Source organism: Kitasatospora sp. NPDC048194, assembly GCF_043202455.1.
Classification (GTDB): Bacteria; Actinomycetota; Actinomycetes; order Streptomycetales; family Streptomycetaceae; genus Kitasatospora.
The window spans coordinates 111,450-169,120 of the sequence record NZ_JBIDAK010000015.1; the positions used below are offsets into that span (position 1 = coordinate 111,450).

43 protein-coding genes, 1 tRNA gene, 1 other RNA gene and 1 riboswitch (2 of these 46 cut by a window edge) are annotated in these 57,671 nt (G+C 73.0%); of the genes, 12 read left to right on the plus strand and 33 right to left on the minus strand.

Translation table 11 applies throughout. The features are described from left to right. Together ACGF07_RS19950 and ACGF07_RS19955 are read right to left on the minus strand one after the other, a co-directional pair. Positions 1 to 448: the beginning of an alpha/beta hydrolase gene (locus ACGF07_RS19950; RefSeq protein WP_392900539.1), read on the minus strand. 869 nt of this gene lie to the left of the window's left edge; 448 of the gene's 1,317 nt are visible here — the first part of the coding sequence; its start codon is at positions 446 to 448; its stop codon lies off the left edge, out of view. Then, positions 445 to 1,089, minus strand: a complete 645-nt coding sequence (locus ACGF07_RS19955) for a class F sortase (RefSeq protein WP_392900542.1) — start codon at positions 1,087 to 1,089, stop codon at positions 445 to 447. The genes ACGF07_RS19950 and ACGF07_RS19955 overlap by 4 nt, the downstream gene beginning before the upstream one ends. Before the next feature lie 421 nt (positions 1,090 to 1,510). Here ACGF07_RS19955 and ACGF07_RS19960 point away from each other — a divergent pair, with 421 nt between their 5' ends. Then, complete coding sequence (locus ACGF07_RS19960) at positions 1,511 to 2,830, plus strand: hypothetical protein (protein WP_392900545.1); 1,320 nt, start codon at positions 1,511 to 1,513, stop codon at positions 2,828 to 2,830. Positions 2,831 to 2,833: 3 nt separating this feature from the next. On the opposite strand, the gene ACGF07_RS19965 is transcribed toward ACGF07_RS19960, so the two are convergent. Continuing rightward, positions 2,834 to 4,273 carry an MFS transporter gene (locus ACGF07_RS19965; RefSeq protein ID WP_392900548.1) on the minus strand — a complete coding sequence of 480 codons (1,440 nt, stop codon included), beginning with the start codon at positions 4,271 to 4,273 and terminating at the stop codon, positions 2,834 to 2,836. 103 nt (positions 4,274 to 4,376) lie between these two features. Next, the gene (locus tag ACGF07_RS19970) at positions 4,377 to 4,691 is read right to left on the minus strand and encodes a DMT family transporter (RefSeq protein ID WP_392900551.1); all 315 of its coding nucleotides are present in this window, start codon (positions 4,689 to 4,691) and stop codon (positions 4,377 to 4,379) included. Between the two features lie 44 nt (positions 4,692 to 4,735). Then, a riboswitch (guanidine-III (ykkC-III) riboswitch) is annotated at positions 4,736 to 4,802 on the minus strand. 83 nt (positions 4,803 to 4,885) lie between these two features. Between ACGF07_RS19970 and ACGF07_RS19975 the strand changes: the two genes are divergently transcribed. Continuing rightward, positions 4,886 to 4,957, plus strand: a tRNA-Cys gene (locus ACGF07_RS19975). A 65-nt stretch (positions 4,958 to 5,022) separates the two neighbouring features. Here ACGF07_RS19975 and ACGF07_RS19980 read toward each other — a convergent pair. From ACGF07_RS19980 to ACGF07_RS20005, 6 genes are all read right to left on the minus strand, one after another. Continuing rightward, a complete protein-coding gene (locus ACGF07_RS19980; RefSeq protein WP_350744863.1) occupies positions 5,023 to 7,350 on the minus strand; it encodes a xanthine dehydrogenase family protein molybdopterin-binding subunit in 2,328 nt (775 codons plus the stop codon). Then, positions 7,347 to 8,669: a 2Fe-2S iron-sulfur cluster-binding protein gene (locus ACGF07_RS19985; protein WP_392900554.1), complete on the minus strand. Its 1,323-nt coding sequence runs from the start codon at positions 8,667 to 8,669 to the stop codon at positions 7,347 to 7,349. Before ACGF07_RS19985 ends, ACGF07_RS19980 begins: the two co-directional genes overlap by 4 nt. Next, positions 8,666 to 9,532 (minus strand): FAD binding domain-containing protein, encoded by an 867-nt coding sequence (locus tag ACGF07_RS19990; protein ID WP_350744877.1) that lies wholly within the window; start codon positions 9,530 to 9,532, stop codon positions 8,666 to 8,668. Before ACGF07_RS19990 ends, ACGF07_RS19985 begins: the two co-directional genes overlap by 4 nt. A gap of 332 nt (positions 9,533 to 9,864) precedes the next feature. Next, complete coding sequence (locus tag ACGF07_RS19995; protein WP_392900557.1) at positions 9,865 to 11,475, minus strand: beta-N-acetylhexosaminidase; 1,611 nt, start codon at positions 11,473 to 11,475, stop codon at positions 9,865 to 9,867. A 91-nt stretch (positions 11,476 to 11,566) separates the two neighbouring features. Continuing rightward, the gene (locus ACGF07_RS20000; RefSeq protein ID WP_196947467.1) at positions 11,567 to 11,845 is read right to left on the minus strand and encodes a DUF3039 domain-containing protein; all 279 of its coding nucleotides are present in this window, start codon (positions 11,843 to 11,845) and stop codon (positions 11,567 to 11,569) included. Positions 11,846 to 11,929: 84 nt separating this feature from the next. Next, positions 11,930 to 12,514 carry a YqgE/AlgH family protein gene (locus tag ACGF07_RS20005; protein WP_350744859.1) on the minus strand — a complete coding sequence of 195 codons (585 nt, stop codon included), beginning with the start codon at positions 12,512 to 12,514 and terminating at the stop codon, positions 11,930 to 11,932. Positions 12,515 to 12,822: 308 nt separating this feature from the next. Between ACGF07_RS20005 and murA the strand changes: the two genes are divergently transcribed. Beyond that, complete coding sequence (gene murA / locus ACGF07_RS20010; protein WP_030283988.1) at positions 12,823 to 14,163, plus strand: UDP-N-acetylglucosamine 1-carboxyvinyltransferase; 1,341 nt, start codon at positions 12,823 to 12,825, stop codon at positions 14,161 to 14,163. A 72-nt stretch (positions 14,164 to 14,235) separates the two neighbouring features. Here the strand turns inward: murA and ACGF07_RS20015 are convergent, their stop codons facing one another. The 8 genes from ACGF07_RS20015 to ftsE form a co-directional block, all read right to left on the minus strand. Continuing rightward, a complete protein-coding gene (locus ACGF07_RS20015) occupies positions 14,236 to 14,517 on the minus strand; it encodes an HU family DNA-binding protein (protein ID WP_030059737.1) in 282 nt (93 codons plus the stop codon). A gap of 509 nt (positions 14,518 to 15,026) precedes the next feature. Beyond that, positions 15,027 to 16,499, minus strand: a complete 1,473-nt coding sequence (locus ACGF07_RS20020) for an NAD-dependent malic enzyme (protein ID WP_350741089.1) — start codon at positions 16,497 to 16,499, stop codon at positions 15,027 to 15,029. Positions 16,500 to 16,867: 368 nt separating this feature from the next. Further along, positions 16,868 to 19,171, minus strand: coding sequence for a HelD family protein (locus tag ACGF07_RS20025; protein ID WP_392900562.1), 2,304 nt, complete (start codon positions 19,169 to 19,171; stop codon positions 16,868 to 16,870). Positions 19,172 to 19,323: 152 nt separating this feature from the next. Beyond that, positions 19,324 to 19,705: a transfer-messenger RNA gene (ssrA, locus tag ACGF07_RS20030) on the minus strand. Between the two features lie 86 nt (positions 19,706 to 19,791). Beyond that, positions 19,792 to 20,268 carry an SsrA-binding protein SmpB gene (gene smpB, locus ACGF07_RS20035; protein ID WP_350741094.1) on the minus strand — a complete coding sequence of 159 codons (477 nt, stop codon included), beginning with the start codon at positions 20,266 to 20,268 and terminating at the stop codon, positions 19,792 to 19,794. Between the two features lie 153 nt (positions 20,269 to 20,421). Beyond that, complete coding sequence (locus ACGF07_RS20040) at positions 20,422 to 21,561, minus strand: S41 family peptidase (RefSeq protein ID WP_392900565.1); 1,140 nt, start codon at positions 21,559 to 21,561, stop codon at positions 20,422 to 20,424. Between the two features lie 112 nt (positions 21,562 to 21,673). Further along, positions 21,674 to 22,585 (minus strand): permease-like cell division protein FtsX, encoded by a 912-nt coding sequence (gene ftsX / locus ACGF07_RS20045; RefSeq protein WP_350741098.1) that lies wholly within the window; start codon positions 22,583 to 22,585, stop codon positions 21,674 to 21,676. A 77-nt stretch (positions 22,586 to 22,662) separates the two neighbouring features. Next, positions 22,663 to 23,352, minus strand: a complete 690-nt coding sequence (ftsE, locus tag ACGF07_RS20050) for a cell division ATP-binding protein FtsE (protein ID WP_350741100.1) — start codon at positions 23,350 to 23,352, stop codon at positions 22,663 to 22,665. Positions 23,353 to 23,701: 349 nt separating this feature from the next. On the opposite strand from ftsE, the gene ACGF07_RS20055 reads away from it, so the two are divergent. Then, positions 23,702 to 23,896, plus strand: coding sequence for a hypothetical protein (locus ACGF07_RS20055; protein ID WP_030059729.1), 195 nt, complete (start codon positions 23,702 to 23,704; stop codon positions 23,894 to 23,896). An 81-nt stretch (positions 23,897 to 23,977) separates the two neighbouring features. On the opposite strand, the gene prfB is transcribed toward ACGF07_RS20055, so the two are convergent. From prfB to ACGF07_RS20070, 3 genes are all read right to left on the minus strand, one after another. Continuing rightward, positions 23,978 to 25,090 carry a peptide chain release factor 2 gene (gene prfB, locus ACGF07_RS20060; RefSeq protein ID WP_350741102.1) on the minus strand — a complete coding sequence of 371 codons (1,113 nt, stop codon included), beginning with the start codon at positions 25,088 to 25,090 and terminating at the stop codon, positions 23,978 to 23,980. Positions 25,091 to 25,147: 57 nt separating this feature from the next. After that, the gene (locus tag ACGF07_RS20065) at positions 25,148 to 26,401 is read right to left on the minus strand and encodes a serine/threonine-protein kinase (RefSeq protein ID WP_350741104.1); all 1,254 of its coding nucleotides are present in this window, start codon (positions 26,399 to 26,401) and stop codon (positions 25,148 to 25,150) included. A gap of 194 nt (positions 26,402 to 26,595) precedes the next feature. Next, a complete protein-coding gene (locus ACGF07_RS20070) occupies positions 26,596 to 28,464 on the minus strand; it encodes a protein kinase (RefSeq protein ID WP_392900571.1) in 1,869 nt (622 codons plus the stop codon). 460 nt (positions 28,465 to 28,924) lie between these two features. Between ACGF07_RS20070 and ACGF07_RS20075 the strand changes: the two genes are divergently transcribed. Beyond that, positions 28,925 to 31,771: an FtsK/SpoIIIE domain-containing protein gene (locus tag ACGF07_RS20075; RefSeq protein WP_392900574.1), complete on the plus strand. Its 2,847-nt coding sequence runs from the start codon at positions 28,925 to 28,927 to the stop codon at positions 31,769 to 31,771. Positions 31,772 to 31,957: 186 nt separating this feature from the next. After that, positions 31,958 to 32,617, plus strand: a complete 660-nt coding sequence (locus ACGF07_RS20080; protein WP_392900577.1) for a transposase — start codon at positions 31,958 to 31,960, stop codon at positions 32,615 to 32,617. Between the two features lie 378 nt (positions 32,618 to 32,995). On the opposite strand, the gene ACGF07_RS20085 is transcribed toward ACGF07_RS20080, so the two are convergent. Both ACGF07_RS20085 and ACGF07_RS20090 read right to left on the minus strand, forming a co-directional pair. Continuing rightward, positions 32,996 to 33,814, minus strand: coding sequence for a class I SAM-dependent methyltransferase (locus tag ACGF07_RS20085; protein WP_392900580.1), 819 nt, complete (start codon positions 33,812 to 33,814; stop codon positions 32,996 to 32,998). Next, positions 33,811 to 34,242, minus strand: coding sequence for a hypothetical protein (locus tag ACGF07_RS20090; RefSeq protein ID WP_392900582.1), 432 nt, complete (start codon positions 34,240 to 34,242; stop codon positions 33,811 to 33,813). The genes ACGF07_RS20085 and ACGF07_RS20090 overlap by 4 nt, the downstream gene beginning before the upstream one ends. Before the next feature lie 342 nt (positions 34,243 to 34,584). On the opposite strand from ACGF07_RS20090, the gene ACGF07_RS20095 reads away from it, so the two are divergent. Further along, the gene (locus ACGF07_RS20095; RefSeq protein WP_392900585.1) at positions 34,585 to 35,442 is read left to right on the plus strand and encodes an aldo/keto reductase; all 858 of its coding nucleotides are present in this window, start codon (positions 34,585 to 34,587) and stop codon (positions 35,440 to 35,442) included. A 305-nt stretch (positions 35,443 to 35,747) separates the two neighbouring features. Continuing rightward, entirely contained in the window at positions 35,748 to 36,440 is a 693-nt protein-coding gene (locus ACGF07_RS20100) for a hypothetical protein (RefSeq protein WP_392900588.1), read from the plus strand. A 52-nt stretch (positions 36,441 to 36,492) separates the two neighbouring features. On the opposite strand, the gene ACGF07_RS20105 is transcribed toward ACGF07_RS20100, so the two are convergent. The 5 genes from ACGF07_RS20105 to ACGF07_RS20125 form a co-directional block, all read right to left on the minus strand. Beyond that, a complete protein-coding gene (locus ACGF07_RS20105; protein ID WP_392900591.1) occupies positions 36,493 to 41,439 on the minus strand; it encodes an NAD-glutamate dehydrogenase in 4,947 nt (1,648 codons plus the stop codon). A 285-nt stretch (positions 41,440 to 41,724) separates the two neighbouring features. Beyond that, positions 41,725 to 43,350: an L-glutamate gamma-semialdehyde dehydrogenase gene (gene pruA / locus ACGF07_RS20110; RefSeq protein WP_392900648.1), complete on the minus strand. Its 1,626-nt coding sequence runs from the start codon at positions 43,348 to 43,350 to the stop codon at positions 41,725 to 41,727. Positions 43,351 to 43,610: 260 nt separating this feature from the next. Further along, complete coding sequence (locus tag ACGF07_RS20115; protein WP_392900594.1) at positions 43,611 to 44,267, minus strand: HAD family hydrolase; 657 nt, start codon at positions 44,265 to 44,267, stop codon at positions 43,611 to 43,613. A 51-nt stretch (positions 44,268 to 44,318) separates the two neighbouring features. Next, on the minus strand, positions 44,319 to 44,828 hold the full coding sequence (locus ACGF07_RS20120) for a DUF6912 family protein (RefSeq protein ID WP_392900597.1): 510 nt from the start codon (positions 44,826 to 44,828) through the stop codon (positions 44,319 to 44,321). 140 nt (positions 44,829 to 44,968) lie between these two features. Further along, entirely contained in the window at positions 44,969 to 46,108 is a 1,140-nt protein-coding gene (locus tag ACGF07_RS20125) for a patatin-like phospholipase family protein (RefSeq protein WP_392900600.1), read from the minus strand. A 322-nt stretch (positions 46,109 to 46,430) separates the two neighbouring features. Here ACGF07_RS20125 and ACGF07_RS20130 point away from each other — a divergent pair, with 322 nt between their 5' ends. Continuing rightward, complete coding sequence (locus tag ACGF07_RS20130; protein ID WP_392900603.1) at positions 46,431 to 46,916, plus strand: Rv3235 family protein; 486 nt, start codon at positions 46,431 to 46,433, stop codon at positions 46,914 to 46,916. 155 nt (positions 46,917 to 47,071) lie between these two features. Here the strand turns inward: ACGF07_RS20130 and secA are convergent, their stop codons facing one another. Next, entirely contained in the window at positions 47,072 to 49,834 is a 2,763-nt protein-coding gene (gene secA, locus ACGF07_RS20135; protein ID WP_350741120.1) for a preprotein translocase subunit SecA, read from the minus strand. A 242-nt stretch (positions 49,835 to 50,076) separates the two neighbouring features. Here secA and ACGF07_RS20140 point away from each other — a divergent pair, with 242 nt between their 5' ends. Both ACGF07_RS20140 and ACGF07_RS20145 read left to right on the plus strand, forming a co-directional pair. Beyond that, positions 50,077 to 50,634 carry a GNAT family N-acetyltransferase gene (locus ACGF07_RS20140; protein ID WP_392900606.1) on the plus strand — a complete coding sequence of 186 codons (558 nt, stop codon included), beginning with the start codon at positions 50,077 to 50,079 and terminating at the stop codon, positions 50,632 to 50,634. 123 nt (positions 50,635 to 50,757) lie between these two features. Further along, positions 50,758 to 51,966 (plus strand): winged helix-turn-helix domain-containing protein, encoded by a 1,209-nt coding sequence (locus ACGF07_RS20145; protein WP_392900609.1) that lies wholly within the window; start codon positions 50,758 to 50,760, stop codon positions 51,964 to 51,966. A 36-nt stretch (positions 51,967 to 52,002) separates the two neighbouring features. Here ACGF07_RS20145 and ACGF07_RS20150 read toward each other — a convergent pair whose 3' ends face one another. After that, positions 52,003 to 52,761: a response regulator transcription factor gene (locus ACGF07_RS20150; protein ID WP_350741126.1), complete on the minus strand. Its 759-nt coding sequence runs from the start codon at positions 52,759 to 52,761 to the stop codon at positions 52,003 to 52,005. A gap of 267 nt (positions 52,762 to 53,028) precedes the next feature. Further along, positions 53,029 to 53,724, minus strand: a complete 696-nt coding sequence (gene hpf, locus ACGF07_RS20155; RefSeq protein ID WP_392900612.1) for a ribosome hibernation-promoting factor, HPF/YfiA family — start codon at positions 53,722 to 53,724, stop codon at positions 53,029 to 53,031. A 368-nt stretch (positions 53,725 to 54,092) separates the two neighbouring features. On the opposite strand from hpf, the gene ACGF07_RS20160 reads away from it, so the two are divergent. Beyond that, positions 54,093 to 54,815 carry a ComF family protein gene (locus ACGF07_RS20160; RefSeq protein WP_392900615.1) on the plus strand — a complete coding sequence of 241 codons (723 nt, stop codon included), beginning with the start codon at positions 54,093 to 54,095 and terminating at the stop codon, positions 54,813 to 54,815. A 96-nt stretch (positions 54,816 to 54,911) separates the two neighbouring features. Here the strand turns inward: ACGF07_RS20160 and ACGF07_RS20165 are convergent, their stop codons facing one another. Then, positions 54,912 to 56,771 (minus strand): LpqB family beta-propeller domain-containing protein, encoded by a 1,860-nt coding sequence (locus ACGF07_RS20165; protein ID WP_392900618.1) that lies wholly within the window; start codon positions 56,769 to 56,771, stop codon positions 54,912 to 54,914. Beyond that, positions 56,746 to 57,671 carry the final stretch of an MtrAB system histidine kinase MtrB gene (gene mtrB, locus ACGF07_RS20170; RefSeq protein WP_350746041.1) on the minus strand. Its footprint extends 1,057 nt past the window's final position, so the window shows 926 of its 1,983 coding nt (coding positions 1,058-1,983); its start codon lies off the right edge, out of view; the stop codon is at positions 56,746 to 56,748. The genes ACGF07_RS20165 and mtrB overlap by 26 nt, the downstream gene beginning before the upstream one ends.

Here is a 57,671-nt window from a genome sequence, read left to right on the forward strand (position 1 = left end):
TGGTCAGCTCGTCGGTCGGCGGGGCCAGCATGGACCGGGCGGTCGGGTACTGGTCGAAGCCCCGGTTGATCTGCGAGGCGGCCATCACCACGACCAGGGCGACGCCGCCGACCGCCAGCAGCCGGCGGCGGTTGGACAGCAGCGGCGCCCGGAAGCAGAGCAGGGATATGCCGAACAGCGCGACGGCTACCCAGCGCATCACGAAGTCCGGCGTGCCCTCCGGGAAGGGACGCCACCAGCTGTCGACGGCGACCTTCACCAGCGCGGTCAGGGCGCCGCCCGCCAGCAGGGCGCCGAGCATCCGCGGGGCGCGCCAGCGCTCGTGCCGGGAGAGGGCCAGCAGGGCGAACGCCCCCCAGCCCGCGGCGAGCACGGCGTAGGGGATCGGGCCGTGGGTGAGCGGCCAGTCGATCGGGTTCCAGCGGATGGCGAGGGTGAGCGTGGTCATGCGGCTTTGCCCGGCCGGGTGGTGTCGGCCAGGAAGCCGTAGGCGACGACGTTGCCCTCGTAGCCGTGCTCCTCGCTGTAGGCGCCGCCGCAGGTGATCACCCGCAGTTGCGCGTCGGAGGCCTGGCGGTACACCCGGTCGTCCGGGAAGTCCTTTCGGTCGTGCACTTCGATGGCGTACAGCTGGTAGACGGCGGTGGCGCCGTCGGCCCGGGCGATCTCGACCCGGTCTCCGCGGTGGAGCGCCCCCAGGTGGTAGAAGACGGCCGGGCCGGTCCTGGTGTCGACGTGGCCCGCCAGGATGGCGGTTCCCCGCTGGCCCGGGGTGGCGCCGCCGCGGTACCACCCGGCGAGGTTGCGGTCGGCTTCGGGCGGGGTCTGGAGGTGTCCGGCGGCGTCCAGGCCGAGTCCGGTGACGGGGGCGTCCAGGCGGACGGCCGGGATGCGGATCCGGGTCGGGGCGGACGGGCCGAGCGGCGGGACGACGGAGACCGGCGCGAAGCCGGACAGCGCCTGCCCCGCTGCCGGGGCGGGCGGCAGCACCGGCGCGCCGCCGTCGTGCAGCAGCCAGGCGCCGAACACCAGCGCGGTGCCGGCCGCCAGGGTGCCCGGCCAGGGGCTCCTGCTGTGCTGGACGCCCACGGGCGCTCCCCTCTGCCGACCGGAATCCCGCTTCCTGGGAGTTTCCTGGGAACTCATTCAATCGGATCGGACCCTAAGGCACGTCCGCACCAGGGTCGTATTCGCACCCGCCGATCGGCAGGGTCGCGAGGCCCGCCCGTGCGCCCGGTGCGGGCCCGGGCACCGTGCGTGACGGGGGCCTTCCGCGTACGGGCTCCGCGGAACCACTCGTTCGAACAGCTCGACGATGTGGCCCACCCGTTCGGTTGCGTCAATCGGGCGATCGATTCCGACCGTTCGATGCGCCTCTCCGACCGATTCCGCCCACATGCCATGCTGACCCGACCAGCAAAGCCCAGCCGAGTGGGTTCTATCGCTCCTCCAGCCCGACCGGACTTCCGCACGCCGTACGCCTGCCGAACGCCTCATGAACGGAGTGACCATGGACGCTCTCACCCGCCGCAGCCTGTTGGCCGCCGGAGCGGCCACCGCCGCCACCCTCGCGGCCGGCTGCGGCAGCGACCGGTCGGGCGGCGGCGGGGAGCACGTGACGGGCGGCGCCCCGACCGGCCCGACCGGCGACGCGCCGAGCGCCGTCCCGGCCCCGGCGCCGCAGAAGCCGCAGGTCGTCCTGATCGGCGACGGCTCGACCTCCGACACCGGCGCCCAGCCGCACCAGCCCGTCCCCGACCGGCTCCAGCCCGGCCAGCGCCCGCCGCAGTTCGTGGTCTTCTCCTGGGACGGCGCCGGCGAGCTCGACAACGGCCTGTTCGGCCGCTTCCGCCGGCTGGCCCGCGAGCACAACGCCTCGATGACCTTCTTCCTCAGCGGGCTCTACCTGCTGCCGGAGTCCAAGAAGGACCTGTACCGCCCGCCGCAGCACAAGGTCGGCGCCTCCGAGATCGGCTACCTGAGCGACCAGCACATCCACGACACCCTGGAGAACGTGCACGCCGCCTGGCTGGAGGGCCACGAGATCGGCACCCACTTCAACGGCCACTTCTGCGGCGCCACCGGCGTCGGCAAGTGGTCCCCGGAGGAGTGGGACAGCGAGATCCAGCAGGCCATGGACTTCGTGATGAACTGGCGCACCAACACCGGCTTCACCGACCTGCCGGCGCTGCCCTTCGACTACCGCAAGGAGCTGATCGGCAGCCGCACCCCCTGTCTTGAGGGCCAGCGCAACCTGCTGCCCACCGCGGTCAAGCGCGGCTGGCGCTACGACAGCAGCGGCAACGGCACCCAGGTGTGGCCGCAGAAGATCCAGGGCGGCGCGCTGTGGGACCTCCCCCTGCAGTCCATCCCCTTCCCCGGGCACACCTTCCAGGTGCTGTCGATGGACTACAACATCATGTTCAACCAGTGCGGCCCCAACACCAAGGCCGACCCGGCGCTCTACCCCGGCTTCCAGGCCCAGGCCCGGGACGCCTACCTGATGGGCTTCGACCGCACCTACCACAGCAACCGGGCGCCGTACATCATCGGCAACCACTTCGAGGAGTGGAACGGCGGCATCTACATGAACGCCGTCGAGGACGTGCTCAAGGCCATCGCGGACAAGCCCGAGGTGCGGCTGGTCTCCTTCCGCCAGCTGGTGGACTGGCTCGACGCCCAGGACCCCGCGGTGCTGCGCAAGCTGCAGAGCCTCGCCCCCGGGCAGGCGCCGACCGGCGGCTGGGAGAACTTCCTCGGCACCCCGGCGGCGCCCCCGGCCCCCGCGCCCTCTCCCACCGCCACCGCCACGGCCGCCGCCGTCGGCTGACCGTCAGGACCGGGTGCGGACCCGGCCGGAGAGCAGCGCCCCCAGCAGCGCCACCCCGGCCATCACCAGCAGGATCACCGCGAAGGCGGCGGGCGAGCCGGCAGCGTCGGCACCGTCCTGGGCGGCGGCGAGCGAGCCGCCGCCCAGCGCCGCGAACAGCACCCCCGCCAGGCCCGTCAGCAGCACGTTGCCCAGCGCATCGCTCATCTGCAGGGCCGCCGAGTTGGCCCCGGCGTCCTGCGGAGCGGACAGCTTCATCATCAGCACGCTGATGGTCGCGACCGCCAGGCCCATCCCGACCCCGCCGACGGCCCAGGCCACCGACGCCACCCAGGCCGGCACCGCCGGGACCAGCACCAGGGCGGCACCGGCGATCGCCACCCCGGTCAGCACCAGGCCGCCCTTGATCATCGCCTCGCGGTGCCGCTCGGCCCCCGGCCGCCCCTGCAGCCAGGAGCCCAGCGCCCAGGTGAGCCCGCCGCTGGTCAGGGTCAGCCCGGACAGCGTCGGCGAGAGGTCGCGCTGGGTGGTCATCATCAGCGGCACGAAGGCCTCGGCCCCGAGGAACGCCCCGGCCGCCAGCCCGCGCAGCAGGATGACCGTCGGCAGCCCGCGCCCGGCCCGCAGGGTCCGCGGCGGCAGCAGGCCCAGGACGGCCGGAACCAGCAGCGCCGCGCCGGCGATCCCGGGGACCAGCCCGACCAGGTCCCGCCGCTGGCCCGCGTACTGCAGCAGGCCCGCGCCGACCGCGGCCATCGCGGCCAGCAGGGTGCGGCGACGGTCGAAGTCCGCGCCCCTGAGCACCGGGTGCTCCCGCTCGGAACGGGCCAGCGCGGGGCCCATCACGGCCAGCGGCAGCAGGAGCAGCACCGGCACCGCCAGGAACACCCAGCGCCACCCCAGGTGCTGGGTGACGGCCCCGGAGACCAGCGGCCCGATGATCGAGGGCAGCACCCAGGCGGAGGAGAACGCGGCGAACACCGCCGGCCGCAGCCGCTCCGGGTAGGCCCGGCCGACCACCACGTACAGCGCCACGATCACCAGTCCGCCGCCGAGGCCCTGGATCGCCCGCCCGGCCACGAACACCCACATGCCGGGTGCCGTCCCGGCCACCACCAGGCCGGCGCCGAACACCGCGATGCCGGTGAACAGCGGCCGCAGCGGCCCGCGCCGGTCGCACCACTGCCCGGAGACGACCAGCGCGAACAGCGTGGTGGTGAAGTAGCCGGAGAAGGCGAAGGCGTACAGCCCCAGGCCGTCCAGCTGGCGGGCCGCGGTCGGCATCGCGGTGTTGACGGCCGTCGCCTCGAAGGCGATCACCAGGACCACCGAGACGATCCCCAGCGTCAGCGCGCGGTAGCGGCCGCTGAGGACTCCGCCACCGGAGTCGGTTCCGTCGGGTATCGAGGTGGGGTCGACCGAGGTGGAGGAGGCAGTGGTCATGACTGACATCGTAAGAGCCGTCCGCCCGGATAGCCCCTGACCGGAGTCGGTGATCGCCTCCGTCCGCAGGCCTAGGACCGGCGGGCGGTCTCGCGCGCCGGCCTCAGTGCAGGACCTTGAGCCCCACCACGCCCGCGACGATCAGCACCAGGCAGCCGACCCGGGCCATGGTCACCGCGTCCCCGAGGACGGCCATGCCGTACAGGGCGGTGCCGACCGCACCGATGCCGACCCACACCGCGTACCCGGTGCCGATCGGAATGGTGCGCATCGCGTACGCCAGACCGCCCATGCTGAGCAGCAGGGCGACGCCGAACACCAGGGTGGGAACGGGGCGGGAGAACCCCTTGGACGAATCCAGGGCCACCGCCCAGACGGTCTCCAGGAGACCCGAGACGATCAGAACGAGCCAAGCCATGACGGCCGTACCTCCGCAGTCCACAGCGGCCGGATTGCCGCTGAACTGCGTCGTCTTGTCGTCACCGGGTACGACGCGCTCGTCCGGAGTGGCGGGAAAAGCAGCCACCGCTTCCGACGGTAGCACACATTGCCATACAGAATTTACAAAGCGTCATTGACCCCATTCGGACACTGCGCCATCCTGAATTCACTGGCCGTGTGCCCGAGTGGCTGAGGGGACCGTCTGCAAAGCGGTGCACGCGGGTTCGATTCCCGCCACGGCCTCGAAGAAAAGGGAATTGCCGGTCGACTCGGAAGTCGACCGGCAATTCCCTTTTCCCGCTTTCCGGTCAGGCCGTGACCGCGTCCTCCGGCCGGATCGGCAGCCGGCCGACCGGCAGGCCGGTGGCGGCCCGGACGGCGGCGGCCACCGCCGCCGGAGCGACCACCGCGGGCACCGCGCTGACCGCCTTGGCGCCGAACGTGGCGACCACGTCCCGCTCCTCCAGCAGCGCGGCGATCCGCACCTCCGGGGTGTCCAGGGAGGTCGGCAGCCGGTAACCGGTCAGCGAGGGGTTGCACAGCACGCCGCCGGAGGTCCGGAGATCCTCCATCAGCGCCAGGCCCACGCCCTGGGCCACGCCGGCCTCGATCCGGTCCTCGATCTGGCGGGGGTTCAGCGCCCGGCCGACGTCCTGGGCCACGGTCATCTCGACCACCCGGACGGCCCCCAGCTCGATGTCCACGTCGACCACCGCGCGCATCGCGCAGAAGGAGATGGAGACGAAGGCGTCGCCCTGCCCGGACTCGTCCAGCGGCTCGGTCGGGTGCGGCCGGCACTGCGCGGTGGCCCAGAGCTCCTTGCCCTCCAGCGCCTCGGCGACCGGCATGCCGAGCACCCCGTCGTACGAGGTGATCTTGCCGTCGGCGATCTGCAGCAGTTCCGCGGACATCCCGAAGTTGGCCGCGATCGGCTGCAGCAGCTGGTGACGGACCATCAGGGCGGCCCGCTCGACCGCGCCACCGGAGACCCAGGTGTGCCGGCCCCGGGCCGAGGGCCCGGCGATCGACTGGTCGCTGTCGGCCGGGGCGATGTAGACCTCGCTGACGCCCAGCACCGTCTGCACGATCTGCCGGGCCAGCGTGGCGAAGCCCTGCCCGGCGTCGACCGCCGCGCAGATCACCGTGGCGTGGTCGCCGCTGACCCGCACGGTGGCGGTGGAGACCTCGTCCTCGCCCTCGGCGCCCAGCATGTGCACCATGCCGACGGCGTAGCCGATGCCCCGGCGCACCGCGGACGGGTCCCCGGCGCCGCCGGGCCCGCCGGGCAGCAGCCACTCGGCGTCCGGGTCGTCCACCGGCAGGGCCGGCAGCGGCTCGGCCGCCACCGCGTCCAGCAGCGCCTTCACCGGCGCCGGGCAGGTGACGGCCTGTCCGGTGGGCAGTGGGTCGCCGGTGGACATCGCGTTGCGGCGGCGGATCTCCACCGGGTCCACGCCCACCCGGGCGGCCAGTTGGTCCAGCTGCGACTCGTACGCGAAGCAGGCCTGCAACGCGCCCTCGCCGCGCATCCGCCCGGCCGGCGGGTTGTTGGTGCGCACCGCCCAGGCGTCCACGAACACGTTCGGGCAGACGTACGGGCCGACCGAGAAGGCCGTCGCGGCGGCCAGCGCCTCGGCGGAGACGTCCGCGTAGGCGCCGCCGTCCAGCAGGATCTGCGCCTCGACCTTCACCAGGGTGCCGTCCGCGTCGGCGTGGTGGCGGTAGCGCAGGAGCGCGGGGTGGCGCGAGGTGTGGGTGTGGAAGGACTCCTCGCGGGTCAGCGTCATCTTCACCGGGCGGCCGGTGCGCAGCGCCAGGAGGGCCAGGGTGACCTGGAAGGAGAGGTCCTCGCGGTCGGTGGTGGCGCCGGGCACGCCGGTGACCACCAACCGGACGCGGTCCGGCTCCAGGCCCAGGCAGGCGGCGGTGCGGTCGCGGTCGCCGTGCGGGTCGGTGGAGGACAGGTGCAGTTCGACCCCGCCGTCCGGGCGCGGCACGGCCAGCCCGGCCTCGGCGCCGAGCGGGGCCGGGTCCTGCCGGCCGACCTGGTAGAGGCCCTCGACGACGATCTCGCCGACCGCCTCCGGGTCCCCGGTGCGCAGCGGCAGGTGGCGGAACAGGTTGCCGTCCGGGTGCAGCGGCGGCGCGGTGAAGGCCTGCTCGGGGTCGGTCACCGCCTCCAGGAGCTCGTAGTCGACGGCGATCAGACCGACCGCCAGCCGGGCGGTGTCCGGGTGGTCGGCGGCCACCGCGGCGATCGGCTCGCCGTGGTGGCGCACCACGCCGGAGGCCAGCACCGGCCGGTCGGCGACGATCGGGCCGGCCGGGGCACCGTCCGGGGCGCCGTCCGGGCCGGGCGGCAGGTCGGCGGCGGTGACCACCGCGTGCACGCCGGGCAGGGCCAGTGCGGCCGAGGTGTCGATGCCGCGGATCCGGGCGTGCGGGTGCGGGGAGCGCAGCACCGCGCCCCACAGCAGGCCCTCGGCCCACAGGTCGGCGGCGTAGGGGTAGATGCCGAGCGCCTTGGGCAGCGCGTCGGTGCGCAGCGGTGAGCTGCCCAGGCCGAAGGGCTCCGGTGCGCCGCCCTCGCCGCCGTCCTGCTGGAGTGCTGCGCCGATGTCGGTAGGCGACGTCATGATGCGTGGTCGTCCTCGGGGAGGCGGGTGCCGTGGGCGGGGGTGGCGGTGTACGGGATGCCGGCCGGGGCACCGCCCTCGGCCGGGGCACCGTGCGGGTCGGCGTACGGGGTGCCGTGCGCGGGCATGCCGTCATAGCCGGTACCGGGCAACGGGGTGCCGTGCGCAGGGGTTCCGTCGTAACCGGTACCGGGCAGCGCGGTGCCGTGCGCGGGCGTGCCCTCGTAGCCGGTACCGGGCAACGGGGTGCCGTGCGCGGGGGTTCCGTCGTAGCCGGTACCGGGCAACGGGGTGCCGTGCGCGGGGGTGGGCTCGTAGACCGGGGCGTCGTAGCCGGTGTCGTAGCCGCTGTCGTAGCCGTTCGGCGGCTGGTGGCCGTCCGGGTAGCCGGCCGGCACGTAGCCGCCGTGCGCGGGGGTGGCCTGGTAGGGCTGCTCGGGGTAGCCCTGCGGGTAGTAGACCTGGTCGCCGGTGGCCTGGGCGGGGATGCCGGGGTGCATCGCGGCCGGCGGGGCGGTGTCGTACACGCCGGTGTCGTAGCCGCCGTCGGCGTATCCGGGGTCGGTGTACCCGGGGTCGGCCGGGGCGGGCGCGGGGGCCGGCTCGGCGGCCGGCTGGGGGACGTGCTCGATCCAGGCGTCGGCGTCGGTGTGGACCGGCAGCTCGGCGGCCGGCTCGGGCTCCGCGGCGGCGGGCCGATCGGCCGGCACCTCGACGGGGGCCTCGGCGGCCGACTGCTCGGCCGCGGCGGCCTCCTCCGCCTCCTCGGCCTCCAGGGCCCGGGCGTCGGCGACGCTCTGGACGGCGGCCAGGACGCCCCGGTAGCCGGTGCAGCGGCAGAGGTTGCCGCACAGCGCCTGCCGGGCCTCGACCTCGGTGGGCCGGTGGTTGCGCTGGAGCAGGTCGTGCACGGCCATCGCCATGCCGGGCGTGCAGTAGCCGCACTGGACGGCCCCGGAGGCGGCCAGGGCCTGCTGGACGTCGCTCGCGCCGCCGTCGGCCGACAGGCCCTCGACGGTGTTGATCTCGCTGTCCGCGGCCAGCGCGGCGGGGACCAGGCAGCCCGCCACCAGCTGGCCGTCCACCTGCACCGAGCAGGCGCCGCACTCGCCCTGCTCGCAGCCGTCCTTGGCGCCGGCCAGGCCGAGCCGCTCGCGCAGCACGTAGAGCAGGCTCTCGCCGATCCAGGCGTCGGTGACGGGCCGTTCGAAACCATTGACCCGCAGCGTGTAGGAGGCGCACGGGCGCAGCTCACGGGTGACCTGCGGAGCGAGGCCGAGCGGGTCGGCGTCGAGGGTCTCGATGGGGTCTGTCGTCACTTCAGCGCCCTTCCCAGTGCCCGTCGGGCCAGCACCGATACGGTACGCCGCAGCCGAACGGCGGCCGCGGTCGGCCCCTCGGTCACGGCCTCCCAGGCGCCCTCGGCGCCGTAGTTGTCGGGCACGCAGGCGGCGGCCACGTACTCGCCGAAGGCGGCGGTGGCGGCCGGGTCGATCTCCCGGCTGCCGTCCCAGTCGATGCAGCCGGCCACCCAGGCCTCGGCCTCCAGCGGGCGCAGCGGCACCGGGGCGACGGCTCCGACGGCGCAGCGCACGGCGCGCCGGGCCGGGTCGAGGACGAGGGCGACGGAGGCGGTGGCGCGGTCCGGGCCGCTGCGGCCGGTGGCCTTGAGGAAGACCTGCGGCGCGTGCAGCAGCGGTACCCGCACCCAGGTGAGCAGTTCGCCGGGGCGCACCGGGTCCAGGCCGGTGAGCAGGTGACTGACCGGCACCTCCCGGCTGCCGCCGGCCCGGGCGAGGGTGACGACGGCCTCCAGGGCGGCGAGCACCGGGAGGGTGTCGCCGGCCGGGGCGGCGGTGACGATGTTGCCGCCGAGGGTGCCGACGTTGCGGACCTGCGGGGGGCCGGCGGTGCGGGCGGCGTCGGCGAGCGCGGGGATGAGCGCGGCGAAGTCGGGGCGGTCCATCCGGGCGTGGGTGAGTCCGGCGCCGAGGACGGCGGTGCCGCCGTCCTCGTAGCGCCAGCCGCGCAGTTCGGTGATCCGGCCGAGGCCTACCAGGGCGGCGGGGCGCAGCCGGCCGGCGTTGACGGCTTCCATGAGGTCGGTGGCTCCGGCCACCGGTACCGCGGCCGGGGCGGCGGCCAGCGCGTCGACGGCCTCGTCGAGCGAGGCCGGCAGCATGATCGTCCGGTTCACCTGGGTCCCACCGTGCTCCACTTGCTCATCGATCGCCTGCCGCCCGCGGCTGCGGCCATGCTGTCCGCGTCAGCAGCCCGGTCTGGCCCGTAGGGTACGGGCGATCGGGCCGGGTTGGGCAACTCTGGCACACAATGCTCGATGATCATTCCGGGACCGGCGAACGGGGCTGCCCGATTGGGACCGAAACCGGGCGGTATCTGCCACGGCCCGGGCAGGGCCTGGGCAGATGTTCATCTGTTCTTGACGTCGGGCGACCGCCCGGAAGTTCCCGCGACCCGCTCCGACCGCCGCCGGCACATCCGCGGCGGGCCCGGTCAGCGCACCGGCGGTGGCCCGTCGATCGGTCGGCCGGCCACCCCGGGCCGCCGCTGCCAGGGCAGCGGGCCGTCGGCCGGGCGGTACTCGACGCCGAGCGCGTCCAGCACCCGCAGGTGCCCGGCCAGCCGCTGCTCGAAGCCCGCGAAGTCCCGTTCGGACGGCTCGGCGGGCAGGTCGGACCAGGCGACCTCGGCGAAGGCGGCCAGCCGGGGGAAGGCCCGGTAGTCGAGGTCACGGGCGCTGTCCGCGAACTCGCTCCACAGGTTCGCCTGGGTGCCGATGACGTGCCGGGCCGCGGCCTCGTCCAGCTGCGGCGGGACGGGCTCGAAGCGGTAGACGTCCTCCAGGGTGCGCACGAAGCCGACCGGGATCGGCTCGTCCGGCCCGTCGGCCTGCCGGTGGTCGAGGTAGACGTGCTGCTCCGGGCACATCACCACGTCGTGGCCGGCCCGCGCGGCGGTGATCCCCCCGCCGAAGCCCCGCCAGGAGGACACCGCCGCGCGGGGAGCCAGCCCGCCCTCCAGGATCTCGTCCCAGCCGATCAGCCGGCGGCCGCGTTCGGCCAGCCAGCGGTCGAAGTGCCGGATCAGGTGGCTCTGCAGTTCGTCCTCGTTGGCCAGGCCCAGTTCGCGGATCCTGGCCTGCGCGGCGGCGCTCTCCTTCCACTGCTCCTTGGGGCACTCGTCGCCGCCGAGGTGGACGAACTCGGAGGGGAAGAGCTCCAGGACCTCCTCCAGCACGCCCTCGAAGAAGCGCAGGGTCTCCTCGGAGGCGTTGAGCACGTTGTGGCTCACCCCCCAGTCGGTCCACACCCCGAGCGCGGCGGTGTCCACCACGTCGGTGTTGCCCAGCTCGGGGTAGGCGGCGACGGCGGCCTGGGTGTGCCCGGGCAGGTCGATCTCCGGGACGACGGTGATCCCGCGCGCGGCCGCGTAGGCGACGATCTCGCGCAGGTCGTCCTGGGTGTAGTAGCCGCCGTGCGGGCGGTCGTCGCGGCGCTGACCGGTCCGGTAGCCGACCATCGAGCGCTCCCGCCAGGCGCCGCGTCCGGTCAGCCTCGGGTAGCGCTTGATCTCCACCCGCCAGCCCTGGTCGTCGGTCAGGTGCAGGTGCAGCACGTTGAGCTTGTGCACGGCCAGCAGGTCGACGAAGCGCAGCAGGTCGGCCTTGGGCAGGAAGTGCCGGGCGACGTCCAGCAGCACGCCGCGCCAGCCGAAGCGGGGGGCGTCCTCGATGTCGACGCCGGGCAGCACCCAGCCCTCGCGGCGCAGCGGGGCACGCCGGTGGGCGTCCGGCCCCAGCAGCCGCCGCAGGGTCTGGCCGCCCCACAGCGCACCGGCCGGGCCGCCCGCGGCGAGCAGGACGTGGCCGGGACGCACCGTGAGCCGGTACGCCTCGGCGGCCAGCGCGTCGTCCCGGACCAGCTCGATGCCCGTGCCCGGCCGGCCGGGGCCGAGCGGCAGCCCGGTGGCGGCGCAGAGCGTCCCGCGCAGCCAGCGCTCGGCGTCGGCCAGCTCCGGCGGCGCGGTCAGCGTGGTGGTCGCGTCCAGCGGGAAGTCCTCGCCGGGGCGGCGGGCGGCACTCGACGGTGCGGGGATGAGGTCCATCCCGACATCCTGCCCATCTGCGCAGCGATTGGCATAGACCATTGCGGAAACACGGCGCTATGAAAAACGGCGTTCCGCCCGCGGCCGACGACTACTTGTCGTCGCCGTCGCCGCCCTGCGGCTTCCCGATGCCGTCGTAGATCTCCTTGCACATCGGGCAGACCGGGTACTTCTTCGGGTCGCGCCCGGGCACCCACACCTTGCCGCAGAGCGCGACCACCGGGGATCCGGAGAGCGCGCTCTCCATGATCTTGTCCTTCTGGACGTAGTGCGCGAAGCGCTCGTGGTCGCCGTCCCCGTGGGACACCTGCGGGACGGGCTCGACCAGGGTGCCGGTGCCGAGGCCGCGCTCGGGCTCAAGAGTGCTCATAGGAGACAAGTCTATGGGCGCCCGCGGAAACCCGGCCAGTGTCGCGCGGGCGACCGGTCCGACCGGCGCGGCACCGGGCGGGCGTCAGTTCAGCGTCGGGTCGTCCGGGTAGGTCGCCAGCAGCGCCAGCGGCCCGCGCTGGCGCCGCAGCACCGAGCGCCACAGCCGCTCCGGCTCGGGGCTGGAGACGTCGCCCGGCTCGCAGTCCACCAGGTACCAGGCGCCGGTCTCCAGCTCGGCCTCCAGCTGGCCCGGGGACCAGCCGGCGTACCCGGCGAAGATCCGCAGGCTGCCCAGTTCACCGGCCAGCACCTCGGGCGGCGCCTCCAGGTCCACCAGGCCGATCGCGCCGTGCACCCGCCGCCAGCCCAGCGGCTCCCCGCCGCCCGGCTCCCCCGGTGCGACGGCCAGGCCCAGCGCCGAGTCCAGCGCCACCGGGCCGCCCTGGAAGACCACCGCGGGCTGCCCGACGAGTCTGCTCCAGCCGTCGAGCACGCTGCCCACCTCGACCGGCGTGGGCCGGTTGAGGACCACGCCGAGCGCCCCCTCGACGTCGTGGTCGAGGAGGAGCACCACCGCTCTGGCGAAGTTCGGGTCGGTGAGCAGGGGCGTCGCGACGAGCAGACGGCCGGTGTGCGACCGGCCTCCGTGCGAATGGGCCGCCGTCATGCCTCACATGATCCCGCAGAACAGCACCGGTCGGACACCGCAACACTCCAAACCCCGCCACGCCGGACGAGCACCCGTACGGCCGTATCGGCGGGCGGGAGCGGCCCGGGAGAGAGCACCATCACGGGAGAGGCTCACGGGAACCATCGGCACGCCCACTACCATCTACGGATGGTGGACGCCCCTCTACGGTGCCGACTCGGATTCTCCGGGGGCCCGAACGCGCCCGTACGCCCGTACCACCGGTCCACCAGCGGCTCCCGACCGGAGCCCGTCCCACTCCTCTGGCACCCCGGATTGCGAGAACGATGACCGACGACGTCCTGCTGGTCCACGGCGGAAACCCGCTCGAAGGCGAGATCCGCGTCCGCGGTGCGAAGAACCTGGTCCCCAAGGCCATGGTCGCCGCCCTCCTCGGCCAGGGCCCCAGCAGACTGCGCAACGTCCCGGACATCCGCGACGTCAAGGTGGTCCGCGGCCTGCTGCAGCTGCACGGCGTGACCGTGCGCACCGGCGACGAGGACGGCGAGCTGATCCTCGACCCGTCGCACGTCGAGAGCGCCAATGTCGCCGACATCGACGCGCACGCCGGCTCCTCGCGGATCCCGATCCTGTTCTGCGGCCCGCTGCTGCACCGCCTCGGCCACGCCTTCATCCCCGGCCTCGGCGGCTGCGACATCGGCGGCCGTCCGGTCGACTTCCACTTCGAGGTGCTGCGCCAGTTCGGCGCCACCATCGAGAAGCACCCCCAGGGCACCTACCTGGTCGCCCCGCAGCGGCTGCGCGGCACCAAGATCGAGCTGCCCTACCCGTCCGTCGGCGCGACCGAGCAGGTGCTGCTCACCGCCGTCCTCGCGGAGGGCGTCACCGAGCTGCGCAACGCGGCCATCGAGCCGGAGATCGTCGACCTGATCTGCGTGCTGCAGAAGATGGGCGCGATCATCACGCTGGGCACCGACCGCACCATCCTGATCACCGGTGTGGACGAGCTGGGCGGCTACACCCACCGCGCTCTGCCGGACCGCCTGGAGGCCGCCTCCTGGGCCTGCGCGGCGCTGGCCACCAAGGGCGACATCTACGTCCGCGGCGCCCGCCAGCTGGAGATGATGACCTTCCTGAACACCTTCCGGAAGGTCGGCGGCGCCTTCGAGGTGGACGACGAGGGCATCCGCTTCTGGCACCCGGGCGGCGAGCTCAAGGCGATCGCCCTGGAGACCGACGTGCACCCGGGCTTCCAGACCGACTGGCAGCAGCCGCTGGTGGTGGCGCTGACCCAGGCCACCGGGCTGTCCATCGTGCACGAGACGGTGTACGAGTCGCGCCTGGGCTTCACCGGCGCGCTCAACCAGATGGGTGCGCACATCCAGCTGTACCGCGAGTGCCTGGGCGGCACCCCGTGCCGCTTCGGCGCGCGCAACTTCCTGCACTCCGCGGTCGTCTCCGGCCCGTCCAAGCTGATCGGCGCCGAGCTGGTCATCCCGGACCTGCGCGGCGGCTTCTCGTACCTGATCGCGGCGCTGGCGGCCGAGGGCACCTCGACCGTGCACGGCATCGACCTGATCAACCGCGGCTACGAGAACTTCATGGAGAAGCTGCGCGACCTGGGCGCCCACGTGGAGCTGCCCAGCGAGCAGCTGGTCGACGCCTGACCGGCGGCCCCTACGGCGAGAGGCCGGGCTCCCCAGCGGGGAGCCCGGCCTCTCGGGCGTTCAAGGGGTGGTTCAGGCGCCCTTGGCGGCTTCCTTGAGCTTGGAGCCGGCGCTCACCTTGGCGCTGTAGCCGGCCGCGATCTGGATCGGCTCGCCGGTCTGCGGGTTGCGGGCGGTGCGGGCAGCGCGGTGGGTGCGCTCGAAGGTCAGGAAACCGGGGATGGTGACCTTCTCGTCGCCCTTGGCGACGACCTCGCCGACGATCTCGGCGAAGGCGGCCAGAACGGCGTCGGCGTCCTTGCGGGTCACCTCGGCGCGCTCGGACAGCGCGGCCACCAGCTCACTGCGGTTCATGTGTACTCCTGTGGTCTGTTCGCTTGCGGTGTGCGGGGGCCCATCGGTGCTCCCACCGGGGGGCACCCGGATGGGCCGCAGGTCCGCACACTGTGCTCGTGCAGGCAATGCGTGGTCGCAGGCCGGATCCGTACCCGATGCCGCGCGCCGGAGCCGTCGAAGGCCCGCCCGCCCGCCTGGGAACGAATCCTGCCCCGACCGGCCCCGAGAAAGCCAATCGGGCCCCGGCCGGGCCACCCGAACGACGCCCGCCCGTTGGAGGTGTGACACTCCGTCGGCTCCGGCGGACCGGGAGCGGGCAGCGGTCGGGACGACTCGCCGGAAGACCAGGGGGACGTTCCGTACTTGTCGGACACGCCTGCCCCGTGCAGGGCTACCGTACGCCCTAGGCACGACAAGCCCAAACACGCCCCTCGCCCTTGTGTCGCAAGGGTTCGGGGCGGGCTTGGGCCGGTATGACCGCTAATCGGGCATTTGACCGATCGGCGGCGCGTCCGCGGGCCGGGCGGTCAGAGCTTGACGACGGGGAAGGCGGAGGTGTCGAGGGTGCCCACGATGCCCGGGGTCGGGCGGGACGGGACCGGGTCCTCCTGGGCGCCGGCCAGGGCCGCGTCGCGCACCGCGGCGGCGACGGTCTTGGCGACGTCCTTGTGGAACACGCTCGGGATGATGTAGTTGGCGTTCAGCTCGTCGTCGGCGACGGTGGTGGCCAGCGCCCGGGCGGCGGCGATCATCATCTCGGTGTTGACCGTACGGCTCTGGGCGTCCAGGAGGCCGCGGAAGACGCCCGGGAAGACCAGCACGTTGTTGATCTGGTTCGGGAAGTCGCTGCGACCGGTGGCGACCACGGCGGCGCTCTGACGGGCGATGTTCGGGTCGACCTCCGGGTCCGGGTTGGCCAGCGCGAAGACGATGGCGTCCTCGGCCATGGTGGCCAGGTCGTCGCCGTCCAGCACGTTCGGGGCCGAGACGCCGATGAAGACGTCGGCGCCCGCCACGGCCTCCTTGAGGCTCCCGGTGCGGCCCGAGCGGTTGGTGTGCTCGGCGATCCAGCGCAGGCTGTCGTTGAGGTCCTCACGGCCCTGGTGGACCACGCCGTGCACGTCGGCCACGGTGGCGTGCTCGACGCCGGCGGCCATCAGCAGCTTCAGGATCGCGGTGCCGGCGGCGCCGGCGCCCGACATCACCACGCGGATCTCGCCGATCTCCTTGCCGACCACCTTCAGCGCGTTGGTGAGGGCGGCCAGCACGACGATCGCGGTGCCGTGCTGGTCGTCGTGGAAGACCGGGATGTCCAGGGCCTCGCGCAGCCGGGCCTCGATCTCGAAGCAGCGCGGCGCGGAGATGTCCTCCAGGTTGATCCCGGCGAAGCCGGGGGCGATCGCCTTGACGATGGCGACGATCTCGTCGGTGTCCTGGGTGTCCAGGCAGATCGGCCAGGCGTCGATCCCGGCGAAGCGCTTGAACAGGGCCGCCTTGCCCTCCATGACGGGCAGCGCGGCCGCCGGGCCGATGTTGCCCAGACCCAGCACGGCGGAGCCGTCGGTGACCACGGCGACGCTGTTGCGCTTGATGGTGAGGCGGCGGGCGTCCTCGGGGTTCTCGGCGATCGCCATGCAGACCCGGGCGACGCCCGGGGTGTAGATCATCGAGAGGTCGTCACGGTTGCGGATCGGCAGCTTCGAGGACATCTCGATCTTGCCGCCGAGGTGCATCAGGAAGGTCCGGTCCGAGACCTTGCCGATCGACACGCCGTCGATCGCCCGGATCTTCTCGACGATCTCCTCGCCGTGGGCGACCGAGGAAGCCGCCACGGTCACGTCGATCCGCAGCGCCTCCAGACCGGACGCGGTGACGTCGAGACCGGTGACCGATCCACCGGAGGACTCCACGGCCGTGGTGATCGCGCTGACCGCGTTGCCGCGGGCCGGGACCTCCAGCCGCACCGTGATCGAGTTGGAGACACTGGGCACCGTCGCCATCGACGCTTCCTTCTTCCGTCTGTCCCGCAGGCTCAACATTTTGTTGAAGGCATCGCCTGCGCATGCTAGACCTCGATCGTCGCACCTTCCAAGGGGTAGCCAGAAATAACGTTCATTGAGTGTGCGGATCCGACAATCGGGAGCCCCCGTCGGAGGTCTCCCGCGTCCACTCCTTGCCTCTCCGGGCCGATGCGTTACATTGGACGGGACACCGGCTCGATCCAAGCCCCCGGGCCCAACCTTCGTCCCTTCGAGGGACCACTTGCCGCGAGGCGAGCATGGCGGGTCGGTGTCACCAACGTCTGAAGGCCCCTCACCAGCGGTGAGGGGCCTTCGTGCTGATCCGGACCGGGCGGCCCGGACCAGCGTCAGCCGTGCAGCAGCGCGGGCACCCCGTCCGCGTCCGGCAGGTCGTCCGGGCCGGACAGCACGGTCAACCGCTGGGTCGCCCGGGTCAGCGCCACGTACAGCACCCGCAGGCCGGCCTCCGACTCGCCGGCGATGCCGGTCGGGTCGGCGACCACCGTCGCGTCGTACTCCAGGCCCTTGGCCTCCAGGCTGCCCAGCGCCACCACGCGCTCGCCCAGGCCCTCGGCCCAGCCGGCCGCCTCGGCCCGGCGGTCCATCGGGACCACGATCGCCACGGTGCCGTCCACCTCGCCCAGCAGCCGCTCCAGCTCCGCCCTGGCCGCCTTGCCGAAGGCCTCCGGCGACGGGTCGGTGACGGCCGCGAAGCGCGGCTCCACGCCGACCCGGCGCACCGCGCTCGGCGAGGGGGTGCCCGGCGCGGCCAGCGCCAGCACCTTGGCCGCGACCTCGGCGATCTCGGCCGGGTTGCGGTAGTTGACGGTCAGCGTGAAGCGGCGGCGCGGCTTGCCGGACAGCACCTCGTCCAGCGCGGCCTGGGCCTCCTGCGGGAACGGCCAGGAGGACTGCGCGGGGTCGCCCACGATCGTCCAGGTGGCCATCCGGGCCCGGCGGCCGATCATCCGCCACTGCATCGGGGTGAGGTCCTGCGCCTCGTCCACGATGACGTGGGCGTACTCCTTGCGCTCGACCGGCTGGCGGTCGCGCTGGCGGGCGCTGCGGTCGGCGAAGGTGGTGACCTCGTCCAGCCCGCTGAGCAGGTCCACCGCGTCCACCTCGCGCACCTTGGGCCGGGCCGGCTCGCCGAGCAGCACCTGCAGCTCGTCCACCAGCGCCACGTCGTGCGCGGACAGCGCGCCCTCGCCCTCCGGGGAGAGGTGGCGCCAGGAGGCCGCCAGCAGCCTGGCCTCGTCCGGGGTGACGGCGCGGCGGGCGATCCGGTTGGTGTGGCGGCTCTGCTTGAGCGTCCCGAGCACCCGGCGCGGGGTCAGGGCCGGCCACCAGGCGTCCAGGAAGTCCAGGAACGACGCCTCGTCCGAGACGTACTCGTCGAAGGACTCCTTCTCCTCCTGGCGCTGCTCGCGGGCGTAGTGGTCGGCGGGCTTCGGCAGGTGCCTGGTCGCCTCCTGCCACAGGGCGTCCAGCAGCAGCCGGCGGGCGCGCGGGCGCAGCAGGTTCAGCGGGGTCCCGCCGGAGCCCACGACGTTGCCGCGGACGGCCTTCAGCCGGCCGGCGTCCAGCTTCAGCACCTCGCCGCGGGCGACCACCTTGAGCTCCTGCGGGGCGCCCAGCTCCAGCGCCGCCCGGGCGGCCCGGCGCAGCAGCTGGACCATCCGGGCCGAGCCCTTGACCCGGGCGGCCTCCGGGGTGTCGTAGGTCCCCGCCTCGATGCCGTCCACCAGCGAGCCGACCGCCCGGATGGCGACCTGCCCCTCCTCGCCGAGCGAGGGCAGCACGCCCTCGGTGTAGGAGACCAGCAGCGGGGTCGGCGAGACCACCAGGATGCCCCCGGCGTAGCGGCGGCGGTCCTGGTAGAGCAGGTAGGCGGCGCGGTGCAGGGCGACGGCGGTCTTGCCGGTGCCGGGGCCGCCGGTGACGAGGGTGGCACCGGCCGCGGCGGCGCGGATCACCTCGTCCTGCTCCTTCTGGATCGAGGAGACGATGTCGCGCATCGAGTGGCTGCGGGCGCGGCCGAGGGAGGCCATCAGCGCGCCGTCACCGACCACGGCCAGCTCCCGGCCGTCCAGGGTGGGGGTGAGGTCCGGGCGCAGCAGGTCGTCCTCGACGCCGATCACCTTGCGGCCCTTGGAGCGGATCACCCGGCGGCGGATGACCCGGCCCGGCTCGACCGGGGTGGCGCGGTAGAACGGCGCGGCGGCGGGGGCCCGCCAGTCGATCACCAGCGGGCCGTACTCGGCGTCCAGCACGCCCAGGCGGCCGATGTGGAGGGTTTCGGCGACGGCCGGGTCGGCCGGGTCGAGCGGGGTGTTGGAGGGGATGCCGTGCTCCTCCGGGGCGTCGGCCCGCTGGAGGTCGATCCGGCCGAACAGGAAGTCCTCGAACTCGCTGTTGAGCCGTTGGAGGTGGGCCCCGGCCCGGTAGACCTGGGCGTCCCGCTCGGCGAGCGCGCCGGGAGTGCCGACCTGGACCCGCTTGGCGGCGTCCTCCAGGATGTACTCGGCCTCGGCGAGCTTCTCCTCCAGCCGGTGGTAGACGGTGTCGAGGTGCTGCTGCTCACCGGCGATCTCGCGCTCGCGGACGCTCTCGTGGTCGGCGGTGGGGGTGGTGTCCGTGTTGCTCTGCATGGCCTCGGGGGTTGCGACGGAATCCGGCTCCGGAAAACGAGCGGACGGATGATCCTACGCCCGGGCGCGCGCCCGCGCCTCACCGGGATCGCGGAAAACCCGAAGGCCGCCCCCGCTCGGAGCGGTGGACGGCCTTCGGTGTGAACATGGGGTGGTGGAGATGCCGGGAATCGAACCCGGGTCCAGTGGAGTCAATTCAGGGCTTCTCCGAGCGCAGTCCGCTGTGCTTTTCTCGGCCCTGGCGGTCACGCGGACAAGCCGCCAACAGGCCCAGCTGCTGTTTGATTTCCCATCCGCCCTCGCAGCCCGGGCGGACGGTTGAGTTCCCTAGATTATGCCAGGGTCCGGGTCGGGAACTCCCCGGTCTGACACCCAAGCGCTGTCGCTGCTAATTAGGCAGCGAGAGCGAACTGCTGGGAATCGCGCTTAGAGTTGGCGATTATTTTTTTGCGACACGTGGTTAACGAGATCATTGCCGCGTTCCTCGGCTCGCTTCCCCTGTTTCAACATCCCCTGTCGAAACCGATCATCCCCATGTTTTTTTGAGAAACAGCTCGGACGGTGACCGTCCGTGGTGCTTGCGCCATAGTACGCGAGGCGACGGGCGAGGGTCCAGCGGATTAACGCTGGCGCCGCCGGGCCGCCGCCACCGCGCGGGCCGCCTCGCGGGTGTCCTGCTTCTCGCGGAGCGTCTGGCGCTTGTCGTACAACTTCTTGCCGACCGCGAGTGCCAGCTCGAGCTTCACCCGGCCGTCCTTGAAGTACAGCGAGAGCGGGACCAGGGTGTGGCCGGCGTCCCGGACCTTGGTCTCGATCTTGCGGATCTCCAGCTTGTGCAGCAGCAGCTTGCGCTTGCGCCGGGCCGCGTGGTTGGTCCACGTCCCCTGGGTGTACTCGGGGATGAAGACGTTGTCGATCCACGCCTCGTGGTTCTGGATGTAGGCGTAGCCGTCGACCAGGTTGGCCCGCCCCTCGCGCAGTGACTTCACCTCGGTGCCGGTGAGCACGAGGCCGCACTCGTAGGTGTCGAGGATCGTGTACTCGTGTCGCGCCTTCTTGTTCTGCGCGATCAGCTTCTGTCCGGTTTCCTTTGCCATAGCGCGGTCATTCTCGCACCCCGGCGGCCCGTCGGGCAGCTGCTTTAGGTCCGGGCACCCCCGGTCCGGCGTAGGAGCGGGCGTTCCGGCGCGGGAGCGGGCGTTCCGGCGCGGGCACCCGGTGCGCCAGGGCCGGGTGCCGGGCCCGGCCTGCTAGGCCCGGGTGCCGAGCCCGGCGAGGACGCGCTGGGCGAGCGCGTCCGCGTCCTGGCCGGCGGCGGCCGGGACGTCCGGGGTGAGACCGGTGCCGTCCAGCGAGCGGCCGGCCGGCGTGTAGTAGCGGCCGACGGTCATCTCCAGCACGGCGCCGTCGGCGAGCCTGCTGGGCTGCTGGACGGTGCCCTTGCCGAAGGTCCGGGAGCCCACCACCACGGCCCGGCTGCGGTCCTGGAGGGCGCCGGCGAGCAGCTCGGCGGCGCTCATCGTGCCGCCGTCCACCAGCACCACCAGCGGGGTGCGCTGGTCCCCGCCCGGCGGCGCGGTCAACTCCCGCTTGCCGCCGCGTTCCTGGTACGAGCCGACGGCGCCGCCGTCCAGGAAGATCCCGGCGGTGCCGACCGCCTCGTCCACCAGCCCGCCGGAGTTGCCGCGCAGATCGAGCACCACGCCGGTGTGCGGGGTGCGCAGCGCGTTCCGCACCTGCTCGGCCACGCCGCTGGTGAAGGCCCGGACGGTGACCCGCAGGTTCCCCTTGTCCAGGCGTTCGGCGGTGACCTGCTGGCTGTCCAGCAGCACGCGCCGCAGCCGCAGTTCGCGCTCCTGCCCGTCGCCCCGCCGGACGGCCAGGGTCACCTCGGAGCCGGCCCTGCGTTCGCCGCCCTGCCCGCGCAGCCGGGCGACCACCTCGGTGACGGGCAGGCGGTCGGCCTGGTCCCCGTCGATCCGCAGCAGCCGGTCGCCGGGGGCGATCCCGGCCTCGGCGGCCGGTCCGGACGGGGTGACCTGGGACACCTCGGTGACGCCGTCCTCGCCCCGGCCGACCGAGAGGCCGACGCCCGGGTAGCGGCCGTCCAGGCCCTGGCTGAACTCGGCGTACTCCTGGGCGCTGTAGTACGCGCCCCAGCGGTCGCCGCCGGCCGCGAGCAGGTGCTCGGCCTGCTGCTCGGACAGCGCGGCGCCGGCCGGGTCCGCGGGGAGCCCGGCGGGCCCGGCCGGGGCGAGGTCGGCGGAGGCCCGGTGCGGGGGCGCGCTCGGGTCGCCCCAGGCTCCGGTGGCGGCGCCGGCGATCAGCACGGCACCGAACACCAGGCTGAGAGCGGCCACCTGACGTGCCCTGCGCGGAGTTTGCAGCATGCCACCGGAGTGTAGACACAGCCCCGCGCGCGGCGGGCCGGAACGGCGGACCGGGAACGGCGACGGCCCCGGACGGCGCAGTGCCGTGCGGGGCCGAAGGATCCGCCGGGGATCAGACCTTGAGGTACTTGCGCAGGGTGAAGAACGCCGCGATGCCGGCCATGCCCATGCCCACCACGATCAGCAGCGGGATCACCGCGAGCACCGAGCTGAGGCCGATGAAGTGGATGAACTGCACCCGGTCGGCCAGCCAGTGCTGGACGAAGAAGTGCCCGCCGAGCAGCAGTCCCGAGGCCATCACCGCGCCGAGCAGCGCGGCGAACGCGGCCTCGGCGATGAACGGCATCTGGACGTAGAAGTTCGAGGCACCGACCAGGCGCATGATGCCGGTCTCGCGCCGCCTGCTGAACGCCGAGACCCGGACGGTGTTGACGATCAGCAGCAACGCGACGAAGAGCATCAGCACCATGATCACGAAGGCTGCCGTCTGGAGGCCGTTGAGCAGGCCGAACAGGTTCTCCAGGATCTTCCGCTGGTCCTCCACCGACTTGACGCCGGGCTTCCCCGCGAAGGCGCTCTGGATGACGTCGTACTTGGTCGGGTCGTTGAGCTTGACCCGCCAGGACTGCGGCATCGCGTCGGCGCCGAGCACGGAGATGAGCGGGTTGTCCGGGTTCATCTCCTTCCAGTGCTTGTACGCGTCCGCGGAGCTCTCGTAGGTCGAGGACTGGACCACCGAACTCATCTTGTCCAGCTGGTCCTTGATGTCCTGGACCTGCTGGTCGGTGGCCGCGCCCTTGTCGCACTGCGGCGAGTTGCGGGCGTCCGCCTTGGTGCAGAAGTAGATGCTCACCTCGACCTTGTCGTACCAGTACCCCTTCATGGAGTTCACCTGGTCGCGGACCAGGAGCGAGGAACCGGCGAGGGCGAGGGAGAGCGCGACACTGACCACGACCGCGATGGTCATGGTCAGGTTGCGTCGGAGACCCACACCGATCTCCGACAGGACGAACTGGGCACGCATGCGGGAAACAACTCCAGGGTCGGTACTGCTCGGTCTGGCGGGTCGGGCCGGCGGCCCCACGGGTCAGCGCTGGTGGGTCAGTGCTGGTACCCGTAGACGCCGCGGGCCTGGTCGCGGACGAGCAGCCCCTTGTCGAGCTCGATGACCCGCTTGCGCATCTGGTCGACGATGGCCTGGTCGTGGGTCGCCATCAGCACCGTGGTGCCGGTGCGGTTGATGCGGTCGAGCAGCTTCATGATGCCGACCGAGTTCTGCGGGTCGAGGTTGCCGGTGGGCTCGTCCGCGATGAGCAGCATCGGACGGTTCACGAAGGCCCGGGCGATCGCCACGCGCTGCTGCTCACCACCGGACAGCTCGCCCGGCATGCGGTCCTCCTTGCCGCCGAGGCCGACCAGCTCCAGCACCTCGGGCACCACCTTGGCGATGGCGCTCTTCGGCTTGCCGATCACCTCGAGGGCGAAGGCGACGTTCTGCGAGACCGTCTTGTTCGGCAGCAGGCGGAAGTCCTGGAAGACGGTGCCCAGCTGGCGGCGCATGTGCGGCACCTTCCAGTTGGACAGCTTGCCGAGGTCCTTGCCCAGCACGTGCACCGAACCGGTGCTCGGGCGCTCCTCGCGCAGGCACAGGCGCAGGAAGGTGGACTTCCCCGAGCCGGACGAGCCGACCAGGAAGACGAACTCACCCTTCTCGATCTCCAGCGAGACGTTGTCCAGGGCGGGACGGTTCTGCTTGGGATAGGTCTTGGAGACGTTGTCGAATCTGATCACGGCTGCATCACGGAGGCCATCCTAGGCGGCGCCAGTCCTCGGTCGGTCCACCCCGGAGGCCCGGTCCGGGGGCGGGCGAAGGGAGCGCGGAGGGCCGCTCCCGGTCTGGGACCATACGCGAACCGGCGACCGGCCCGCAGGGTCGGCCCAGGACGCCGGTCGGAACCTGGGGGACAATGTCCGGTTATGCCCCGAATATTGCGAGCCATCTCACAGCCCGGGAGCCGGAACCGCCAGAACCTGGCAGAGTGGAGGAGGCGACCGCGTTCGGCCGCTCCCCCGTACAGGGCAGGAAAGGGAACCAGAGCCCCGTCCGGTGCGTTGGCTGTAGCAGCGAGGAGGAGATCGCATGACGTGCGACCATCTGGTGTGCGCCAACTGCAACGGCCGCGTCAGCGACGGGCGTTGCCCGGTGTGCCGCGCCAACCGGGCCCGGCTGCAGGAGCAGCAGGGGCCGTTCGCCGCGCTCTCCCCCGCGATGCTGCTGGCCCTGCTGGCCGGTCTGCTCGCGGTGGCTCTGATCGCACGGCAGGCGCTGGCCTAGAGGCCCGAGCCCGGTCCGCCGGGAACGGCGAAGGCCCCCGACCGCTCTGGTCGGGGGCCTTCTCCGTGCGTGTCCGGTCGCTTACTCCGCGCTGGTCTCGCGCTGCTTGCGCCAGCGGATCCCCGCCTCGATGAAGCCGTCGATGTCGCCGTCCAGCACGGCCTGCGGGTTGCCGGCCTCGTACGCGGTGCGGACGTCCTTGACCATCTGGTACGGGTGCAGCACGTAGGAGCGCATCTGGTTGCCCCAGGAGCTGCCGCTGTCCTTCAGCGCGTCCATCGCCGCCTTCTCCTCCTGGCGGCGCCGCTCGAGCAGCTTCGCCTGGAGGACGTTCATCGCGGACGCCTTGTTCTGGATCTGCGAGCGCTCGTTCTGGCAGGAGACCACGATGCCGGTCGGGATGTGGGTGATGCGCACCGCCGAGTCGGTGGTGTTGACGCCCTGGCCGCCGGGGCCGGAGGCGCGGTAGACGTCCACCCGCAGGTCCCCCTCGTCGATGTCGACGTGGTCGGACTGCTCGACGACCGGGAGCACCTCGACCCCGGCGAAGGAGGTCTGCCGGCGGCCCTGGTTGTCGAACGGCGAGATGCGGACCAGACGGTGGGTGCCCTGCTCGACCGAGAGGGTGCCGTAGGCGTACGGCGCCTTCACGGTGAAGGTCGCGGACTTGATGCCGGCCTCTTCGGCGTACGAGGTGTCGTACACCTCGGTGGGGTACCCGTGCCGCTCGGCCCAGCGCAGGTACATGCGCATCAGCTGCTCGGCGAAGTCGGCGGCGTCGACGCCGCCGGCCTCGGCACGGATGTTGATCAGCGCCTCGCGGGCGTCGTACTCGCCGGACAGGAGGGTGCGGACCTCCAGTTCCTCGACCGCCTTCTGGAGCGCGACGAGCTCGGACTCGGCCTCGGCGCGGGTGTCCGCGTCGTTCTCGGCCTCGGCCAGCTCGAACAGCACTCCCAGGTCGTCGATGCGGCTGCGCAGGCCCTCGACCCGGCGCAGTTCGCCCTGGAGGAAGGAGAGCCGGCTGGTCACCTTCTGCGCGTTCGCGACGTCGTCCCACAGGGTGGGGGCGGCTGCCTCCTCCTCCAGGACCGCGATGTCGGCCCGGATCTTGTCCAGGTCGAGGACGGCCTCGATCGACCCCATGGTCGTATCGAGGTTCTTGAGCTCTTCGGAAGGATCGACGGCTGCCACGCCCCCAGCGTAATGGTTCCGGGGGTGGTCATGACGACACCCCCGGTTCCCACGGGGCTACGGCGCCCGCGGGGCGGTGGCGTGGACGGCCGGGCGGGCCGGGTGGCCGCCCGACGGCTCGGTGGCCGCGAAGGCCGTCCAGGCCGCGGCGGCGCCCGCCAGCAGCAGGACGGTCGCCAGCACCACGGCGAGCAGCCTGCGGCGGCGCAGCAGTGCCTGGCGGTCCCGGCGGTGCCCCGGGGCGGCGCGCTGGGCGCGGGACTCGGCGGCGTACGCGGCCAGCTCCTCGGCCGAGGGGCGGCGCAGGCTGGTGTGGGTGTCGCGGGTGGAGTCCGGAGCGGCGCCGGGCACCAGCGGGACGGCGGGGCCGCGCCGGCGCTTGTGGACGCCCGGGCCGGCGTCGACCTCGGCGTAGACGGCCTCGCCGGGGCTCAGCTGCTCCTCGGCCGGGGCGCGGCCCTGGGAGGGCACCGCCAGCGCCGGCAGGCCGGCCAGCGAGGGCAGCTGCTCGCGCAGCCGGGCCGCCAGCTCGGCGGCGCGCAGCCGGGACGCGGGGGCCTTGGCCAGGCACTCGGAGATGATCCGCCACAGCCCGTCCGGCAGGCCGGGGATCGGCGGCACCTGCTCGGTGACGTGCCGGCGCAGCACCGCGCCGGTGTGGCCGCCGCCGAACGGGGTGAAGCCGGCCAGCAGCTCGTAGAGCACGGTGGCGAGCGCGTAGATGTCGACGGCGGCGCGCGGCTCCAGGCCCTCGATGATCTCGGGGGCGAGGTAGTCGGGGGTGCCGATGATCCGGGTGGCGCGGGTCCGGCGCGGGGCGTCGACCAGCCGGGCGACCCCGAAGTCGGTGAGCTTGGCGCGCGGGGCGCCACCGGGGCCGGGGGCGGCGGCGAGGTCGAGCAGGACGTTCTCCGGCTTGACGTCACGGTGGACGATCCCGGCGGCGTGCGCGGCGGCCAGGCCGTCGGCGACATCGGCGATGATCGAGGCCGCGGTCTGCGGGGGCAGGGCGCCGTCCCGTTCGAGCCGGGAGCGCAGGTCGGTGCCCTGGACCAGTTCCATCACCAGCGCGAGGTCGCTGCCGTCCACCACCATGTCGCGCACACCGACCACCCGGGGGTGGTCCAGGCTGGTCAGCGCGGTGCGCTCCTGGACGAAGCGGCCGACCAGCACCTGGTCGGCGGCGAGGTCCTCGCGCAGCAGTTTGACCGCCACCGGGCCGTCCGGCCCCTCACCGAGCCAGACCGTCCCGGCCGAACCCCGGCCGATCACCTGGTGGACGGTGTACCGGCTGCCGATCTTGCGTGCCAATGCTGCTCCGTGGGCGGCGCGGGAGCGCTCCGGGGGTCCGGGCGCGCTCGGTGGGGCGGGACAACAGCGACCAACCTACGCGCCCCGACCCCCTGCGCGGGCCGCCTGAGGGCCCCGGGGCGGGACTCCGGGGCGGGAAATCTCGTGAATTGTCGACAAAGCGTCAATCCCGTGCCCCCGGAGGCGATCCGCCGCTACGTGCCGACGACCCGGTTCACCCAGTCCCGCGCCGAGTCGAACCAGCCCACGACGTTGTCCCAGTAGTGCGGCAGCGGGGTGAAGTTCCACAGCGCCACGGCGGCCACGCCCAGCACCAGCAGCACCATCAGGCAGCCCTTGAGGCAGCCGAGGCCCGGGATGTACATCCGGTTGCGGCTGCGCGGACGGCGCTCGCGCGGCGGCGCCGGCTCGCGGCGGGGCGGTGCGGGCGGCTCCTCCCGCCGCCGCGGGGGCTCCTCCCGGTACTGCGGTGCGGGCGGCTCCGTCCGGCGCGGCGCCGGGGCGGGCGGGGGCGGCGGGTAGCCGCCCTGCGGCTGGCCGTACCCGGACGCGGGCCGGTGGTACCCGCCCTGCGCACCGGGGGCGCCCTGGTCGTTCTGGCCGCCGTGGCCCGCCTGGCCGGGCCGGCCGGCCTGGTAGGGCGGCGGGGCGACCGGCGGGCGCTGGGCGTAGCCGGGCGGCGGGCCCTGGCGGCGCTGGTCCGGCTGGTAGCCGCCCGGCTGCTGCGGCTGGTAGCCGGGCGCGCCCGGACCGCCGTGGCCCCCCGGGCCGGCCTGGTAGGGCGGCGGGGCGACCTGCGGGTCCTCGAAGTCCTCCGGTCCGGAGTAGCCGACCTGGGTCTGCTGGTTGCGGTCGCGCGCCGCGCGCAGCTGGGTCTGCCAGGGGTGCGGCGTCTCCTCCTGCGGCGCGGGAGGCACGGCCGGCGGGGGCGGTGGCACCGCGGTGGGCGGCATCACCCGGGTGCGGTCGTCGGAGCCGTACGGGGGCGCGGGCGGCGGCTGGGTGCCCATCACCCGGGTCGCCCCCGCCGGGTCGTACTGCGGGGTGCCCGGGGTGGACGGCAGCACCTGGGTGCGGTCGTCGGTGCCGGCCGGGGCGCCGGGCGCGACGGGGTGGCCGGCCGGCGCGGTGCCGGGGACGGCGGTCGGCTGCGGGTCGGGCAGCAGCAGGGCGCCGACCGCGAGCGCCTCGTCCACCGCCGCCGGGGAGGCGTGGACGCCCACCCCGGCCGCGACCACCCGCAGGGCGCGGGCCAGCGAGGTGGCGCTCGGCCGCTGGGCCGGGTCCTTGCGCAGGCAGCGCTCGATCACCGTCCAGAGCGGCTCCGGCATCGTGCTGGGCCGCTGCGGCTCCTGCGCCAGGTGGGCCTGGAGGACGGCCAGGGCGCTGTCGCCCTGGAACGGCTGGCGGCCGGTGACCAGCTCGTACAGCATGATCCCGGCGCCGTAGACGTCCACCGCGGAGGTCTGCGGGCGGCCGTCGGCGGATTCCGGGGCGACGTACGCGGGGGTGCCGACGAACTCGTGGGTGCGGGTGACGCCCGGGGAGTCGGCGAGCCGGGCGATGCCGAAGTCGGTCAGCATCGGGTGCATCCGCTCGACGCCGTCCACCAGGGTGGAGGCGAGCAGCACGTTGGCCGGCTTGAGGTCGCGGTGGACGATCCCGTCCGCGTGGCTGGCCGCGAGGGCGTCCGCGACCTGGGCCATCAGCAGGGCGGCCGCGATCGGGCTGAACGGGCCGTTGGCGCGCAGGTAGCGGGCCAGATCCGGGCCCTCGACGAGGTCCATCACCAGGGCCAGCAGGTCGCCCTCGACCACCAGGTCGCGGACCCGGACGATGTTCGGGTGGGTCAGCCGCAGCAGCAGCGAGCGCTCGCGCAGGAAGCGCATCACGACGTCCGGGTCGGCCGCCAGCTCCTCGCGCAGCACCTTGATCGCCACCTGCTGCCCGGGCGCGCTGCCCGGCACCTGGGCGTCCGGGCGCACCTGGCCGCGCCAGACGGTCCCGGTGGCGCCCCGGCCCAGGGTCTCCTCAAGCAGATACTTGCTGCCGACTGGCCGCACCTGTCGCACTCCTCGCCGTGCCGCCCGCGCGGGGCGCTCCTCCGCCGGTGCGGTGAGCCTGCCGGGCCCGTGTTTGCGGCCACTCTAACGGTGTCCGTTCAGGATTTCGGGGTGACCGGCTGGCCGTCGAGCAGGGTTGGGGGACATCCCCTAGGGGACTGCCCGGAGCCGCCCCGAGCAGCAGGTCGGAGCCGCCCCGAGGGGCTGGTCGGAGCCGCTCGGCGGGGTCCGCGGCGGCGCCGCCACGGCGGCGGTTGACCTGACTCTCCGTCGCCTCCACCATGGCGATGATCGCAAGATCGTCAAATCCGGTACCGTGCGCGGACTGTCCGCGCCGGATGGCAGGATGGACACTCGCCACTCGTGTGGCCCAAAGGGTCGCCGCGACCGCCCGGCGCGAGCGCGACGGCACCGGCAGCGGTACCAGGCATCACACCAGCAGAAGGGACCCGCGGGCGAGATGCAGATCCGGCTGACCGTCCTCCGACCGCGCAGCGGCCCGGCCGCCGCCGGCTCCGCCATCCCCTACGTGGACGTGCTGGTCACCGCGCCCGTCGGCACCGCGCTCGGCGCCATCGCGGGCGCGCTCGCCGGTGCCGTGGGCGTGCGCGGGCCGCGGGCCGCCACCCACGTGCACCTCTACGCCGGGGCGCACCGGGTGGACGAACACACCCTGCTCGGCCACCCCCCGCTGCTCGACGGCGCCGTCCTCAGCCTCAACGAGCCCGACCCGACCGCCGACGACGCCGACGACACCCCCGCCGCCGCCGAGCTGCGGGTGGTCGGCGGTCCGGACGCCGGCGGCGTGCACCGGCTGCACGGCCGGGAGATCCGGATCGGCCGCTCCGGCGAGGCCGACGTCCCGCTCGACGACCCGGACGTCTCCCGGCTGCACCTGGCCCTGCACCTCGGCGAGGACGGCCGGATCGCCGTCCGGGACCTCGGCTCCACCAACGGCACCACCCTGGACGGCCGGATCGTCCCGCCCGGCCCGGTCGAGGCCGCCGTCCCGCTGGATCCGGGCGCCCTGCTGCGGATCGGCGAGTCCACCCTGCAGCTCCTCGACCCGGCCGGCGAGCCCGTCCGCGCCGCCCTGCCCGACGGCCACGGCCGCCTCCAGCTCGCCGCCCCCGGCCCGGTCCGCCCCGCGCCGCCCGTCGTCGAGCCGCCCACCGCTCCCGAGCCCGCCCAGGCCCGCGGCCGCGGCCTGTTCTCGCTGCTGCCCGGCCGCGCCGCCGAACCGCCCGAGGAGAGCGCCGAACGCCACCACACCGCGGTACGGCTGCGCCAGGCCGCCGCCCAGCGGGACCGCTGGCCCGACCTCGCCACCGTGCTGCTCAACGCCCTCGGCCCGGGCCCCCGGCTCTGGGAACGCGGCCCCGGCCACCCCGACGCGCTCACCCTGCGGCTGGGCACCGCCGACCGCCCCGGCGGCCCGGGAACGGCGCCCGGCACCGTGCTCCCCGCCGTCCCGGTCACCCTCGACCTGCAGACCGCCGGCAGCCTCGGCCTCAGCGGCCCCCGCGAACGCCTGGACGCGCTCACCCGGGCCGTCGTCGCCCAGCTTGCCGCCCTGCACCCGCCGAGCGGGCTGAGCCTGGTCGTGGTCGACGCCGACCCGGGCCGCGCCCCCGAGGAGCGCGTCGACACCTGGGCCTGGGCCCTGTGGCTGCCCCACCTGCGCCCCGCCGACGGCCAGGACTGCCGGCTGCTGCTCGGCCTCGACGACGAGCAGGCCACCGCCCGGCTCGCCGAACTCACCGCCCGGCTCAGCGGCCCGAGCGGCGTCGGCGGCCACCCCGCGACCGTCGTCGTGGTGGAGGGCCGCCCGGCCACCGAGAGCGCCCGCCAGGCACTCGACCTGCTGCTGCGCCAGGGCCCGGCGGTCGGCATCTTCCCGCTCTGCCTGGCCGAGCAGCCCGAACTGCTGCCCCGCGGCCTCGGCGCCACCGCGCTGATCACCGGCGAGGTCGGCACCCACCTCTCCATCGACCGCCCGGTCGCCCGCGGCCGGGAGACCCTGCACGAGGTCTCGCTGGACGCCGTCTCGGACGTCTGGGCCGAACGGCTGGCCCGCGCCCTCGCCCCGCTGCGCGAGGCGGCGCCGACCGCCCGCGGCCCGCTGCCGGACGCGCTGCGGCTGCTCGACCTGCTCCAGCTCGACACCGTCACCCCGGCCAAGCTGTCCGCGCGGTGGGCCGCCCACGCCGGAGGCATCGGCGCGGCCACCGCACTGCTCGGCACCACCCGCGACGAGCTGTGCACCCTCGACCTGGCCGACCCGGAGCTCTCCCTCCCCTCCCCCGACCCGGGCGGCCCGCACCTGCTCATCGGCGGCACGCGCGGCTCCGGCAAGACGGAGCTGCTGCGCACCCTGGTCGCCTCGCTCGCCGTCTCCGAGCGGCCCGAGCGCCTGACCGTCACCCTCATCGAGGGCCGGGACGGCGCGGACGGCCAGGACGGGCTGGACGGCTGCACCGAGCTGCCGCACGTCATCGGACGGGTGAACGCCGCCGCCGACCCGCGCGCCGCGCTGCTCGCGGCGGAGGCGCTGGAGGACGAACTCGCCCTGCGCGAGCGGCTCTTCGACGGGCTGGACTTCGCCTCCTGGCACGCGGCCCGCATCCTGGACGGGCACAGCCTGGACGGGCAGGACCTGGCGGCCCAGGGCCTGGGCGCGGACCGGCCGCAGGTCCCGGTGCCCGCCACGGTCGGCGCCGGCCCGACCGGCGGCCCGCGGATCATCCCGCCGCGCGGCGCCTCCGACCCCCGGCCCGCCGCCCCCACCGGGTCCGACCCCGCCCCGGCCCGGCTGGTCGTCGTCGTCGACGACTACGACGCCCTGCTCTCCCCCACCTCCCCGGCCGGCCGCCCGCTGGCCCGGGCGCTCGCCGCCGTCGCCCGGCGCGGCGGACCGCTGGGCATCCACCTCGCGGTCGCCACCGGCCGTCCGGAGGAGAGCGCGGGCACCGAGGTCGACGAGGCCGCCCTGCTCCGGATCGCCCTGCGCACCGAGGACCCGGCCGACTCCGACCTGCTGATCCACCTGGGCGACGCGGCCGCCCTTCCCGAGGACACCCCCGGTCGCGGCTACCTGCGCCGCCCCGACGGCGGCGTGACGGCCTTCCAGACCGCCCGGATCAGCGGCCGCATCCCGCGTACCGCGACCCTGCGGCCCACCGTCGTCGCGATAGACCCCCTCCAGCTCGGCGCCCCGCCCGCCCGCCGCCCGGTCCGCGAGCTGGGCAACGGCCCCACCGACCTCGCCCTCCTCGCCAGCGCCCTCCAGCGCGCCGCCTCGCGCTGAGGCGGCGCGGCGTACCCGGCGAGATGAGATGTGAAAAATCAGATGAATCAGAAATTGGGGCGACCCACGTCCGACGACGCGGGCCGCTCTAAACACTGACCCGCCTCCGGCACATCCCCTTGAGGACTACCCCCGACTCCTTTGGCTCGCGGTCGCCACTTCGGCAGGGCCGAAGCGGCGACCGCGTTGACTCAGGAAGTCGACCAGATCGACTTCCTGCACAGAAGGAAAACGCCACAGCCTGATTTAAAAATGAGCTTATATAGGCGTGCCGCCGCCGCGCTCGCGGCAGCGGCACGGCCACAGGCCCAGCGTGGAGTCCCCCGCCCCCGGCGTCTGCTCAAGGCCGCGGACCTGGCCGCACGGGTCAACCGCATGCTCGCCCGAGACACGTCGCTGTGGACCGACACTGTCTGGGTCGTCGACTCCACACCGGTGGAGTGCGGGCGCTCGCGCGAGACGGCCAGACGCTCGGACCTGGCCGGATGGGCCGAAGACGGCTACTCCGCCAGCCACTCCCGGTTCTTCTGGGGCCTGCGCCTGCACTTGCTGTGCACCCTGCAGGGCTGCCCATTCGCCTTCGCGCTGACCGGCGCGAAGGCGGACGAGCGCGAGACCGTGCTCGGCATGCTCCATGCCGAGCCCGACCTCGCGGCTTCCCGACCGGGCCAGACCCTTATCAGCGACCGGCAGTACTACGGGCGCGCCTTCGAACGCGAACTCGCCGGGTGGGGAGTGCAACTGCTGCGGCCGGCCCGCAAGGGCGAGCCCTTGCGGGCCGGATCCGCCCTGTTCAAGCCGCTGCGGCAGATCATCGAGTCCGTCAACCAGACCTTCAAGGCCTGACCTGCGCGATCTGGCACAGCAACCACACCGGCCAGCCCGTCATGCGCTCCCTGACCGCCTCCGACCATTAACCCTTTGTATCAATCATCTAGAAGCGAGCTCTACCCCTCGCCCGCCTCCGACCCTCGCCTACACCTCTTGTTCTACGGGCGCAGGAAGTCGACTGAACCGACTTCCTGCACAGAGCAAGAGAGAGCTGCGGTGCTATTGGAAGCTGTCGGGATTGATCCAGCTTCGTTTCGCTGCCCCGCCGGACGAGCCCGGCGGGGCAGCGATGCACAGGAATACGGCACCGGCCTTCGAGACGATCTCGAAGGCCGGGCACACGATATGACGGAACGGTTCAGCCAATGAGGACCGAGAACGTCGAGTCAGATATCAGGGCCGACAGATCATGATGCCACCAAGGCATGTGATCTTGAATGACCCCTCGGCCTCGATCGTGGCGGCAGCGAGCTCGGCCGCCCGACTGACGGTCTCGGGGAACGGGACACCAGATTGGTCGGCCCAAGCCGCGTACGAGGCAAGGTGAGCAACGATTGGCGAAGGATCGGTGAGCTCGATGGTGCCGGACAGTTTCCGGACCTGAATGTCCTTGAACGCCCCCCTGAGATAGCCGCGGGCCTTCTCCAGGGAGAAACGGGAGCTGAGCGAGACCCGCGCCGGCCCCTCGGGAATCCCGAGGACGTCGCCTGCGGCCCGAGCCCAGAGCCGGTCCAACTCCTGTTTGTCGGTGTCGCTGTTGGTCGAGGCGATGAGCACACCGCCAGGCCGGAGGACGCGGGCCAGTTCCTTGATCGTGGCCTCGATGTCACCGACGTGGTACAGCATGTGCAGCGCCAGCACGGCGTCGACGCTGTTGTCGGCGAAAGGCAGGGCCTGGGCGTCGGCCACCAGGACCGGCTTCGGGACATCAGCAAGGATGCCCGCCGAGATGTCCATCCCGACGACCTGAAGATCCGGGCGGTCCGTGTGCAGGCGGCTGACGAACTTGCCGTTGCCGCAGCCAACATCGAGGACGGTGCCGCCGGTGTCGGCCAGCTCTTCAACGACGATCCCGGGCAGGTCGTACTGCGGCTGCTGCCACCGGTAGATCGACTGGCGGGCGGCCAGGTGGCGTCCGTCGGCATAGGCGCTGTTCGCGAGGATGGACTTGTCGGCGACTGCGGCGTCCTGCTGAGCGGTGTTGCTCGTCACTGGGGCAGCTCCGGAGGGTTCGTGAGTGCGGGTCGAGAGCAGGCTTCTCTGACATTCTCACGGAGACTCAAGACGATCGGGGAGCCTGCATAGGCGGGCTCGGCGAGACGAGTGCTCAGCGCCCGAAGGCGGCTGGAGATGCTCGCTGTTCGCCGGTCCGGTGCGGCGTCCAGCACCACCGAGAGCTTCTCCTGTACGCCGTCGAGGTCGCCGTGGGCGAGGTGGGCGTTGGCGAGGTCAAGGCGGGCGGCCAGCAGGTCACCGGAGGACTGTTCCTGCTGCGGTGCCGACTCGTACCGGGCAATGGCCCTTGAGGACGCCTCGATGGCACGGTTCACGTGAGCCTGGCTGCCCAGGGCAAGGAGGGCGGTACCGGCGTAGGTCCACTGCTTGGCCTCGGGAAACGTGAATACGCCGGGAAGATCCACGGCAGCAACTGTTCTCCGCGCCGCCTCGGCCATTGCCACGGCTCGTAGCGCGCTCGCGCTGTCGCCGAGCGCGGCGGCGGCCCGTGCTTCGAGGCTGAGCAGGCGGGTTGCGATCGTCCCGCTGTCCGCGTACGGCAGTCCGGATCTGGCCAGCTCGGCGGCCTGGCGGTGGTCCTGCTGCCAGTAGGCGATCAGGGACTGGACGGATCGGACCCAGGCCCGAAGGCCGTTGTGGCCGGCTGACTCCGCGCAGCGCCAGGCCGTTCGCGAATGCGTAGCTGCGGCGGCTGGTGTCGTGACGGAACTGGTCGACGGCCAGGCCGCCGCGATCGGAGGTGCACGATGACCGCACGGTTGGGCCTCGGCACCTACCGCTGCCTCGATGTGGCCGAGGCCGCGCTGATGGCCGCCTCCCGAGATGCCGATTGGGTGGACACAGCGCCGAACTACGCAGACGGTCGGACGGAGACGTCTCTCGCCGTGATTCTGGCCGCCTACCCGGATCTGTGTGTCTCCACCAAGGTGGGCTTCGTCCCGGCCGGCGCCAGACGCATCGCTGTGCGAGCCGGTGCCCTGTCCGCAGCGGACGCCGAACGCGGGCACTGCCTCGCCCCGGACTACATCGCCTGGCAGCTCGCCCGTAGCAGGCGCATGCTCGGCCGGGTACCCGACCTGGTGTTCGTCCACAACCCCGAACACGGCTGCCCGGAAGACGAGATCACCGACCGACTCTGCACCGCGTTCCTGGCACTGGAGGAGGCGTGCAGCCGACAGATCATCAGTGCCTACAGAGTGACGACCTGGCACGGTTTCAGCAGCGGTCTCTTCGACGTTCCCGGGCTGCTCGAGCTCGCGACCACGGTCGGCGGGCCGAATCACTACCTGCGGGCCATCCAGCTCCCGGTCTCCCTCGTCCACCTCGCACCCGTCGCCCAGGCTCTCGACGGACACGGCCCGCTGGCCGATGCCCTGGCTGCGGGACTGGAGGTGTTCGCCTCCGCTCCGCTCCACGGCGGCGAGATCCCCGAAATGGTGACCCCGGAACTCTCCGAGCTGATCAACCCTGGCAACACCCCTGCCGAGACCGCCCTCTCCGTCGTTGCTTCGAGCTCGTGGTCGTCACGGAGCTCCTGCAGACCACCACCCGAGGCGACAACCTCGACCTTGAGGGGGCAGTACACGCGCGGCTCGTCTTCCTGACGGAGAGGTGAAGCAGGCCCCACGCCGTCGCCCGATCTTCAGAAACGGTTCACACTCTCTGTATCTGCTGTGCTACGTTCCGCATTGGCAGCAGAACACAGTTGACCCCGGCGGTGGTGGAACACCCCGGGGTCCGGCACCAGGAGCAGCAACTCCAGATGCAGATTCATCGTAGCGCTCACACGCGCTCGTTCACCGTTCTTCCGAACGGTCTTCTCCAGGACCGTCGCCTCAGCTACACCGCCCGAGGCCTCCTCGCCGATCTCCTCTCCCGCCCCGACGGCTGGCGCGAGGACGGGCGACACATGGCCGACACCAGCACGCAGGGGCGCGGCGCCGTTCAGCGAGCGCTCAAAGAGCTGAAGAATGCCGGGTACTACCGCGTCGACACGGTGCGGATGCCCGACGGAACGGTCCAGTCGCAGGCCCACGTTTTCGATACACCACAGGTTGCCCGGCCGCCGGCTGTCCCCCACCCGGCGGCCGGTGAAGCGGGTGTCGGCCGCGCTGTCACCCCTCCCGTAAAGAACCCGGAAGAAGTACCCACCCTCCCTGACGAGCAGACCCGCGCGGCGGTCGCGACGCTCTTCCGCGCGATCCGGCCCGAACCGCGACTACGACTCGGCGAGGCGGAAGCCCTGCGACTCGCGCCGCTCGTCGTCGAGTGGCTGGAACGCGGCTGCGCCGAAGACGAGTTGGCCCGCGCCTTGCTGCCCGGGCTGCCCGCACCGCTGCACTCCCCGGCAGCGCTCATCCGCGACCGCCTGCGACGCAAGCTGCCGCCGCACCGAACGGTGGCCCCACCGGTCGCCCATGACGAGTGCGCCCGCTGCCACGATCCGGTGCCCCGACCCGGCATCTGCCGGGCCTGCGCGGGCCTCGGCAGCAGAACCCCCGCCGTGGGCACCGGGGCCGCCGTGACCGCAAGTGGCGTCGCCCGCGCCCGTGCGGCCCTGCGCGGGCAAAGGGGCGGGCACGGCCGGCTCGCCACCACCTGAACGCGGAAGGGCCCGCGTCCCAGGACGCGGGCCCCTTCCTGACAGCCGTCCGTCAGCGCATCGAGCCGGTGCGGAGCAGGGTGCGGATGACGCGCATCGCGACGGAGAGGCTGGACAGCTCGTAGTTGTCCGAACCCCTTATGTCGTCGAGGGTCGCCTTGGCGCGGTTCAGCAGGGTGGAGTTGAGCTCCGCCCAGGCGTTGTAGCGCTCCTCGGGGGTGGCGCCCTCGGGGCCGCAGGCGAGGATGTCGGCGGTCAGCGCCGCGTGCGCCGCGAAGAGGTCCTCGCGGATCGCGGCCCGGGCCATCGACGACCAGCGGTCGGTGCGGGGCAGGTCGATGATGCGGTCGAGCAGGTGCGAGATCTGGAGGCGGTCGCCCAGGTCGTAGTACAGCTCGGCGACCTCGGCGACGTCCTTGCCCGAGCGGTCCGCGACCTCGGTGATGTCCAGGGTCGGGAAGACCGAGGACAGACCGGCGATCCGGGTGGCCAGGTCCTCCGGCACGCCGGCGGAGACGAGCTCGTTGTGGACGGACTCGAACCAGGCCAGGTCCTCGCCGCGCAGCGGCTTGGGCAGCGAGCCCCAGACCTGGTTGACCCGGTCGTGGAAGAACTCGATGGTGCCGGCGATGTCGAGCGGCTGGCGGCGGTTGTTGAGCATCCACCGGGTGGCGCGCTCGACCAGGCGGCGCGAGTGCAGCCGCATCTTGGTCTGGGTCCGGGCCGGGACCTTGTTGTCCAGGCCCTCGATCTCGTCCCAGATCTGCTCCAGGCCGAAGACGGCCCGCGCGGCGGCGTGCGTCCGGGCGATCTCCTCGTACGTCGCGCCGGTCTCCTCCTTCAGGCGGAAGGCGAAGGTGCAGCCACCGCGGTTGATCGTGTCGTTGACGATCAGCGTGGTGATGATCTCGCGGCGCAGCGCGTGGTTGTCGATCGCGTCCGGGAACTTCGCCCGCAGCGCACTCGGGAAGTACTCGTGCAGCGCGGTGCGGAAGTACGGGTCGTCCGGCAGGTCGGTGGCGAGCAGCTCGTCGGCCAGGATGATCTTGGTGTAGGCGAGCAGGACGGACATCTCGGGCTGGGAGAGCCCGCGGCCGTTCTGCTGGCGCTCGCGGATCTGCCGCTCGGTGGGCAGGAACTCCAGGGCCCGGTCGAGCCGGCCGGCCGCCTCGAAGCGGTTGATCATCCGCGCGTGGACGTTGACCATGCTGTGCGCCTGGGCGACGGCGTTGGCCAGCACCACGTTCTGCGCGTAGTTGTTGCGCAGCACCAGGCGGCCGACCTCGTCGGTCATCTCGGCGAGCAGGGTGTTGCGCTGCTTGACCGTCATGTCGCCCTCGGCGACGACCTGGTTGAGCAGGATCTTGATGTTGACCTCGTGGTCCGAGGTGTCCACGCCGGCCGAGTTGTCGATGGCGTCGGTGTTGATCCAGCCGCCGGTGCCCTCGGGGCCGCCGGAGGCGGCGTACTCGATGCGGCCGAGCTGGGTGCAGCCGAGGTTGCCGCCCTCGCCGATGACCCGGGCGCGGACCTGCTCGCCGTTGACGCGGATGGCGTCGTTGGCCTTGTCGCCGACCTCGGCGTTGGTCTCGCCGGAGGCCTTGACGTAGGTGCCGATGCCGCCGTTCCAGAACAGGTCGACCGGCGCCTGGAGGATCGCCTTCATCAGCTCGGCCGGGGTCAGCCGGCTCTCCTGGACGCCCAGGGCGGCCCGGACCTGTGCGCTGAGCTGGATCGACTTGGCGCTGCGGGGGAAGACCCCGCCGCCGGCCGAGATCAGCGACTTGTCGTAGTCGTCCCAGGAGCTGCGGGGCAGCTCGAAGAGGCGGCGGCGCTCGGCGTAGGAGACCGCCGCGTCCGGGTTCGGGTCGAGGAAGATGTGGCGGTGGTCGAACGCGGCGACCAGCCGGATGTGCTCGCTGAGCAGCATGCCGTTGCCGAAGACGTCGCCGGACATGTCGCCGATGCCGATGACGGTGAAGTCCTCGGTCTGGGTGTCGACGCCGAGCTCGCGGAAGTTGCGCTTGACCGACTCCCAGGCGCCGCGGGCGGTGATGCCCATGCCCTTGTGGTCGTAGCCGGCCGAGCCGCCGGAGGCGAAGGCGTCGCCCAGCCAGAAGCCGTACGACTCGGCGACCCCGTTGGCGATGTCGGAGAAGGTCGCGGTGCCCTTGTCGGCGGCGACGACCAGGTAGGTGTCGTCCTCGTCGTGGCGGACCACGTCGGCGGGGTGGACGACCGCGCCGGCCACCAGGTTGTCGGTGATGTCCAGCAGCGCCGAGATGAAGGTCTTGTAGGACGCGATGCCCTCGGCCAGCCAGGCGTCGCGGTCCACCGACGGGTCCGGCAGCTGCTTGGCGACGAAGCCGCCCTTGGCGCCGACCGGGACGATCACGGTGTTCTTGACCATCTGGGCCTTGACCAGGCCGAGGATCTCGGTACGGAAGTCCTCGCGCCGGTCGGACCAGCGCAGACCGCCGCGGGCGACCTTGCCGAAGCGCAGGTGCACGCCCTCGACCTGCGGCGAGTACACCCAGATCTCGAACGCCGGGCGCGGGGCCGGCAGGTCCGGGATGGCCTTCGGGTCGAACTTCATCGACACGTAGGAGTGCCACTCCCCGGAGGCGTCGTGCTGGAAGAAGTTGGTCCGCAGGGTCGCCTTGATGAGGTGGAGGAAGGAGCGCAGGATGCGGTCCTCGTCCAGCGAGACGACCTCGTCGAGCGCGCCGGCCAGCTCCTCCAGGATGCCCTCGGTCAGCTCGGCGGCACCCAGCTGGTGGCTCGGGCTCAGCCGGGCCTCGAACAGGTTGACCAGCAGGCGGGTGGTGTGGGTGTTGTTGCGGAGCGCGTCCTCCATGTAGTCCTGGGAGAACGTGGAGCCCGCCTGGCGCAGGTACTTGGCGTACGCGCGCAGCACCATCGCCTGGCGCCAGGTCAGCCCGGCGGTCAGCACCAGCTCGTTGAAGCCGTCGTTCTCGGCCTTGCCCGTCCAGGTGGCCGCGAAGGTGTCCTGGAAGCGCTCGCGGGCCTCGTCGGTGAGCTCGGTGGCCTGGTGCAGCTTGAGGCCGAAGTCGTACACCCACGCCGTGGTGCCGTCGGAGCGGCGCAGCGCGTACGGGTGCTCGTCCAGCACCTCGACGCCCAGGCGCTGGAGCACCGGCAGGACCTCGGTGAGCGAGATCGGGCCGCCGACCCGGTAGATCTTGAAGCGGCGCTCGTCGTCGCCGGCCCCGACGGGCTGGTACAGGTTCAGGCGGAAGTCGCCGTCGCCGTGCAGCGCCTCGATCTGCTTGATGTCGGTCACGGCGGTGCGCGGCGGGAAGTCGGCGCGGTAGCCGTCGGGGAAGGCGTTGGCGTACTTGTGGCCGAGCTCGGCGGCCTTCTCCTCGCCCAGTTCGAGGTGCAGCTGCTCGTGGAAGCCGTCCATCCAGAACCGCGCGGCCTCGGCGAGGCGGTTCTCGATCCGCTCGATGTCCGTGTCGGTGAGCCGGGGCAGTTCGGTGCCCGGGGCGACCCGGACCACGAAGTGCAGGCGGGTCAGCACCGACTCGGTGGCGTACACCGTGTAGTCGATGGTGGCGCCGTTCAGCTCTTCCTTGAGGATGTCGGTGAGCAGCAGCCGGATGCGCGTGGTGTAGCGGTCGCGCGGCAGGTAGATGAAGGCGGAGAAGTAGCGCCCGTACTCGTCCTGGCGCAGGAAGAGGCGCAGCTTACGGCGCTCCTGCAGGTAGAGCACGCTGGTGGCGATGGAGAGCAGTTCGGCGGCCGAGGTCTGGAAGATCTCGTCGCGCGGGAAGGTCTCCATGATCTGCAGCAGGTCGCGGCCGTCGTGGCTCTCGCTGGAGAAGCCGGAGCTGTCCAGGACCTCCTGGACCTTGCGGCGCACGACCGGGATGCGGGTGACCGACTCGGTGTAGGCGGCGGAGGAGAACAGACCGAGGAAGCGGCGCTCGCCGATCGGCTCGCCGGCGGCGTTGAACTTCTTGACGCCGACGTAGTCCAGGTAGGCCGGGCGGTGCACGGTGGCGCGACTGTTGGCCTTGGTCAGGACGAGGAGCTTCTTCTCGTGGGCCTTGGCCCGCACCGGCGCGGAGAGGCGGCCGAAGGCGTCGGAGACGGCGTGGTGGCTGTCGTCGTGGCCGTGCGGGTCGGCGCGCAGGATGCCGAGGCCGGTCCCGGCGACGGCCTTGAGGACCTCCTCGCCCTCGTGCTCGACCAGGTCGTACTCGCGGTAGCCGAGGAAGGTGAAGTGGTCGTCGGCGAGCCAGCGCATCAGCTCCCAGGCCTCGCCGACCTCCTGCTCGGGCAGGCCCGTCGGGGGCTCCTCGGCCAGCTCGTCGGCCAGGCGCAGCGCGCTCTCGCGCATCTTGGTCCAGTCCTCGACGACCTCGCGGACGTCGCCGAGCACGCGGCGCAGGTTGGTCTCGATCGAGCGCAGGTCCTCGCGGTCGGTCTCGCGGTCGATCTCGATGTGCATCCACGACTCGACGGTGGCGTCGGCGGGCCACTCGGCGCCGGCGGCCTGGCTGCGGGAGCAGGCGTCGACGTCCAGGATCTCCAGCAGCTTGCCGGTGATGTCACGGCGGACGACCAGCTGGGGGTGGATGACGATGTGGATCGCGCGGTCCTGGCGGGACAGCTCGTTGGTGACGGAGTCCACCAGGAAGGGCATGTCGTCGGTGACGACCTCGACGACCGTGTGGCCGCAGGACCAGCCGTTCTCCTCGACCGAGGGGGTGTGGACCCGCACCTCGGCGGTGCCCTGGGGGCGCTTGAGGCCCAGGCGGTAGTGGGAGGCGGCCGCCCCGTAGACGTCGACCGGGTCGAGGTCGACCAGGTCCTCGGGCGCGGTGTGGAGGTAGTAGTGGTGCAGGTACGCGGTCAGAGCACCGTTGCTCAGACCCTCCCCCGGCGCCGCTCCCCCTACCTGGCTGTTCTCAGCGGCTGCGGCTGCCTTCTTGAGCAGTTCGGCCTTGGCTGCGTCCAGCTTGGTCTGCATGACTTCTTGGCTCCTGTCGCGCGCCGTTGCGTGACTCGGTGGTGTGTGGATGTACACCGACGGGTCACCGCAATCCTGCCGCACCATCCGACTGAAAGGGGCTCATGGCACGCATGAAGCGCCCTCCCAGCGGGTAGGACGCCTCATTCGTCCTGCAAGCCACCCGACGACGCCAGCCAGCCTAACCGGATCATTCGAAGGTGCACAGGGACAGGGAGGCGCAAACCCGCAGGATGTCGGGTCCGTCCTGGACACCATGTCCAAACCGGAGGGTGATGTTCACTCTCAGCCCATGTGCGGGTATCCGTGGTGGGTCGGCGGCACGAAGGTCTCCTTGATGGCGCGGGCCGAGGTCCAGCGCAGCAGGTTCTGGGCGGCACCGGCCTTGTCGTTGGTCCCGGAGGCCCGGGAGCCGCCGAAGGGCTGCTGGCCGACGACCGCCCCGGTCGGTTTGTCGTTGATGTAGAAGTTTCCGGCGGTGAAGCGCAGCTCCTCCACGGCCTGGGCGATGGCGTAACGATCCTGCGCGATCACCGAGCCGGTCAGGCCGTACGGAGCCCCGGCGTCGATCCGGCCCAGCACGTCCTCCCAGCGGGAGTCCTCGTAGACGTGGATCGCGAGGATGGGGCCGAAGTACTCGGTGCGGAAGATCTCGCCCCGGTGGTCGGAGGAGACCAGGACGGTCGGGCGCACGAACCAGCCGATCGCGTCGTCGTACTGGCCGCCGGCCGCCAGCTCGACGGTCGGGTCGGCCTTGGCCCGCTCGATGGCGGTGCGGTTCTTCTCGAAGGCCCGGGCGTCGATCAGCGCGCCCATGAAGTTGGACAGGTCGGTGACGTCGCCCACGGTGAGGGCGTCCACCTCGGCCAGGAAGTCGTCCTTGATCCGCAGCCAGAGGCTGCGCGGCAGGTAGGCGCGGGAGAGCGCCGAGCACTTCTGGCCCTGGTACTCGAAGGCGCCGCGGATCATGGCGGTCCTCAGGATCCCCGGGTCGGCCGAGGGGTGGGCCAGCAGGAAGTCCTTGCCACCGGTCTCGCCGACGATCCGCGGGTAGGTGCGGTAGCCGGCGATGTTCGCGCCGACGGTCTGCCAGAGCGACTGGAAGGTGGCCGTGGAGCCGGTGAAGTGCAGCCCGGCCAGCGCCGGGTCGGCCAGCGCCACCGGGGAGACCTGCAGCCCGTCGCCGGTGACCAGGTTGATCACCCCGGGCGGCAGGCCGGCCGCCTCCAGCAGCCGCATCAGGTGGTACGCGGCGAGCGTCTGGGTCGGCGCGGGCTTCCACACCACCGTGTTGCCCATCAGGGCGGGGGCGGTCGGCAGGTTGCCGGCGATCGCGGTGAAGTTGAACGGGGTGACCGCGTAGACGAAGCCCTCCAGCGGGCGGTGGTCGACCCGGTTCCACACCCCCGGGGAGGAGACCGGCTGGTCGGCCAGGATCCGCCGGGCGAAGTGGACGTTGAACCGCCAGAAGTCGATCAGCTCGCAGGCGGAGTCGATCTCGGCCTGCTGCACCGTCTTGGACTGGCCGAGCATGGTGGCCGCGTTGAGCGTCTCCCGCCACGGCCCGGCCAGCAGGTCGGCGGCGCGCAGGAAGACCGCCGCCCGGTCGTCGAAGGACAGCGAGCGCCATTGCCGACCGGCCGCCAGCGCCGCGTCCACCGCCGCCCTGGCGTCCTCCCTGGTGGCGTTGCCGAGCACGCCCAGCTTGGCCGCGTGGTGGTGCGGCTGGACGACGTCGATCCGCTCGCCGCCGCCGAAGCGCTGCTCCCCGCCGATGGTCATCGGCAGCGGGACCTGCTCGGCGGCCAGCTCGTCCAGCCGCCGGACCAGCCGCTCGCGCTCCGGGCTGCCGGGCGCGTACGACCGCACCGGCTCGTTGACCGGGGTCGGCACCTCGGTGACTGCGTCGATGGGCATGGCGGCTCCGTCCTGCTGGCTCTGCTGGTGTCAGTCCAGCCTGACCACGGCGGGGCGGATCCGCCCGCCCGGACACGCCAACGGCGGACGTGGCGCCCGCCACGTCGGCGGCCGGCTCGGCGGTCCGCCGTACGCCCGGGGGACGGCCGGTCGGCTCGGCGGCGGGGGCGGCCGCCGGGACGGCAGGGGTGGGCGGCCGCGCGCCGGGACGGTCGGCGCCGCGAGGGCGCTCAGCGGCTCAGCGGCTCAGCGGCTCAGCCCACCATTCGGGCCGCCAGCTCGACCGCCTCGGCCAGGCTGTCCACCACCGGGACGCCGACCGGCTCCAGCTTCGCCCGCGCGTGCGAGCCGCCGGTGTAGAGCACCGCGTGGGCGCCCGCGGCCAGCGCCGCCAGGGCGTCGTCCGCGGCGTCGCCGATCAGCACCGTACGGGCCGGATCCACCTGCTCGCCGAGCGCCGCCAGGTGGCGGACCAGGTGCTCCGCCTTCTGCCCGCCGGCCGGCCCGCTCCGGCCGTCCACCCGCAGGAAGTAGCCGGTCAGGCCGAAGGTGTCGACCAGCGGGACCAGCTTGTCGTGCACGTACATCGACAGCAGGGACTGGCTGTGCCCGGCCGCCCTCCAGCCGTCCATCAGCTCGCGCGCGCCCTCCGTCAGCCCGCAGGCCGCACTCAGTTCGCGGTAGCGGGCGTGGAAGGCGTCGTCCAGCTTCAGCCACTCCTCCGCGGAGGGCTCCCGGCCGAGCAGCCGCTGGTAGAACCGGGGGATCGGGATCTCGTACTGCTCGCGGTACTCCTGCAGGCTCATCGGCCCGACGCCGATGGTCGCGAACGCGGCGTTGCTCGCCGCGAGCACCGCTTCCATGTCGTGGAAGAGGGTGCCGTTCCAGTCCCAAACGATGTGTGTGCGCACGGGGTCAAACGGTAACCCGGACGGACGACGCACCGGTAGGACCGGGGTCACTCAGGCCAGCAGCGAGGGGATCTCCTGGGTCGCGTACCAGAGCAGGTCGTGGTCCTCGGCGCCGTCCACGGTGAACTGGGCGTCCTGGTCGCCCGCGTCGGCCGCGGCCACCGCCGCGACCGCGGCCTCGACGTCGGTGACCACCTCGTCGTCGGCGACGTCCGCGTGCACCGCGGCGGCCTTGGCGAGCCGCACCGGGCCGGAGAGCACCACCCGGCCCAGCGAGGCCTGGTCCTGGTACTCGTCGCCGGGGAAGGGCTTCACGGCCGAGTCGGCCACGTCCAGCGCCACCACGACCCGGCGGCGCGGGGCCTGCGGGTCGGCGGCCAGCAGCCGCAGCGAGGACTGGGCGGCCCGGTTCAGCGCCGCGTACTCCAGCTCCTCCAGGTCGTCACTGACGTACCACTCGCGCAGCGCGGGGGTCACGGCGTAGGCCACGGACTGGTCCAGGGCACCGCCCTCGTGCGCCGCCGCCAGGCCGGTCAGGGTGGTGGGCACGTACACGCGCATCGGTGGCACTCTCCGGTTCGTCCAGCGGGCTTCGTCCAGCGGCACAGCTTCTCCAGCGCCCCAAGAATAAGCGCCGCCGGGCCCGCCGCGATCAATCCGCAGCCCGGCCCCCTCCCGGCCCCGGCCACGGCTCCGTGCGATCAGCGCGCGGCCCCCAGGACCTCCCGGGCGGTCCGCAGGCCGCTCTCCAGCACCTCCCCCCGGCGGGTCGGATCCATCATGTTCGGGCCCATCACCGCCAGGTCGGCCAGGGTGGGCGCGAGCAGCCGCACCCGCACGCCCTCGGCCCGCAGGAGCGCGGCCTCGCGCAACAGCTGCCGGGTGACGGACCGGCGGTAGCGGCCGAGCAGCTGGGCCAGCACACCGCGCGGGCGCTCCCGGGCCCGCCACTCGCGCAGCGCCGCCGAGGTGCCCCAGCGGGCGGAGCGCTCGGCGCGCGGAGCCAGCCGCAGGGCCATCGGGGCGAGCACGTACACCTCGTCCAGACCTCGGCCGAGCATCAGGTCGGCGTTGGTGGCGGACCAGCAGCCGCCGTCCACGTACGCCGAACCGTTCAACCGGACGGGCACGAACCAGCCCGGGATCGCACAGGAGGCCATCACCGCGTCGGCGACCGCGACGGCCGGGGCGTCCGGATCGCCGAAGACGACCCGGCGGCCGCTGCCGTAGTCCACCGCCGCCACCCGCAGCGGCGCGGCGGCCGCGCTCGCCTCCGCCGACCCCGCGGTCGGCCAGCCGCCCGGGCCGAGCAGGCCGCGCACCAGGTCACCGACCGACGCCAGCGAGCCCCGGCCGTGCGGCGCCATCGCCGAGACCATGGTCAGCAGCGGGTACTCGCGCGGGTGCCGCACGGCGTCCCGCAGCAGACCCGGCGAGCCGATCCCGGCCCGCGGGCGGGGCGGCAGCGCACCGCCGACCGCCGTGTCGTAGTCGAAGGCGACCCCGGCCAGCGGGCCCTCGGTGATCGGCAGGCCGCGCTGGTGGTCGCGCAGCTGTTCGGGGCGCACCCCGCCGGCCAGCATCGCGGCCAGGATCGCCCCCGCCGAGGTGCCGAGCAGCACGTCCGCCGCGCCCGCCCGCGCTCCGGTGGCCTCCTCCACGGCGCACAGTGCACCGACCGTCCAGGCGGCGCCGAGCATCCCGCCGCCGCCCAGCACCAGGCCGCGCCTGGGCGCGCCCTCGGCCGGGGCGGCCGAGGCAGCCGCGGCCGAGGCCGCCGCGGTCGAGGCCGCCGCGGTCGAACCCGCCGCGGCCCGTGTCGTGCTTCCGGCTGTCGTCATCCCGGCCGCCCGTCGTCGTCGGAAACGGGTCCGGCTCCGATGGTGCGCGCGGACGGCCGTACGGCGCAACGGGAGGGTCCGGGCGGGGCCACCACCCGGTCCGCCGACCGGGGCGTCCCCTTTCGGACCGCACGGTGCACCCGCGAGCGTCAACCCGTGCGCCGCCGGAGGGGTCGCCGAGCCCGCTGCCGCATTGGTCAATTCCCCCGGAGAGGTGAACTCCGCGCCCGGTTCCGAGCGCCCGCAAACGCGTTGCCGCTCCGCGCCCGGCGGCGCCAGCCTGGACCCGTCCGTACCCGTACCACCTCACCGGGAGCTCCGCATGACCGCCCACCTCAGCGCCCGCTCGACCGCCCGCCCCACCGGCCACCACGCTGCCCGGCCGCACCGCCCGGTCCGCGCCTCCGGCGGCTGCGACCCGGCCGGGCGACGGCCCCGCCGACCGCGAGCCACCTGCCCCGGCGCCGCCGTCCCGCCCGAGCACGACCCCCGGGCGCTCGCCGCCCGCTTCGCCCACCAGCTGGTGGAGGTGCTCACCGGGGCCCGCCCGTCCGGCCAGCTGATGCGGCACACCAGTCTGGACGGCTACGGGCAGCTCGCCTCGCTGGTCCGGGCCGGGGCGCTGCGCCGCGGCGGCCCCGCCGACCGTCCCCGGCTGGGCCCGGTGCACGACCGGTCGCCCTCGCCCGACGCGGTCGAGGCCTGCGTCCGGGTCGACCTCGGACGGCGGCACCACATGGTCGCCTTCCGGCTGGAGCAGCGCGGCCCGGCCGGGCAGTGGCAGTGCACCGCCGTGGAGGCCCGATGACGGTGGCGACGGCGGTGGCGGAGGTGAGCGGTGCAGCGGTGACGGCCGTGGCAGCGGCGACGGCCGTACCGGCGAGCGCACGGTGCCCGGGAACGGCGCAGGGCGCCGCCCCCGTGCGGGTGCGGCGCCCGGGACGGCGTCCTGGCGGAGCGGGCTCAGACCTTGCGGCGGCGGCCCTTGGCGGACTTGGCGGCCTTGCGGCGCTCGGCGCGGGTCAGCCCGTCGCCCTCGTCCTCCGGCGCCAGGTCCTCGAAGTCGCCCTCGATCACACCGCCGCCGATCTCGTCCGAGGGGGCCGTGTAGTGCAGCCGCTGCGGCTTCGGGGCCTCCAGGCCCTTGGCCTTGATCTCCGGGCGGGCGGCGTCCTTCTCCAGCTTGTCGAGCACCACCTGGGCGTCCTCGACCGGCACCTCCTCGACCTGCTGCTCGACCTGGACCTCCAGGTTGAACAGGTAGCCGACGGACTCCTCCTTGATGCCCTCCATCATCGCGGTGAACATGTCGAAGCCCTCGCGCTGGTACTCGACCAGCGGGTCGCGCTGCGCCATGGCCCGCAGGCCGATGCCCTCCTGGAGGTAGTCCATCTCGTACAGGTGCTCGCGCCAGCGGCGGTCCAGCACCGACAGGACGACCCGGCGCTCCAGCTCGCGCATGATCTCGGAGCCGAGCTGGTCCTCGCGGGCGCCGTACTGCGCCTGGATGTCCTCCTGGATGACCTTGGTCAGGAACTCGGGGGTCAGCCCGGCGCTGCCGCCGGCCTCCTCCTCCAGCTCCTCCAGGTCCAGGGTGATCGGGTACAGCTGCTTGAGCGCGGACCAGAGCTTCTCCAGGTCCCAGTCGTCCTCGAAGCCCTCGCCGGTGGCCGCCTTGACGTAGGCCTCGACGGTGTCGTCCATGAAGTGGCCGACCTGCTCCTGCAGGTCCTCGCCCTCCAGCACGCGGCGGCGCTCGCCGTAGATGACCTCGCGCTGGCGGTTGAGCACCTCGTCGTACTTGAGGACGTTCTTGCGGATCTCGAAGTTCTGCTGCTCGACCTGGGTCTGCGCGGAGGCGATCGCGCGGGTGACCATCTTGGACTCGATCGGCACGTCCTCGGGCACGTTGGCCATCGAGAGCACGCGCTCGACCATGCCGGCCTTGAACAGGCGCATCAGGTCGTCGCCCAGCGACAGGTAGAAGCGGGACTCGCCCGGGTCGCCCTGGCGGCCGGAGCGGCCGCGCAGCTGGTTGTCGATCCGGCGGGACTCGTGCCGCTCGGTGCCGAGGACGTAGAGGCCGCCGGCCTCCTTGACCTCCTCCTGCTCGGCCTTGACCGCGGCCTTGGCCTTCTCCAGCGCGGCCGGGAACGCGGCCTCGTACTCCTCCGGCGTGTCCGTCGGGGTGATGCCGCGCTGCGCCAGCTCGGCGGCGGCCAGGTGGTCGGCGTTGCCGCCCAGCATGATGTCGGTACCACGACCGGCCATGTTGGTGGCGACGGTGACGGCGCCCTTGCGGCCGGCCTGCGCGACGATCTGCGCCTCGCGCTCGTGGTGCTTGGCGTTCAGCACCTCGTGCGGGATGCCGCGCTTGCGCAGCTCCTGCGACAGGTACTCGGACTTCTCGACCGACACGGTGCCGACCAGCACCGGCTGGCCCTTCTCGTGCTTCTTGGCGATGTCCTCGACCACGGCGGCGAACTTGGCCGGCTCCGACTTGTAGATCATGTCGGGCTGGTCGATGCGCAGCGGCGGCTTGTTGGTCGGGATCGGCACGACGCCGAGCTTGTAGATCTGGTGGAACTCGGCGGCCTCGGTGGTGCCGGTACCGGTCATGCCGGCGAGCTTGTCGTACAGGCGGAAGAAGTTCTGCAGGGTGATGGTGGCCAGGGTCTGGTTCTCGTTCTGGACCTCCACCCCCTCCTTGGCCTCGATCGCCTGGTGCATGCCCTCGTTGTAGCGGCGGCCGGCCAGGATGCGGCCGGTGTGCTCGTCGACGATCATGACTTCGCCGTTCATGACGACGTAGTCCTTGTCCTTCTTGTACAGCTCCTTGGCCTTGATGGCGTTGTTCAGGAAGCCGACCAGCGGGGTGTTCACCGACTCGTAGAGGTTGTCGATGCCGAGGTAGTCCTCGACCCGGGTGACGCCCTCCTCCAGGATGCCGACGGTGCGCTTCTTCTCGTCGACCTCGTAGTCGCGGTCGATCTTCAGGCGCAGCACCAGCTTGGCGAAGTCGGCGTACCACTTGGTCGCCTGGTCGGCCGGGCCGGAGATGATCAGCGGGGTGCGGGCCTCGTCGATGAGGATCGAGTCGACCTCGTCGACGATCGCGAAGTTGTGGCCGCGCTGGACGAGTTCGTCCTTCGACCAGGCCATGTTGTCGCGCAGGTAGTCGAAGCCGAACTCGTTGTTCGTGCCGTACGTGATGTCCATCGAGTACTGCTGCTTGCGCTCGGCGGGCGTCATGTTGGCCAGGATCACGCCGACTTCGAGGCCGAGGAAGCGGTGCACCCGGCCCATCCACTCCGAGTCGCGCTCGGCGAGGTAGTCGTTGACGGTGATCAGGTGGACGCCCTTGCCGGTCAGCGCGTTCAGGTACGCGGGCAGGGTGCCGACGAGGGTCTTGCCCTCACCGGTGCGCATCTCGGCGACGTAGCCGAAGTGCAGGGCCGCGCCGCCCATGAGCTGGACGTCGTAGTGCCGCTGGCCGAGCACGCGCTTGGCGGCCTCGCGGACGGTGGCGAACGCCTCGGGGAGGATGTCGTCCAGGGTCTCGCCGTCGGCGAGCCGCTGCTTGTACTCGTCGGTCAGCGCGCGCAGCTCGGCGTCGGTGAGGTTGACGAAGTCCTCTTCGATGGAGTTGACCTGGGCAGCAATCCGCTGCAGCTTGCGAAGGATCTTGCCTTCGCCGGCGCGCAGGATCTTGTCGAAGACGGACACTTGAGCGGGCTCCTTGCCTGTATTGGCACTGGACGACTGCACGGCGGGTCCACCCCACCGCACGGGCCATCGTATGCGAGGAGTCCAATGCGCCGGGAGGTGCGTCAGCACCGTATTCCCGTGTCACCCGCCCGAGCACATGGCCCGATAGCACCGTCCACCGGGACAAAACGGTCGAGGCGGCCGGGAGTTGGCCGCACATTCGGATGTCCGCATTCCTCATTCGGCGAAATAATCCGCCCATGGAAGAACGCCGCCGAGAACTGCCCGAGCTCATCACCGACCGCCTGGTGCTACGGGCCCCGCGGGAGTCGGACGTCGACGCGATCTTCGCGGCCTGCCAGGACGAGGAGATCCAGCGCTGGACGGTCGTGCCGGTCCCCTACCGGCGGGAGGACGCGGAGTACTTCGTCCGCACCCTCGCCCCGGAGGGGCTGGCCGACGGCAGCGAGTTCGTCTGGTGCGTGGTCGAGCGCGGCACCGGGCGGCTGGTCGGCACCCAGGCGGTGGTCCGCTTCGCCGCCGATCCGAACACCGCCTCGGTCGGCTGGTGGACGGCCTCGGAGCAGCGCGGCCGCGGTTACACCGTCGAGGCGGCCCGCGCGGTCGCCCGGTGGGCGCTCACCGACCTCGGCCTGCGCCGGCTCCAGTGGCTCGCCTACGTCGGCAACGACGGCTCGCGCGCGGTGGCCGAGCGGGTCGGCTACCGGTACGAGGGCACCCTGCGCTCCTACGCGGACCAGCGCGGCGTCTTCCGCGACTCCTGGGTCGCCTCGCTGCTCCCGTCCGACCTGGACTGAACCCGCCGGGTCCTGCCCCGGAGGCGGGCCCCGGCCGGGGTGGGCGCCCGCGGCTTCCGGGCACGGGCACCGGGCCCCGGCGGCCCGGGCCCGATGTCAGTGCCCCGGACTACGCTCGCCGACATGACCGCCGCAGCCCCCTCCCCCGCTCCCGTCGCCGTCCTGAGCGCCGACGACGCCCGCCGGATCGCCCTGCGCGCCCAGGGCCTGCTGGGCGCACCGGACCGCCGGGCCGGGGTGCGCGGGGTGCTGAGGCACCTGGGCGCCGTCCAGCTGGACACCATCTCGGTCCTCGCCCGCTCGCACGAGCTGGTGCCGTACGCCCGGCTCGGCGCGGTCGGCCGCCCGGCCGTCGAGGCGGCGTACTGGGGCGCGGGCACGAGCTTCGAGTACTGGTCGCACGCGGCCTGCATCCTGCCGATCGAGGAGTGGCCGCTGTTCGCCTTTCGGCGCCGCCGCTACCGCGACCGCGGCCACCTCTGGGGCCACCAGGTGACGCCCGAGACGTACCGCGCCGTGCTCGACAAGCTGCGCGCCGAGGGGCCGTTGACCTCCACCGAGCTCGGCGGGGCGAAGCGGACCGCCGAGTGGTGGGACTGGTCCGACACCAAGATCGCGGTCGAACGGGCGCTCGCCTTCGGCGACGTGGTCTGTACCGAGCGCCGGAGCTGGAAGCGGGTCTACGCACTGGCCGAACAGGCCGTCCCCGACGCCCTGTTCGGCCAGGACCGGTCCGACCGCGAGTGCGTGCGCACCCTGACCACCCAGGCCGGCGCCGCGCTCGGCGTGGCCACCCGGGCCGACCTGCTGGACTACCACCGGCTGCGCGGCGAGGACTTGGACCCGGTGCTCGCGGACAGCGGGCTGGTCCCGGTCGAGGTGGCCGGCTGGGGCCCGGACGGCGGCCCGGCCGCCGCCTGGGCGGACCCGGCCGCGCTGGCCGCGGCCCCGCGCGGGCGCCACCGCACCACGCTGCTCTCGCCGTTCGACTCGCTGATCTGGGACCGCGCCCGCACCGAGCGGATCTTCGGCATGACGCACCGGCTGGAGGCCTACACGCCCCGGCACAAGCGGGTGCACGGCTACTTCGCGATGCCGCTGCTGGCCGGGGGCCGACTGGTCGGCCGGGTCGACCCGGCGCGGGAGGGGCGCACCCTGGTCGCGCGCCAGGTCTCGCTGTCCGGCGAGCGGGGGTCCGGCGCCCGGCACCTCGGGGCGCTGGCCACCGCGCTGCGCGAGGCCGCCGGCTGGGTCGGCTGCGACGCGGTGCGGGTCGAGGCGCTGCACGACGAGCGGCTGCGCCCGGCCCTGGAGAAGCTGCTCGCCGCGTAGCGGCGGTCGCCGCCGCCCCGCGGGCCGCCGGCCGGCTCACCCTATCTCGAGGATCTTCTCCCGCATCGCGTACACCACGGCCTCCATCCTGGAGTGCAGTTGGAGCTTCTCCAGGATGTTGCGCACGTGGTTCTTCACGGTGTTCTCGCTGATGAACAGCTCCTTGGCGATCTCCCGGTTGTTCATCCCGGTCGCCACCAGCTTGAGCACCTCCAACTCCCGGTCGGTGAGCCGGGGTGCGGGCACCAGGTCCCGGTCGTCGGAGCGGCGCTGGATCATCGACTTGAACTCGGTGAGCAGCTTGGAGGCCATCGACGGGCTGATCTGCGACTGCCCGTCGGCGACGGCGCGGATCGCGGTGGCGACCTCGTCGGTGGAGATCTCCTTGAGCAGGTAGCCGGTGGCGCCCGCCTTGATCGCCTCGTAGAGGTCGGCCTCCTCGTCGCTTATCGTCAGCATGATGATCTTGGTGCTGGGCGCCACGTCCTTGATCGCCGTGCAGGCCTCGATCCCGCTGCGGCGCGGCATCCGGACGTCCATGAGGATGATGTCGGGCAGCAGGTCGGCGGCCTTCAGCACCGCCTCGGCGCCGTCCCCGGCCTCGCCGACGACCTTGATGTCCGGCTCCTCCGCGAGCACGATCTCCAGCCCCCGGCGGAACAGCGCGTGGTCGTCCACCACCAGCACGCGGATCGGCTCACCCCGGTGCGGCGCGTACGCGGGCTCGTCCTCCGGGCCCTGCGGCAGTCCGGCGCCCGGCCCCCCTGCGGGCCCCAGCCCGAAGTGATCCCCCATCCGCTCCTCCCCCTTCGCGGGTCGTCGTGCGCCAATCATTCCACGCTCCACCGCCGCGGCGGTCACCCTCCGCCGCCGATTCGCCCGCAACGGGTGACCCCTCGGCGCGGGGGTGTCCGAGCACTGTTCGAACCCGTCCCGGCCGGGCGTCCGCCCACCGGCCCCGCCTCGGCAGCCGTTCGCCGGATGGCCCGGTCGGCCGTGAAACGCCCGTGACCCCGGCGGCCGATGCCGCCGGGGTCACCACTGCGTCACGCGCTCGGACGGTCAGTCCTCGTCGTCGGACCGACCGATCGCGCCACCCGCGCCACTGGCCACGCCGGCCGTCATGTCGGGCTGCACGTGGATGACACCGTAGTGGTAACCGTGCCTGCGGTACACGACGCTCGGCAGACCGCTGTCCTTCTCCACGAAGAGGTAGAAGTCGTGGCCGACCAGCTCCATCTCGTAGAGCGCCTGGTCCAGCGCCATGGGGGCGGCCGAGTGCGTCTTCTCCCGGACCACCAGCGGGCCTTCGCCCTCCACTTCCAGGGATCCCATCTTGGTCTTGCGGACGGCTCCGTCGGCCTCGCCCTCCGTCGCGGCCGTCGACGGCAGCGCGGCCAGGGCCGCGGTCGCCTCGGCGACACTGATGGGGGTGCGGCCGTTCGCGCCGCCCTTGTGCACCCGACGCCGGTCCGCGGACTTGCGCAGCTGGGCGTCGAGCTTCGCCGAGGCCAGGTCGAGCGCCGCGTACGGGTCCGCGGCGGCGGCTTCGGCCCGGATGACCGGGCCACGGCTACGGAGAGTGATCTCCACGCGGTCGGACCGGTCGGCCTGCCGCGGGTTGTGCTCCTTGGACACCTCGACGTCGAGGCTGATCACCTTGCCGTCGAACTTCTGGACCTTCTCCAGCTTCTCGGCCACGTGCTCGCGGAACCTCTTGGGCACCTCGGTCTTGCGGCCCTTGACGACGATGTCCACGCAGAACTCCGATCCCTCGTACTGACGCCGATCCGGGTGCTACCGGACCGGGCTGAGTTCCAGCTGGACCAGCCCATCCACTGCCGGCCCCCGCCCCCGCCGCCAGCGGTGGGAACGTCTGGCCCTCATCTCACTTCCTCCCCATCAGGGACGGTTGAAACCCCCTGGAGCCTTCATCGAACACCTCACAGAGGGTTTTCGCCTCCCCAGGCGAGAAGACGGGTAGGAGCCGATACTGCGAGCAGGCGGTCAACTGCTGCACCCTGTCTACCCTCCTGGGGGTGAAGTAGCGGTAAATACCTGGACAACGTGCCCCATACGGCGCATCCTATGCTGACTCTCCGTGCCTGCCGCCGCCAGGAGCAGCCGTGCCGCCGTCCCCGTCCCCGGTCCGTCCCCAGTCCACGCGGACGTCCTTCGCCCACGTCCTGTCGGGACTGCTGGACGTCCTGCTCCCCGCCGACTGCGCGGGCTGCGGCACCGAACGCACCCAGCTCTGCCCGGCCTGCCGGCAGACGCTGGCCGACGCCCGCCCCGGCCCCACGCTGCTGCCGTGGGCCCATGCCGCCGCCCCCTACACCGATCCCGTCCGGCAGTTGCTGCTCGCCCACAAGGAACGCGGCGCGCTGCGGCTGGCCGGCCCGCTCGGCGAGGCGCTCGGACGGGCGGTGCGCTCCGCACTGGGCAACCGGGCCGGGGCGGCGCCGCTGCTGCTCGTCCCGATGCCCTCGACCCGCGCGGCGGTCCGCGCCCGCGGTCACGATCCGACGCTGCGGCTGGCCGGGGCCGCCGCCCGCTCCCTGCGCCGGGCCGGCCTGGACGCCCGGGCCGCGCCGCTGCTGCGGCACGCCCGCCCGGTCGCCGACCAGACCGGGCTGAACGCGGCCGAGCGGCGGCGCAACCTGCACGGCGCGCTCACCGTCCTGCCGCGCGCCCGGCGCGGCCTGTTCGGCCGTCAGCCGGTGCTGGTGGACGACCTGGTGACCACCGGGGCGAGCCTCGCCGAGGCCGCCAGGGCGCTGGCCGACGCCGGCCTGCCGGCCCGGGCGGCCGCCACCGTCGCGGCCACCGCGGTGCAGCCGGGCGGCTGACCCGCCGGGGCGCACCGGGTGCCGCGTCAATCCGCGTCAGCCGGCGCCACCCCGCCACCCGCCACCCGCCACCCGCCACCCGCCACCCGTGGAAACTCAGCCGGCGTAGAAGAAGGAGCGGGCCCGGTCCAGCAACTGGGCCTCCCGCCACTGGTTGTTGACCAACCGGTAGACCTTGCCCTCGGCCACCGCCAGCACCGGCGGCGCCGGCACCAGGCTGTCCCCCCGGGACTCCGCGGCCGAGACGCTCAGCATCCCGAGCCCGCCCTGCAGCTGACTGTCCGTGCTCTGCGAGCCGTCGGTGCTGATGTAGTACAGCTGCTTGGGGCGGTCGGCCTCGTTGCCGAGCACCAGCAGCTGGTCGCTCTCCGCCCAGGACACCGAGGCGACGTCGGTGAGCGAGGGTGCGGCCCGGCGCAGGCCGGTGATCTTCACGGTCGGCGCCGTCGGCGTCCCGCCGTGCACCACCAGGCCGAACTCCAGCGAACTGGTCGCCACGCCCGGGGACTTGACCACCAGGGCGACCCGGGTGCCGTCCGAGGAGATCCGCAGCGCCTGCACGGTCTGCCCGATCAGCCCCTCGACCGGAACGGTGTACGACTTGTTGCCGCGCACCATGACCACCCGCGGACCCTGCGGGTCGCGGTCCACCACCCACAGGTCGCCGCGGCCGTCCCAGCTCGGCGAGGCGAGGCCGTCGTCCTTGCCGCCGCCCCGCACCGGTGAGGTGAGCACCGGCTCGGGCATCGCCACGGTGCTGTCCGACAGGGCCACCGAGTAGAGCTGGTGGCCGTCCGCGCTGACCGCGGCGGCCCAGGCGCCGTCCCGGCTGACCGCCAGGGCGCTCGGCTGGGCCGCCGGGTTCGGCTGCGGCTTGCCGAGCACGCCGTGCACCGGGTCCCCGGTGCGGCCGTCGTCCGTCGCCATCAGGACGCCGTTGTCGGAACGCTGGTAGTACTGGACGGACGTCTGGGCGGTCAGGGCGCCCGGCCCGGTGGGCGGCACGTCGGTGCGGCTGGCCGTGCAGGAGCCGCGCTGGCCCCTCAGCTCCAGCCGCTCGACCTGGCCCTTGCCCTGGTCGGCGAGGGTGTAGAAGAGCTGGGTGGCCATCCGGCGGCAGGCCGCCGGCTCGCCGAGGTCCGCGGCGCCGAGCTGCACGTGGGCGGTCCGGCCGTCGTCGATGCCGACCCTGTCCACGGAGGCGCCGGCGGGGAAGGCCGTCCGGACCACCGGCGAGAGCCAGTCCGAGGGCCCGGCGACCAGCGCCTTGGCGGCCGCGGTCAGCGGGTCTATCCGGCGGCGCAGGTAGATCGGGTCGGCGACCAGCACCTCCTGGCCGCCCTTGCCGGCGGACGGGTCCGGCGCGGTGTAGAAGAAGCGCTCGACCTGCCGGAAGCTGTTCCGGAAGTTGGTCTCGTTCATGATCACGCCGGGCGGCAGCCGGTCGATCCGCCACTCGCCGTCCTTCTCCCGCACGAAGGTGAAGTCGGAGGAGGCGTTGTTGTTCGGGCCGGCGACGGGCAGGTACGAGTGCTTGGCGTCGACCGTGGCGACCATCTGCCCGGTCACCGTCTCGGAGGTCGTGGTGTCGGCGTCGGAGACCGGCTGGCCGGGTTCCTTGATGGTCGTGCTGGCGAGCACCTGGATGCTCGCCTCCGGGTTCCAGGTCGCGGCGGCGCTGTCGGTGAGGTACTTGCGCGCGGTGTCGTACCCCTCGTCGGCGGTCACCGCGTCCAGGAACCCGGTCAGCAGCTCACGCGGCTTGGCGCCCTTGCCGGGCGCCACCGGGTACACCCTGGCCTGCAGGTTCTTGTCGGCCGAACCCTGGGAGAGCTCGACCTTGGTGATGCCGCCGGAGTCCGGCATGGCCGCGCAGCCGCTCGCCACGAGGGCGCCGAGCACCGCGCCGGCCACCGCCGTGAGCCGCGGCTCAGTCCTGCTGCTCGTCCTTCGCACGCTGCGTCCCCTCCAGGTCCGTCCCACCCGTCACGTCCGGCTCCGCCGTCCGCTGTGCCACCGACGGCCGTCCCGGCGTCGGGTCCACCATGACCTGGGCCCCGGTGACGCCGTAGCCGGCCCCTGCGGTCCACACGTCCGAGGGGTCCGAGCGGGGCCCCTCGGGCAGTCCGCGCCGACCCAGCCCGGGGCCGATGTTCAGCACCCCGCCGAGGCCGCTGCCCAGTCCGCTGCCGGTCCCCTCCGGCGCCTCGGCCTGCTCCTCGGCGGCGGTCATCGCGGTCGAACCGGCCGGGGCGATGGCCCGCCGGTACGGCGTGCCGTAGGCCCCGAGGCCCCGGTTGTTGCGGGAGTCCTCCGGCTCCAGCCGGAACGGCGCCCGGCTGATCTCGCCGCCGCGGGTGCGCGGCAGGGTGAGCCGGAAGTGCGAGCCGCCGCCGGGCTCGCCCCAGGCCTGGAGCCAGCCGCCGTGCAGGTGGGCGTCCTCGACCGCAATGGACAGGCCGAGGCCGGTGCCGCCGGTGGTGCGCACCCGGGACGGGTCCGCCCGCCAGAAGCGGTGGAACACCCGGGAGGCCTCGCCCGGCTTGAGGCCGATGCCGTAGTCGCGCACGCCGACGGCGACCGCGCCGTCGGCCGAGCCCAGCCGGACCACCACGTCCCGGCCCTCGCCGTGCTCCAGCGCGTTGACCACCAGGTTGCGCAGGATGCGCTCGATCCGGCGGGAGTCCACCTCGGCCACCACCGGCTCGCCGTCGCCGCGGATCACGATCGCACTGCCCTTGGCCTGGGCCAGCGGGTCGGCGGCCTCCACCACCCGGCCGACGATCTCCCGCAGGTCGACGGGCTCGGCGTCCAGGATGGCGGCGCCCGCGTCGAAGCGGCTGATCTCCAGCAGGT

What these genes read in the sequence shown, in the direction of transcription:
- ACGF07_RS19960 (WP_392900545.1), top strand. Translation starts at nt 1,511, where the DNA reads ATGGACGCTCTCACCCGCCGCAGCCTGTTGGCCGCCGGAGCGGCCACC.
- ACGF07_RS19965 (WP_392900548.1), bottom strand. Translation starts at nt 4,273, where the DNA reads ATGACCACTGCCTCCTCCACCTCGGTCGACCCCACCTCGATACCCGAC.
- ACGF07_RS19970 (WP_392900551.1), bottom strand. Translation starts at nt 4,691, where the DNA reads ATGGCTTGGCTCGTTCTGATCGTCTCGGGTCTCCTGGAGACCGTCTGG.
- ACGF07_RS19980 (WP_350744863.1), bottom strand. Translation starts at nt 7,350, where the DNA reads ATGACGTCGCCTACCGACATCGGCGCAGCACTCCAGCAGGACGGCGGC.
- ACGF07_RS19990 (WP_350744877.1), bottom strand. Translation starts at nt 9,532, where the DNA reads ATGCTGCCGGCCTCGCTCGACGAGGCCGTCGACGCGCTGGCCGCCGCC.
- ACGF07_RS19995 (WP_392900557.1), bottom strand. Translation starts at nt 11,475, where the DNA reads ATGGACCTCATCCCCGCACCGTCGAGTGCCGCCCGCCGCCCCGGCGAG.
- ACGF07_RS20000 (WP_196947467.1), bottom strand. Translation starts at nt 11,845, where the DNA reads ATGAGCACTCTTGAGCCCGAGCGCGGCCTCGGCACCGGCACCCTGGTC.
- ACGF07_RS20005 (WP_350744859.1), bottom strand. Translation starts at nt 12,514, where the DNA reads ATGACGGCGGCCCATTCGCACGGAGGCCGGTCGCACACCGGCCGTCTG.
- murA (WP_030283988.1), top strand. Translation starts at nt 12,823, where the DNA reads ATGACCGACGACGTCCTGCTGGTCCACGGCGGAAACCCGCTCGAAGGC.
- ACGF07_RS20015 (WP_030059737.1), bottom strand. Translation starts at nt 14,517, where the DNA reads ATGAACCGCAGTGAGCTGGTGGCCGCGCTGTCCGAGCGCGCCGAGGTG.
- ACGF07_RS20020 (WP_350741089.1), bottom strand. Translation starts at nt 16,499, where the DNA reads ATGGCGACGGTGCCCAGTGTCTCCAACTCGATCACGGTGCGGCTGGAG.
- ACGF07_RS20025 (WP_392900562.1), bottom strand. Translation starts at nt 19,171, where the DNA reads ATGCAGAGCAACACGGACACCACCCCCACCGCCGACCACGAGAGCGTC.
- smpB (WP_350741094.1), bottom strand. Translation starts at nt 20,268, where the DNA reads ATGGCAAAGGAAACCGGACAGAAGCTGATCGCGCAGAACAAGAAGGCG.
- ACGF07_RS20040 (WP_392900565.1), bottom strand. Translation starts at nt 21,561, where the DNA reads ATGCTGCAAACTCCGCGCAGGGCACGTCAGGTGGCCGCTCTCAGCCTG.
- ftsX (WP_350741098.1), bottom strand. Translation starts at nt 22,585, where the DNA reads ATGCGTGCCCAGTTCGTCCTGTCGGAGATCGGTGTGGGTCTCCGACGC.
- ACGF07_RS20055 (WP_030059729.1), top strand. Translation starts at nt 23,702, where the DNA reads ATGACGTGCGACCATCTGGTGTGCGCCAACTGCAACGGCCGCGTCAGC.
- ACGF07_RS20075 (WP_392900574.1), top strand. Translation starts at nt 28,925, where the DNA reads ATGCAGATCCGGCTGACCGTCCTCCGACCGCGCAGCGGCCCGGCCGCC.
- ACGF07_RS20095 (WP_392900585.1), top strand. Translation starts at nt 34,585, where the DNA reads ATGACCGCACGGTTGGGCCTCGGCACCTACCGCTGCCTCGATGTGGCC.
- ACGF07_RS20100 (WP_392900588.1), top strand. Translation starts at nt 35,748, where the DNA reads ATGGCCGACACCAGCACGCAGGGGCGCGGCGCCGTTCAGCGAGCGCTC.
- ACGF07_RS20105 (WP_392900591.1), bottom strand. Translation starts at nt 41,439, where the DNA reads ATGCAGACCAAGCTGGACGCAGCCAAGGCCGAACTGCTCAAGAAGGCA.
- ACGF07_RS20120 (WP_392900597.1), bottom strand. Translation starts at nt 44,828, where the DNA reads ATGCGCGTGTACGTGCCCACCACCCTGACCGGCCTGGCGGCGGCGCAC.
- ACGF07_RS20125 (WP_392900600.1), bottom strand. Translation starts at nt 46,108, where the DNA reads ATGACGACAGCCGGAAGCACGACACGGGCCGCGGCGGGTTCGACCGCG.
- ACGF07_RS20130 (WP_392900603.1), top strand. Translation starts at nt 46,431, where the DNA reads ATGACCGCCCACCTCAGCGCCCGCTCGACCGCCCGCCCCACCGGCCAC.
- ACGF07_RS20140 (WP_392900606.1), top strand. Translation starts at nt 50,077, where the DNA reads ATGGAAGAACGCCGCCGAGAACTGCCCGAGCTCATCACCGACCGCCTG.
- ACGF07_RS20145 (WP_392900609.1), top strand. Translation starts at nt 50,758, where the DNA reads ATGACCGCCGCAGCCCCCTCCCCCGCTCCCGTCGCCGTCCTGAGCGCC.
- ACGF07_RS20150 (WP_350741126.1), bottom strand. Translation starts at nt 52,761, where the DNA reads ATGGGGGATCACTTCGGGCTGGGGCCCGCAGGGGGGCCGGGCGCCGGA.